This window comes from Nostoc sp., assembly GCF_036917655.1.
Lineage (GTDB): Bacteria > Cyanobacteriota > Cyanobacteriia > Cyanobacteriales > Nostocaceae > Nostoc.
In genome coordinates this window covers 173015-230685 of the sequence record NZ_JBALCY010000070.1, presented here as the reverse complement: position 1 = coordinate 230685, position 57671 = coordinate 173015, and the positions used below count along the sequence as shown (strand labels likewise).

The window sequence follows — 57671 nt, the reverse complement described above, 5'->3', positions numbered from 1 at the left end:
AGTACCGCCATGTACCATTAGTATTGCTACACGCTTCCTATCCTTATATGCAGCAGGCTGGTTATTTGGCTTCTGTATATCCCCAAGTTTATTTAGATTTCGGTTTGGCAGTACCTTTTTTAAGCGTATCCGGGATGCGGGAGGCAATCAGGCAGCTGTTAGAATTAACTCCCACTACTAAATTAATGTATTCTTCTGATGCACACTCAATTCCAGAATTGTACTACTTGGGTGCAAAGTGGGGTCGCCAGCTTTTAGGAGAAGTGCTAGAGCAAGCAATTGCAGATTCTGACATTACTGTAGCTGAAGCAGAGGCGATCGCTGTCGCAATTTTACGTGAAAATGCCTTAGTTCTCTACCAATCAGCGTCCAGCATCAGCAAGTCGTAACTATTAATAGCAATACCAATTACCTATTCCCAAAATTACCATGATATCAGCAATTATCATAATCACAGAATGCTATGCCCACATAAAAATGAGTATTAACACTCTCGAATAGTTAAAAAAAGTATTGATTTACAAGTCATTTCGAGCTTGGCAGATAAATCTTGACATTAATGGTGTGCTGAACATCAGATACACACAAATAAATGATATAGTAAAGGTAAAATCAAGCAGTTGAAGGCATAATATGTCATGCCTTAACTATCATAATGCCAATTTTTTAATAACATCTATCAGAAGAAATAAAAATTGTATTCCTTTAGTTAGAGCAAAAAATACTGAGTCATAGATACTTTAAGTAAAGTACAACATGATTTAAGTACCATCTTAAAAGTTGATACTTATAGGTACACAGATAAATCCTATTTATCTGTGTTATTTCGTGTTTGTATGTGGTCTAACAAAAGGTGGAGGCTTATTTGTCTCGCCTTGAAAGTCAACAATCCAAACATCGTCATCTAATGGAGTTGCCATGTCTGAATTGCTTCAAGCAGTCTTAGATAGTGAAGAAAGAAGTAATTTGCGTTCCTTTATTAGTGAATTACGCCAACAAGAAAAGAAGTACTTGCTGCGGAACGACATACTTAATGTATATGCTGAATATTGCTCAAAGTCCCAGAAATCTGAGGCTTTTTGCACTTCCTCTGAGTTAGGCAAACTTATTTACTATACTCAGGAAATTATTCAGGAGGACTCCAACTTCTGTTTCATCATCCGTTCTAAGATTGCCAGCCAAGAAGTTTATTGGTTGACATCAGACTTGAGCATTGAGCCGATGACGGTGCAGGATTTGCTGGATCTGCGCGATCGCTTGGTGAACAAATTTCATCCTAATGACGGCGGCCTGCTAGAATTGGACTTCGGCCCGTTTTATGACTACTCTCCAACAATCCGCGACCCCAAAAATATTGGTAAGGGCGTACAATTTCTCAACCGCTATCTATCCAGCAAAATATTTCAAGACTCAAAACAATTGCTCGATAGCTTATTGAATTTCTTGCGCCTGCACCACTACAACGGTGTTCAACTGCTGATCAACGATCGCATTCAATCACAGCAGCAACTTTCCGAGCAAGTTAAGAAAGCTATCGGTTTTGTTAATAATCGCCCCGATGATGAACCCTATGAACAATTGCGGTTCCAATTGCAGACAATGGGTTTTGAGCCGGGTTGGGGTAACACCGCAGGGCGCGTGCGGGAAAGCTTAAATATTCTCGATGAATTGATTGATTCTGCTGACCCTCAAACCCTAGAAGCCTTGATTTCTCGTGTTCCGATGATTTTTAAAATCGTCTTGGTGTCAGCTCACGGTTGGTTTGGGCAAGAGGGAGTGTTGGGGCGTCCCGATACCGGCGGTCAGGTAGTTTACGTCCTTGATCAGGCAAAAAGCCTAGAGAAGCAGCTACAAGAAGATGTCCTGCTTGCGGGTTTAGAGGGATTGAATGTCCAGCCAAAGGTGATTATTCTCACCCGCTTGATTCCCAACAGTGATGGCACCCTTTGTAATCAACGGCTAGAAAAAGTCCTTGGTACTGAAAATGCTTGGATTTTGCGAGTCCCTTTACGGGAATTTAATTCTAACATGACTCAAAACTGGATTTCCCGGTTTGAGTTTTGGCCTTATTTAGAAACTTTCGCCATTGATTCAGAAAGAGAACTACGGGCAGAATTTCATGGCACACCTGACTTAATAGTTGGTAACTATTCGGATGGGAACTTAGTGGCATTTTTACTGGCGCGACGGTTGAAAGTTACTCAATGCAATGTTGCCCATGCTTTGGAAAAATCTAAATACTTGTTCAGTAACCTCTACTGGCAAGATTTGGAAGATAAATATCATTTTTCTTTGCAATTCACAGCTGATTTAATTGCAATGAATGCTGCCAATTTTATTATCAGCAGCACCTACCAAGAAATTGTCGGCACACCGGATAGTGTGGGACAGTATGAGTCTTATAAGTGCTTCACCATGCCGGAGTTGTACCATGTAACGAATGGGATTGAATTATTTAGTCCCAAATTTAATGTCGTACCGCCGGGAGTAAACGAGAATTACTATTTCCCCTACTCCCAGACTCAAGATCGAGTGGAGAGCGATCGCCAACGCCTTGCAGAAACACTTTTTACTCTGGAAGACCCAGCGCAAATCTTTGGCAAACTCGACGAGCCTAACAAGCGTCCTCTCTTCTCAATGGCGCGTCTCGACCACATTAAAAACCTCACAGGTTTAGCTGAATGCTTTGGTAAAAGTAAAGAATTGCAGGAGCATTGCAACCTAATTTTGGTGGCGGGTAAGTTACGTGTAGAAGAATCAGGCGACAACGAAGAACGTGACGAAATTATCAAACTCTACCAAATAATTGACCAGTACAATCTCCACGGAAAGATTCGTTGGCTAGGTGTGCGCCTGTCTAAAACTGATTCTGGTGAAATTTACCGAGTAATTGCCGATCATCGGGGAATTTTTGTGCAACCAGCTTTATTTGAAGCTTTTGGTTTGACAATTTTAGAGGCGATGGTTTCAGGATTACCGACTTTTGCCACACAGTTTGGTGGCCCACTGGAGATTATTCAAGATAAGGTTAATGGCTTTTACATTAACCCAACGAATTTAGACGAGACAGCCGCAAAAATTGTGGACTTTATCACTAAATGCGAACAGAATCCTAACTCTTGGAATGAAATTTCGCAGCGAGGAATTGAGCGAGTTTTCAGCACTTATACTTGGAAAATTCACACTACCAAGCTGTTATCATTAGCACGGATTTATGGCTTCTGGAACTTTACCTCGAAGGAAAATCGGGAAGATTTATTGCGCTATATTGAAGCTTTGTTCTATTTAATTTACAAGCCAAGAGCGCAACAGCTATTAGAGCAGCACAAGTATCGATAATTAAGTTAGGAGTCAAATTAAGTTAGGAATGAGGAGTGAGGAGTTAGGAATTATAAAAATAACAAATTTTCCCAACTCCTAATACCAATTCTTTGTGAAACTGGACAAACAAAATCAAGCTTGGTGAGACTTGGGATTTTCCCCCTTTTTCGGGAGCAACCTTACAGGTAATCGGTATAACTCTTAACTCCTAACTCCTAACTAAATTGTCAACGCCTGCCAGGTTCGTTGACCAACTACTCCATCCACACCTAAATTCCGCTGATTTTGAAAGGCTTTGACAGCAGTCTCTGTCAGTGCCCCAAAAATCCCATCCACTCTAACGGCATAACCGTTAGCCACTAACAGCCGTTGTAAGACTCTGACAGCAACACCAGAGCTACCGAAATAAAGAGTCGGCAGAGGTTGGCTACTAAACTTCTGGAACCGTCCTGTAGCCTTTGCACGGACTTTACCCCCAGACTGAGAATACTTCTTAGACTCACCTAAGTTAGATGAAGCTAGGAACTGATTCTTTTTGCTGATTTTCTTAAGTATGTGTTCTTTATCTACTGCGATCGCTGAGGGAGAAGCCTGGGAAACCTCATCTGTCTGCATGAATTCAGGTGGTGTGACTTGAGCAGTTATTTCTAACTGACTCTGTTTTGACTGGTTTACGTCATTTTCCATCTGAACTAATTGCTGCTGTGGCAAATTGGCCCCAAATGCTTGTCTTATTGTTAACACGCCCGTCATCATCAGGCCAATTTCAGTCATTGTAGTTCATTTTACTTCAACCAATATTTCTTTTAACCAACAACATTGCTGCTGTCCGCGATAGTGCATACTGACCAAATAAAAAAGTCATGTACTAGTTTTTTAAGATAATATTGTCATGCTCATATTTGCTCACCTCCTATTCCATCTAATTAGACTAATATTATTAGCTTTGTGCTTTTTTTATCTTTAATCAAGCCATAAAGTTGCCAGATATGGTATTTAAATCAACGGTTTAGAGAATAACATACTATATGATCATCTGGGAATGCCATCAAACAAATTTGCCTAGTTATCTTTGGATCGCGCTTGGTATGCTGATGCTACTTTTATCATGTTTATACTGCCAGCAAAAATACTACTGGATTCATATAGCCACTTTTTTAAGTATTGATTAATGCAACATTTGGCAATAATGATAAAATCTTAATTCCAAACAATCTGTCCTCCCTCAGAAGGGATTATAAAATTTTGAGCAATCACTGTGATCTTGGAGGATACATACTCGTCGTCGCAGCATTATCTGGTTTTAGCAACTTCACTCTAGAAGGATTCAGCCATAATTCCTAAATATCTGCTTTGTGATTGAATCAGTATGGCTACTTCGCCGTATTCTTGGAAAGCGCATACTTCGACCTCAATAAAATGAAACCGCACAACGTTGTTGCACGGTCTGGAATTTGAACTAGAGTTTAGACTACTACATGACAAAATTACACAAGGGCACTGAACATCATGTCTGTGCAATTCTCTTGCCTAACCTGTGTTAATTTTTATATCATTTTTAAATGTTGAGAAACGAAGCACCTTAATAAAAAGCGCGTAGGCGTAGCCCGCCCTTAGACATTGCTTAGTACGCAAAGTTGTGAATACTGAAAAACTTTTTACTTTTTCTCATCTCGCCACAAAGCAATACCGCCTAATAAACCAGTGATATTAGGGATGAGTTTTACATTTAACGGTAGCTGGAAATTCACTCTCACAGCTTCACCACCGCCAATGTAAAGGTAATCATAATTGAATAGATGTTCCAAGGATGCGATCGCTTTTTCTAAACGCCTATTCCATCTTTTCTCACCAATTTTTTCTAACTCTGCACGCCCCAACTGCTGCTCAAAAGTCTCGCCTTTGCGAAATGGATGATGCCCCATTTCCATATTCGGTACCAGCTTACCATCCACAAATAAAGCCGAACCAAACCCCGTACCCAGAGTAATCACCAATTCTACACCTTTAAGAGCGATCGCTCCAAACCCCTGCATATCTGCATCATTAATCACCCGCACAGGCTTGTTTAAGTGTTTTAATAATGCTGTTTCCAAATCAAATCCGATCCAATCTGGATGTAAGTTTACCGCTGTTTCCGTGATTCCAGACCGCACCACACCGGGAAAACCCACCGAAACACGATGAAATTCACCTTGAGCCGCTGCCAACACAACAATTGCATTAATTACAACCTCCGGTGTAGCAGGTTGGGGTGTATCTAAACGCGCCCTTTGCGTTACAGGATTCCCCGTAATATCCAAAACCATAGCCTTAACGCCACTACCGCCAATATCAACCGATAGGGTACGAATCGATCCATTTTCTTCAACCATTGAGTTACATCCTTGTTAATGCTTGTTATTTCGATATTATGCTCTGCTGCATCTGATAATATTCGGATGTTTGGAGAGTCTTTATATTGAGGGGGCAGAGCAGAATAATTAATAACCAATCCCCAGTCCCCAGTTCTCAATACCGGTAAGATACGAATGGCACAATTTAAGTATATATGCACAGCTTCACTCCACCAGAACGCTTTTTTCCCTACCTGACCTGGACTGACATCCAGGCAATGCCAGATAAGGAAAATGTGGTAATCATTCAGCCAGTGGAGGCAATTGAACAACATGGCCCGCATTTGCCGTTGATTGTAGATGCTGCGATCGGTGTGGGGTGCTAGGAAAAGCAATGGAAAAGCTAGATGCCAGTTTTACTCAAAGTTAAAAATCCAATACATTTAGATGCGGGAGAGCATTTAGATTTGCTAATGTAGGAATAATGGAAATAGTACTGGCGTAGCTGCTTAAAATCTATCGGGTAGCAAATTTCTATTAAAAGTAATATAAGAGAAAGAATTATGACGGCATTTGAACCCAAGAGCCTCCGCTCTTATAGCCAAGAAGATGTCCAACAAATTCTGCACTTAGCGATCGCTCGTCAAGCTGACGACAAAGACAGAGAATTTTCTTATGAGCAGATATTAGAAATTGCTGCTGAGTTAGAAATCTCACCTGATTCTTTAAAATTAGCAGAACGCGATTGGGTAGTAGAACAGGGTCAAGTCCAACAGCGAAAAGCTTTTGACACCTACCGCATCAGAAGATTTCAGAAGCGTCTAGGCAATTATGTAATTTTCAATGGCTTTTTGATACTGGTCGATTTAATCACTGGTGGCGGAATTTCTTGGTCGCTATACATTTTACTATTCTGCGGATTGCCAGTAGGGCTTGATATTTGGAATACCTTTCAAATCAAAGGTGAAGAATATGAAATGGCATTCCAGAAGTGGAGCCGTAAGCATCAGATTAAGAAAACCATCAGTACAGTTTTGAATAAGTGGTTTAAGGCATTACAGGCTTAGTATATTTGCTTGTTTGCGTAAGCGTACCCCTACTCTTAAAGCTTGCTACGCCTTTGTCTCGTAGACATCGCTAATTCAAAGAAAAACCCCGCGGGAGATCGAGGTAATATTTACCGCAACATTTGTTGTGTAACACCACTGAAAGAAAATCTGAATAAACACAGCAATTATTAGGATTAAGATTGATGTTACCTGATTTGGTGAAGTATTCTTTCTATCTTTCTACGGATATGAAGGTCTATCAATAGTCTGAAAGATGATTTTATCTACAGTGGTTTTCAGATCCACTAGCTGAACCACTAAATGATGTCTTCCATTTGTAAAAGATTTAGATAAGCCAGTTTATACCTAACAGAAAATAGGTGCGTTACGCTGTCGCTTTAACACACCCTACACCATTAGTTGGATATTTTTTTGGAAGTCCCTAACTCGAACTGATTGGTGTTTATTTAAGTTTTTCGTGAGCAGCCAAAATAATTTTTTCGGTTTCTTCCCAATTAATACATTTATCAGTTACAGAAATACCATATTTTAATTCTTCTTTCCCAGTAATTGGTTGACTACCTTCATACAAATGCGATTCCAGCATCATGCCAACTATTGATGTATTACCATCCACTATTTGCTGAACAATATTTTCTAAGACAGCACCTTGTAATTTGTAATCTTTATTGGTATTTCCGTGACTACAGTCGATAACAATTCTCGGTGGTAAATTTGCCTGTTTTAATTTCCCTTCTACCAGTTTGACATTTGCGGCATCAAAGTTTGGCTGAGTACCACCCCTTAAAATTACGTGACCGTAGCTATTCCCTTTAGTTTTAAATACGCTAACCTGCCCGTTTTGATTAATTCCGAGAAAATTATGCGGGTTTCTAGCTGATTGTAGGGCATTCAAAGCTACTTGAATATTGCCATCAGTACCGTTTTTAAAACCCACAGGCATCGAAAGTCCACTTGCCATTTCGCGGTGAGTTTGTGATTCGGTCGTGCGTGCCCCAATGGCAGACCATGTAATCAGTTCACTAATGTATTGAGGGATGATTGGATCTAGTGCTTCTGTACCAGCAGGTAATCCCAACTCTGTAATTTTTAATAATAGATCCCGTGCAATTAATAACCCATTCTCTACATGGAAAGAATCATCCATATCTGGATCGTTAATTAACCCTTTCCAGCCTACAGTTGTTCTTGGTTTTTCAAAGTAGACTCGCATAATTAGTAGTAGGTTATCCTGGACTCGCTCGGCCAATATTTTCAACCTCTCAGAATATTCGAGCGCTGCTTTTGGATCGTGGATTGAGCATGGGCCAACTACTATAAATTTTCGGCGATCCTGAAAATCCAGGATATGTCCTATTTCCTGCCTATATGCTAAAACTCTTTGTTCGGCTAATTGTGTTAAAGGTAATTTTGATTTGACTTCATTGGGAGTTAATAAAATGCGATCGTTCTCAATGTTAGCGTTGTCGATATTACTATTAAATAATTTGTTGTGCATGGGGATGCTCTGGCAATTTTATATCCGCACTTCAACTCAAGAGTGTAACACAAACACATGAGATTTTAAAATAGCTTCTTTTTTACTTGACAAATTTCTAATTAGACTGTAAATAAGTTAATAACTGAAAAAGGGGAAATATTTTTCCCCTTTTCTTTGCTATTGCACTACCGACTCAGTGGTAGTGTATATCTTTACTGCCATACAAACACTTTGGCTTCGTATGGCCCCAAGTCAGTTATCATGCCATCGTCACCAGTTTCGACATCATAATTGCCTGTCCACTCGTGCCATGTACCAGCGCTAGGAAAGTTAGGAACATGATAGTCAGCTAGGAAGTTTTCTGAGAAATTTGCTATTACGACTACACGAGAACCTTCATCATTCCAACGAGTATAAGCGAATACTTTTGTCTCTGCATTTTCGTGGATAAAATCAATATTTTCGGTGTAGAGAGCATGATTATTCTTACGCAGGTTGCTTAAGCCTTTGTATGATTCAAATAAACTACGATTTAGATCATTACCTAACAGCGTCCAATCGATTTTCGATGATTCGGGTTGTTTAGGTTTATACTCGCCAAATTCCTCTCCCATCCAAATCAAAGGTACGCCAACAGCGGTCATTAAGATGGCTACTCCTAATTTAGCTCGTCTAAAGGCTTCTTCGTCAAATATCTCACGATTCCCCAATTCAACCATGACATGGTTATGGTCGTGGTTGGTGAGGTAATTTACTACATTGGTGGCACCCAAGAAGCCTTGGCGCTTGCAGTCAATAACATCTTTGAGACGCTCTAAATCAAATGTATCACCGCAGATATGTTCTAGAATGCAGTGATAGAAACTATCATGCCAGCAACCATCCATTGGGCCATCTACATTGGTAATACTGGTAGTTTCAGGAATGTGTTCGGCAACGTTGTAAAAAGGCTTCATGCTAGCAGTTTTTTTGGCTTCCTGAACAATCCAGTGCATGAAATCGTAGTTAGCAATTTGCCGCGCCGCATCATAGCGAATACCATCAAGATGATATTCCTCAATCCAAAAACGGATTGTCTCACCAATAAATTTCCACGCTGGATGAATATCTAATTTTTCGTCATAATGTTCGTAATTAAACTCAGGCCCCCAACTATTATCAGGGTCACGAGGTTCATGATGATACCAATAATCGTGGTCAATTTGTGTTAGGGGAGCAGATGCTTCTGAGTGGTTATAAATACCGTCAAGAATTACCCGAATGCCTCTGGCGTGACACTCATCAATCAAATTTTTTAACTCAGCAGTCGAACCATAACTTGATTCTGTTGCAAAAAAGTGGCGAGGATTATAACCCCAACTATAATCACCAGGATATTCTTTAAGTGGCATCAACTCAATAGCGTTGATTCCTAGTTCACATAGATAATCTAACTTTTCAACAACGTGTTTGTACTTGCCTCGTGCATAAGGATCATCCTCGCCACCAGAAAAGTCACCAACGTGCAATTCATAAATTACCAATTCGTGGTCAGCAGGTAAAGGTTTGTCATCATGTTGCCAAACATAAGTATCGGTAATTCTTTGCCCATTTTTGATCCGGATAACACCATCATCTTTTCCACTTTGTTCATCTATATCAGTTGCATAGGGGTCTGTAACATCAACCCATTGTTCTGGTTCCAAAAACCATGAATTTGACTGGACGCGAAATTTATATTTATAAACGCCGTCTTCTAGTTCAACACTTGTGCGGAAATAACCATCATCACCTCTTTCCATTGGAATTTCTTGCCAATCAGAAAAAGAACCAATTAATGTGGCTCCTTTGTTGTAAGGTGCAAATAAATTAAATTCAATTGGCTTTGCCATAGAAGTGTTTGTAATATCAAGGGTTGATAGAAATATTCTCTGATGCTCAATTGAATTTGCAAATCGCTCCAGAGAAATAATTAGATAAGGTGTGCTTCTATCTTCAGGAATAATTTATGATTTGTTTATAAAAATTAACTGTGATTTTTTGATTTTTGGCTGTTTATAGCATTTATTCATTGACTAAGATACAGATTTATTGTAATGCAAATTTTACCTCTAAAATTAATACTTTTAAAATCCTATTGCATCCGAATACAAAAATTCATTAAATAAATCAATAGTTTTTTATTAAATTATCAGCAGATATTCGATAAGAATAGGATATTTTTTACCAAATATCTGCTGATAATATTACTCAATTTTGTCGTTAATTCGGTAGGCAATAATCAATCCACCTATGCTACGCGATTTAATTATTCGCGCCCACCTAGTTAGTTTGTTGCAGATAACTTAACAACCAATTTGCCGCCGTTGCCCTGCGAGTTTGCCGTGGCCCAAATTCACCTATTTTGTAACCTTTGAAGCCCAACTTTTCTTTTAGCATTTGTTTATTTTCAGCAGGAATGGAACGAGTCAACTTGACTGTTGCAGGGCGAGATTCAAGAAAATCTGGTGGTTGTGGGTATTCATCCTGCCATCCTGGTGCAACTTGGCTACTGTCCCATTGTGCAGTTGAGGAATTATAGCGATAGCCTAAATAATACCATAGCAACTGGTTAACTGTGGTATCATCAAGTTTATCGTCAAGAATTTCCCAAATTGTTTCTGTATTGAGTGGTGGCAGGTTAGACATAAACAATTCAAAATTCCAAGTTCAAAAACTGATTGCTGATTAATTAAATTCACAACAATTAGTAGGTAGTAAAAAATACTTTATCACTATCCTGGTCTACTCCCAAAGATGGGATGATTTTATTTTTATCTACACTTGCTGGAAGATTTATCTGCCATAAGCATTAGACAAACTGCTAAAGTGACCCTCAATAAGGAGATTCGCCAACTCAGGAGGAAAATTATAGGAATAGGGGTCTGTTCAGAAATATAGTCCATCGCAAGCACAAACGACGTGATTAAGAGTGGGATAATCGCGATCGCCAGTACAGACATGACGATGACGATGACCGGGATTAATTTCGCAAGTTGGAGTTAAAAACAGATTGTGTATACACAAACTAGGTAGACTGGAATCCCCGGAAACTTACTCACCGCGAACAGTGCCTTGATTTTGAATTAAATACGCCTTCATTTCAATTAATTGTTCACGAATGTGGTCTAACCTGCGTTCGATCTGATCAAATCCCATTGCAATACCCTGTGAAATTTGCACTTGATTGGTGCGGAGGTGATTGAAATCGCGCTCCTCATTCACCTTTTTTTCAGGGGTAGACTCTGCTTCATGAATAGCCAGGGTTAGCGCGTCTCAAACCCTTCTGATGTTACCTAGATTAGCCCGCAATCATCGTTGCTCGACTGCTTAATATTTATTTTATAAACACCCTCTTAGAGCAATATTCCACAAGGATGGATAAAAAAATACATATTTTAAAGATAGCGATCGCTATCTTTAAAATAAAACCAGTAATTACTGAGGTATTGTATCCAAACAAGAATCCCTAGAAATTAAAAAATTACAAACGCAGACATGATCAGACTTAGCCAAGAACACTTGCAAACCATCCGCACCCATGCCGAAAGCACTTACCCAGACGAGTGCTGCGGTATAATTTTAGGCTATCTGGCTAGTGAGGGCAAAATTGTGGTAGAAGTCATGCCAACAGAAAATGCCTGGAATACTGAAGCGGCTGCTGAGTTTCCAGGGGAACACACAGCAGAAAGTAAAAGACGGCAATATGCGATCGCACCCGAAGTTATGCTAAAAACACAAAGGGAAGCACGCGTTAGCGAGGCTCGCTCACTGAACATTATCGGCATTTTTCACTCTCACCCAGATCATCCTGCTATCCCTTCAGAATGCGATCGCCTATACGCTTGGCAGGGATACTCGTATATAATAGTATGCGTCCAAAACGGCAAAGCTGGAGAACTCCAAAGTTGGAGCCTTGATGATACTCATCAGTTTCAAGCAGAGGCAATTGAAAATATAATTTAACGGCTTAGTTTAAAGACAGTCACTCATAGCGGTTTTCGCCGCCACTACGAATGAAAATTCGTCTTCCCTACTCTCTATCTCCATAGGAGATACAGTTTTTCGATAGGATTAATATTCCGCTCTCCCAGATCATAACTGCTATGCTAAATCCCAATCTGGACGAAATCCAGTTGACTAAAGACGATTACGAACGCTACTCCCGACACCTGATTTTGCCGGAAGTAGGGCTAGAAGGACAGAAGCGCCTGAAAGCCGCCAGTGTACTGTGTATCGGTACAGGTGGACTAGGTTCACCACTACTTTTATATCTGGCGGCGGCGGGTATTGGACGCATCGGGATTCTCGATTTCGATGTTGTCGATACTTCCAATCTGCAACGCCAAGTAATTCACGGTACATCCTGGGTGGGTAAACCCAAGATTGAATCGGCAAAAAATCGCATTCACGAGATTAACCCCTATTGTCAGGTTGATTTATACGAAACTCGCCTGAGTTCTGAAAACGCCCTGGAAATCCTTCAACCTTACGATATCGTGGTAGATGGTACTGATAACTTCCCCACTAGATATCTAGTTAACGACGCCTGCGTATTGCTGAATAAGCCCAACGTCTACGGTTCAATTTTACGCTTTGAAGGTCAAGCTAGTGTATTTAACTACGAAGGTGGCCCCAATTATCGTGACCTTTTCCCAGAACCACCACCACCAGGAATGGTTCCCTCTTGTGCAGAAGGTGGCGTATTGGGAATTTTACCAGGAATTATTGGTTTAATCCAAGCAACCGAAACTGTCAAAATCATTCTGGGACAAGGTAACACCTTGAGTGGACGATTGCTGCTATACAACGCCTTAGATATGAAATTCCGAGAGTTGAAGCTGCGTCCTAACCCGATTCGCCCAGTCATTGAAAATCTGATAGACTACGAACAATTCTGCGGAATTCCACAAGCTAAGGCAGAGGAGGCAAAACAGCAGATGGAAAGTCAAGAAATGACCGTCAAGGATTTGAAGGAATTGCTGGATAGCGGTGCAAAAGATTTTGTACTGCTAGATGTCCGCAACCCCAATGAGTACGACATTGCCAAGATTCCTGGTTCAGTGTTGGTGCCCTTACCAGATATTGAAAATGGGAATGGCGTTGCTAAGGTGAAGGAAATATTAAACGGTCACCGTTTAATTGCTCATTGTAAGATGGGCGGGCGATCGGCAAAAGCCCTCGCCATCCTCAAGGAAGCTGGGATTGTCGGGACGAATGTTAAAGGCGGAATTACCGCTTGGAGTCGAGAAATCGATCCTTCAGTTCCAGAGTATTAAAAACACATCGCTTTTCTGAAAGAGGGGATAAGGGGCATGATGGGCAGAGGGACAGAGGAGAAAATAACCAATGCCCAATGCCCTATTTCCCATCTTCTTATGACTACCTCAAAATCTCATCTCAATATTTTATGGGTGCAAGTTTGGCTGTGAGCAATCACCCTCGCTGTAAGTATTCTTAGATAAGTGGGATCATCTCTGCGTTTATAACTTTAGTAATTTATAACAATTCTCGCTGAGATACAATAGACATCTCCGAAAATAACGTAGGCACAATTCATGAATTGATTGTGCCTACCAAGGATTTTGGGTAACGCATAATTAATTTCTGGAGATGTCTAATACATCGGGATGCGATTAGGTGTAGCTTACCCCAGGCGTAGGCGTAGCCTTCAAAAAGGAAAATATGTATTTTTTGGCGTTGCTGATTGAAAATATGAATCAGTGCGTAGGCGTAGCCCGTCGTAGACATCGCTACAACCTGATGACATTTGTAAACATTCACGTTTTATTTCATCTGAGTAACCTTTCGGTTCATAAGAATCAATAAACTGATGACCACATTTTACACATATGTAATGCAAGTTTACGTCTCTGTTTACCATTCTTGCGAATATGAGTTGATGCACATCTTGGACATTGCATAGCGATGTCTACTACGGGCTACGCCTACGCACTAATTCATATTTATATTCTGCAACGCCTGTTTTTTTACTGCTTGAAACACTTGCCTACTACTTTATTATTGCCTGTAAACTAGAAGAATATGAAGAATAGACAAAGTTTAGTATTTGTATATATATAAATCGGTCAATGATGTGAAGAATACGCAAAGATAGCGATTTAAGTATAAATATGTAAGTAATATATTGATTATGTAGTTATTGTGAGGCTAGTGAGATGTTCTCTATTTTCAAGCTAGATACTCGTGGGGAATAGCCCACAAGGAGGGCATCAAAATCTCTTTACCGCTCAAGAATCCATTTCAAACTAGTATGCTAAAAAACATCTAATTTGCATAATCGAATTAAACATAACTATTGTGGGGTGGGCAACATGAGCGCCCTAGTTGTGCAAATTAAATGCTCCACATCTGAGGATTTAGGCACTGGCAAAAAACCAAATATGAAGGCGAGATTTTTTGATGCTTGTTCACTGATTTCTAGTGAACAAAGATGATTAATTTAGCTTGAAATGAGCAATTATCCTGAAGGCATAAGCTGATTAATTTGTACAGTGCTTAAAACTTAGATAGTTTGAGATATCAAAATCATTGCTACATACAAACCATTTTATAGATGAATCTTCGAGAAATATTACTTTTTCTCAAGAATGAAGGGTAAAGTATGCCGAAAACATCAAATTTCGGCAAGTTGTTTGCGCCCTAAAACAGCACAAACAGTAGGTTGAGAACTGAGAGTTAGAGAAAACAATCGATTTAGGTAGGTAAAAGTTATGGCAACCATCATTGGAACCAACGGTAACGATAGTCTAATGGGCAGTGGCAGCTTAGACCTGTTGAGGTTCGGTCAGGTCAGTGATACCCTCACAGGTGGCGGTGGCAACGATACATTTTACGACTTGAGCCTTTTTACTAGTACCATCACTGATTTTGGTGGCGTAGGTAAAGGAACAAACCCCACAGCAGCAGTCATTGCCGAAGTGGACACTCTAAAATTCGATAAAGATGATGCTTACACTCCCGAAAATCTGCTGCTTACCCAGAATGGCAGCAATCTGGAAATCACCTTTGCAGTGGAGTTTAAGTTTAGTGCCAAAGTCATCCTGCAAAACTTTGCCTTGGAAAACCTGGATAACCTCAGCAAATCTACAGGGGCTACTGTAGACTTGGGCAATATCCTGTTTTATGGGCAAACTACCATTACTGACAGCTTTGATGTCTTCAATGCCAACTCCACCCAAAGGACTATTTTCAATAAGAATACAGTCACCTTCCTGAACGATCTCTCCAACAATGTCAAGGGCTTTGACAACTCAGATGATGCGATCAACGGTGAGGGGGGGGATGATATCATTGACGGCTTAAGTGGCAACGACCTTTTGCGGGGAGGTGCGGGTAATAATACCCTCAATGGTGGTACTGGTGACGACACTTTGCAGGTTGACTCCCCCTCAGGCAATAATCTGCTTAATGGTGGCGATGGCAATGATTTTCTGACAGCCTCTGGCTCCAAGTACTACGACTACTACCACGGAGAAGGAGATGATCGCTCTTTAGGCAATAATACCCTCAACGGTGGTGCTGGTAACGATACCTTGAGTGCTAGCGGTTCATTAGGCGATAACCTCTTAGATGGGGGCGATGGCAATGATTCTCTCTCCATCACTGGGAGTGCAAGTAGTTACGATTACGGATCGTCTGACTCTCGCTCTTTAGGCAATAACACCCTCAACGGTGGTGCTGGTAACGATACCTTGAGTGCTAAGTATTCAACAGGCGATAACCTGCTCAATGGGGGTGATGGCAATGATTCTCTTGACATCTCTGGCTCGTTTGAATTTAGTGTTGACTCCGGCTCAGACTCTCGCTCATCTGGCAATAACACTCTTAACGGTGGCGCTGGTGACGATAAATTGAGTGCTAGCGGTTCAAAAGGTAATAACCTGCTCAATGGGGGCGATGGCAATGATTTTCTTGATGTCTCTGGTTCTGACGAATTTGCTCCCGGCTTCATCTCCGACTCTAGCTCGTCTGGTAATAACACCCTTAACGGTGGCGCTGGTGACGATACCTTGAGTGCTACCGGTTCAACAGGCGATAACCTGCTCGATGGGGGTGATGGCAATGATTCTATCTATGTAGGCAGCCAATCATTCGTATTAGATCCTCCTGCGCCCTTTTCTTTAGTGACTCAAGTAGATGGTGGTAAAGGTGACGATTTGTTGTCCGTCAATTACAGTGCTGCTACAGCGGGGATAACTTCAACTTTCAATGCCACCACTAACATTGGTTCAATTACGGGGGGCAAGAATCGGGTTAACTACAAAAATATCGAACGATTGAATATTTTAGGTACAGCCTACAATGACAATATTGTGGGGAACAGTGAAAACGATACGCTCTCCACGGGATCTGCTGGCAAAGATACCATAGATGGGGGTCAGGGTGACGATGTTTTATCCGTCGATTACAGTGGTGCTACAGGGGGGGTCACTTCAACTTTCAATGCCACTAGTAACATTGGCTCAATTACGGCGGGTACAAGTAGCGTTAGCTACAAAAATATCGAGCGATTCAATATCTCAGGTACAGCCTATAATGACAATATTGTGGGTCAGGATGGCAACGATACACTCTCCACGGGATCTGCTGGCAAAGATACCATAGATGGGGGTAAGGGTGACGATTTGTTGTCTGTTGGTTACAGTGGTGCTACAGGGGGAATCACTTCAACTTTCAATGCCACTACTAACATTGGCTCAATTACAGCCGGTACGAATCGGGTTAACTACAAAAATATCGAACGATTAAATATCTCAGGTACAGGCTACAATGACCAAATTGTGGGGAACAGTGGCAATGATACGCTCTCCGGGCGCGGTGGCAATGATACCCTAACTGGTGGCGCAGGCAATGATACATTTGTTTACATCAGTTATTACTACAATGACAACTTCTACTCCGGCGGCACTGATACCATCACCGATTTCGGTGGCGTAGGTAAAGGCTCAAATCCCTCAGCAACCGTGATTGACTCCTTAGACACCTTGCAATTTACAGGTAAATTTACAGATAGTCTCTTTACTGCTCAAAATCTGCAACTAACTCAAAACGGTAACAACTTAGAAATCACCTTTGGAGATGTTGCTAATGGCAAAGTCATTCTGCAAGACTTCAAATTAGAAAATCTGGATAATCTGCCAGCAACTTCTTCACGACCTGCTATTGGCAACATCCTGTTTTATGGACAAACCAGCATCACTGACAGTTTTGATGTGTTTGATGCTAATTCCACTCAAACTAGCCTGTTCAACAGGAACACTGTTACCTTCCTCAATGACCTATCCAACAATATTACAGGTTTTGACAACTCCAATGATGTTATCAATGGTCAAGGGGGTGACGACATCATCGATGGCTTGAGTGGTAACGACATTTTGAGGGGTGATGCGGGAAATGATACTCTTATTGGCGGTGCGGGAAATGATACTCTCGAAAGTAGTGCAGGTAATGATAGCCTTGACGGTGGTACTGGTGACGATAACTTGAGTGCTACAGGTTCAAGAGGTGATAACACCTTTAACGGAGGTGCAGGTAACGATAGCTTGAGTGCTAGCAATTCAACAGGTAATAACACCCTCAACGGAGGTGAAGGTAACGATAGCTTGAATGTTAGCGGTTTCAGAGGTGATAACCTGCTGTCTGGGGGTGATGGCAATGATTTTCTTTATTGGAACGGCTTTTCCAATTTCGGCAATAACACCCTTAATGGAGGCGCTGGTGACGATACGTTGAATGGTGAAACTTCAACAGGTGATAACCTTCTCTCTGGGGGCGAGGGCAATGATTATATTGACATCTCTGCCGACTACAACTCAACAGGCAATAACACCCTCAATGGAGGCGCTGGTGATGATACCTTGAATGCTCGGAGTTCAACAGGCAATAACCTCCTCTCTGGGGGTGATGGCAACGATATCCTCAGAGGTGGCAACGGTAATGACAGCCTCTATGGCGGGAATGGTACTGATACCTTTGCTTTCTATAATTACAATCAAGGTGTTGATACTGCTGTTGATACTATTTATGATTTCAATGCAACTAATGAACTCATTCAAGTATCGTCTTATCCTTTTGGTGGCGGGTTATCAGTAGGTTCACTTCAGAAAAGTCAGTTTACCCTGGGAACATCTGCAACGACAAGCAATCAACGATTCATCTATGACTTTATTACAGGTGGACTGTACTTTGACCAAGATGGCAATGGGGCTGGGTTTACTCAGGTAAAATTGGCCCAACTATCTGCTGGATTATCACTAACCAACAACAATTTTGTGGTGTTTAATCGGGGTTAGCGTTGCTAATTGCGGTATGAAAATGAGTGGCTTTTTTGAAACGCAAAGGGACGCAAAGTTATGCTCTGCGTCCCTCTGCTAGGAATTACGAATTACGAATTAGCTACAGGTTTAACTTGACTCAACAAATTGTGCAGTTTTTCGCCTTCAATGACTTCTGTTTCTAAGAGTTGAGTAGCGATCGCTTCTAGCAAGTCTCGATTCAGTCTGAGAATCTCTAGGGCTTGTTCGTGGGCTGTTTCCACGATTTCCTTGACTTCGCTATCAATGGCTTTGGATGTGTCTTCACTCACCGCCCGCCGGGGATTAGTCGCACCATTACCCAAGAACATTGCTTGTTGTCCTTGTTGGTAAGCCAGTGGCCCTAAGACTTTGCTCATACCATAGGCTGTTACCATCCGTTCTGCCAAGTCAGTTGCTCGTTGCAAATCGTTGGAAGCACCTGTTGTAATACTGTTAAACACAATCTCTTCGGCGGAACGTCCACCTAACAGAGTCGCAATCTGACCCCGCAATTCTGTTTCATTCATCAAAAAGCGGTCTTCAGTTGGTAATTGCAGAGTGTAGCCCAAAGCTGCCATCCCACGGGGAATAATCGAAATCTTTTCTACACGTCCGTTTCCGGTTGTGAGCGCCCCTACCATTGCGTGACCGACTTCATGGTATGCAACAATCTTTTTCTCAGTCTCGTTCATCACCCGACTCTTCTTCTCTAAACCGGCGACTACCCGCTCAATTGCTTCGGCAAAGTCTTCTTGAGCAACACTTTGACGGAGATTGCGAGCTGCCAATAATGCCGCTTCATTCACCAAGTTTGCCAAATCTGCGCCAGCAAAACCAGGGGTACGAGTAGCGATCGCTTTTAGATTGACATCATCTCCTAATTTTACCTTTTGAGCGTGAATCTTGAGAATTGCTTCACGATCAGATAAATCGGGACGGTCTACCAACACTTGGCGGTCAAAGCGGCCTGGACGCAGCAATGCCGGGTCTAGTATTTCGGGGCGGTTGGTAGCAGCTAGTACAATCACTGTTGCATCCCCAGCCGCAAACCCGTCCATCTCTGTTAGTAACTGGTTGAGGGTCTGTTCTCGCTCATCATTACCACCGTAGAAGCCGTTACTGCTACGAGACTTACCGATCGCATCCAATTCATCAATGAATACAATACAGGGAGCTTGTTTTTTGGCCTGTTCAAACAAATCCCGCACTCTGGAAGAACCCACACCAACAAACAGTTCCACAAATTCCGAACCAGAGATGCTGAAAAATGGAACTCCTGCTTCTCCTGCTACGGCTTTCGCTAAAAGTGTCTTACCAGTACCTGGAGGGCCAACTAACAACACACCTTTGGGAATCCTAGCGCCAATTTGCGTAAAGCGTCCTGGAGTCTTGAGGAAATCCACAATTTCCACCAACTCAGTTTTCGCTTCTTCTACCCCAGCCACATCTGCAAAGGTGATTTTAGCTGATTCGCCTTCAACGTAAACCTTAGCTTTGCTCTTACCAATCGAGAGAACACCTTGGGGGCCACCACCACCGCTACCACGGGCGAGAAAGAACTGCCAAATGCCAATGAAAATCAGCGGTGGAATCACCCAACTCAAGAGGGTTGTAATCCAAGTATTCTTGGGTGGAGGTGTAGCAGCGAACTCAACTCCTTTTTGTTCTAGCAGTTTGGGTAACTCTAAATCAAAGATTGGTGTAGTTGTAAACACCTGACCCGGCTCGGCATTTTCTGCTTTTAGTTGGTAGAGGATCTGGTTTTGACCAACGGAAACGCGACTGACTTCCCCTTCTTGTACTTGATGAATAAATAGGCTATAGGGAACACCAGCAGGGCCAGAAGCAAATAAACCAGGTAAAAATAAATTTAAGAGCAGGAATAGCCCTGATACTGCCAGCAATATATTAGCAATGATCCGAAACCGAGGTGACTTAGGCTGTTCTTTAATTGCCATAGATGTTACCAATCCTTAGAATGAAAACTGTTGAGAATGTGACTTTCTGGGAAAGTCGGCTATTTACTATCCGAATAGTTGAGGCAGCAGCTTATACTGTTTCCAACCAATCAAAAATTTGAGCTAACTGATCTAGTGTCACCAGCCCATACTGCCAGAGGGTCATGGCTAGAAAGTTGGGGGTCTGCTCACAATGTCGCAAGGCAAGGGAAATTGCTCCATCAGGAATACCCAATTCCTCTAAAAAATGCACCAATTGATCTATCGCTTTCATAGTAATGTTAAACAATGTTAATTAAGTCTTATTTTTGAGAAAGCTTGACTTGTGCGATGTAATGTCCTGGCGGCATCGCAAAGTTGTTCAGTTTGTCTTGATCGTCAAGGATACTAATATGTCTCATAAATTCTCCTATTTAGCAATGTTTGCAGCCTTTTTTTATTTATGTAACTAAACTTAACAATTAAATTAATCTTTGGGAACTAACAAGCAAATACGGTTTACCGTACTCAAAGAGTTAATACCACTGGAAATAAGAAAACTTTAATGAACAGAACGCTGTTAAAGAAGACGCAGAGATTGTGAAACGCAAAGAGAAATCACTGTGTTATCTTCTATACTTCCGTGTAATGTTCATTTTTCACCAATGATTTATATCTTTAGATAGATACATACACGCTCTGAAGAATACGATGTCTATAACGCTCTCTACGAGACACTGCGCGTAGCTTGCTTCTTTGCAGGAGTACGAATACTAGCTAACGCAACTCTTGGAGACGCTTCGTGTAGCTTGCTTCCCCGTTCGCGGAGCGTCCCGTAGAGAAGGGGTACGCTATCGGCGTTGCAAAAACTTTACCAGAATTACACTTAGCCTATTGACACCGCTTAGATATTTATAAGAATATCTAAGCAGTGCGGCTGGTTTTGGCAGCGGCGGTCTATTTGCAACTCTGACTGGTGCGCCAACTCTGAGTGCATCAGATTTTTTTGTGCAAGCATAGATGCACGCAGCAAGCAAAACAAAAATTATACCAGCTTAATCCCGAAGCAATTTTTATTGCTAGTAGGGCGCAAGTCCTTGCGCCCTACTCCCTTTGGATCTGCGACGCCAAATAGCCCGTCGTAGACATCGCATCAACTATAAATACTCAATTTATCTTGCAGTTCTCCAAAACGAAAAATGTTAGTAATGATAATTCATCCTCTTAATATCCTACGCCTAAAATCAAGTATTTCTATTCTCTTGCAATGACAATATCGTTAGACTTAATGACTGCATAAGCTTCTTTTCCCTTAGATAGCTCCAACTCTTCTGCGGAAGCTCTGGTGATAATCGAGGTTAATTCTACTTTATGAATAATCTCCAGAGTCACCTCACTATTAACTGCTCCATAAACAACTCGTTTAACGATACCTTTAAGAATATTGCGAGAGCTAACTTTTAGTGATTTCTTTTGAATACTACTTTCTATATCAGGTTTTTGAGTATAGTAGATATCTTCCTGTTTTTCCTGCTGAGTTGGTGGTGATATTGATGCCCATGTGTGCTGATTGAGACTACGCACGAGTTCTCGCAAAATCTCAGTCTTGGTGCGTTGAGACTGTTCGCAGAACTCCTCTAGAATCTTCCGCTCATCCTCTGAGGTTTGAAATGTAACCCATCCTTGTTCTTTTCTTGGCATAATAATATTATCAATTTTGGTTATCTTGGTAAAATTCTAGCAACTATCAATTCGATATGTCGTTTTAGTAATAACATTTTTTTTGTCAGGATTTTTGGCATTTTTAGCGAAAATTAATCAATTAATCTGATCCAGATAAATACATAAATATTTATTTTTTGTAGGTGTAAAATATTTTGTTACTTGAAAATGTCTAACCATCACACATTTAATACCAACAAGGATGGTATAACATTGGGCTATGGTATTTGTTGGAATAGGCGGGCTACGCTTATACAAGGTCATCTGGCAGAAAAAACCGAAAGCGGCGATCGCGTGAGTGCCGTAGGATTATTTAACGTGAGTTCACAACAGGGGGATGAAACACCTAAAATCGCGTTCTCAAGACCTGCGGAGTTTATTTGAGAACAATATCACCATTGAATACGTGGCAGAACCCCTCAAAGCTATGCCAGCTGATGCGGAGGTGACAGAAGTGCTGCATTGGATGCAGGCACAAAATTTTGATGTTATCGGCGTTGAAACGGGAGATATTATTAGCGGTTATGTAGAACGCTCTAGTTTGATTCAAAGCAAAGAAGGCAAGTGTGGCGAGTATCAACGGGTGTTTCATCCAAAAGAACTAATAGCCATTTCCACCCCACTTATAAAGTTGCTACCCATTTTGCAACAAACTCCGCGATTGTTTGTCTTGGACTGCAATCAAGTGAGTGGGATTGTTACCTGTGGAGATTTGCAGAAAGCACCCGCGCGAATGCTATTGTTTGGCTTGGTGACGCTGCTAGAAATGAATTTGCTGCGGCTGGTGCGGATTTACTATCCCCAAGATTCTTGGCAAAAAGTCCTCAAACCTGAACGCTTAGAAGTTGCTCAACGGCTATGGCGAGAGAGCCAGGAAAGAAACGAAGCTACCGATTTGTTAGATTACTTGCAATTTTGTGATAAGCGAGAATTGATTTTAAATCAACCAGAACTTCTCCAGCAACTGGGACTAAAGTCCAAGCGGTTTGGCGAACGTTTTCTCAAGTCTGCGGAACAGTTGCGAAACCGATTAGCTCACGCCCAAAATTTAGTTAGTGGTTCCTCTTGGACAGAGTTGATTTCTCTAGCAGAGGCGATGGAAACGCTATTAATTCGCTGTGAAGAAGTTGAGTGAAGTGGTCAGTTTTCTTTAACACTATTGAACCAGCTTGTTAAATCCGCTGCTGTCGAGAAATCTAATAGCGCCTCGCTTAAATCTTCTAATTGAGTAAGAGACAATCCTTCAATCTGCGATGTCTACGACGGGCTTTGCCTACGCAATTCTGGAGCAACTATACCAATTCGCCGAGGAAGTTGGCGCATGATTACTGATAACGCCTCTTCTCGTCTCCCCTGCTCAATTCCTTGTCTAATAATTCTTTGATAGACCACAGATTCCTGCATAAGCTCCTCTCGCAATAAGCTACTGATTAGATTGTTATTATATTTTAAGCCTGCAAGCAACTGAGTACAGGCTGAGATATTTCGCTGCTGGCTGGGTTCTTCAATCATATCTACCTGAGCAGCAACTTGAGAGAGCAAGAATTCAGGGGAATCTGTTCGCGCCAGAACTGCCAAGGGTAGAAGACCAACAGATGCTAACAAAGGAGCGGGGTCTTGCTCCCAAATCCGAATTGCTCGGAAGCGATGAACTGTATTAGTGTCGGTAAATTGTTCGATAAAAACTGCGTTTGAAGTAGTTTCTTTAAGGTAGATGACAACCTGTTCAATGGGATAAAAACTGTATTGCCGACGCAGCCTCGCGTAGTAGTCTAGCATCCGAATCGGCATTGCTGGGGCTGAGACGGGTGCAACTTGGAATTCTAGGTGTAAGATTTCCTCTTGGGGATTTAGCAGAATAATGCAGTCTGCTCTAACTGGCTCAACGCTCAACTCGGTTTTGAGGTTTTTAACGTCTGCTGGGGTTCTGCCTAATAACCAGGTGGCAAAGCTTTCGGGATACTGTTCTGAAAGATAGCGGCAAACGTTATCGATGGACATGCGCAGCCTAAGAAGAGAAGCGGTAGCGAGTACTCGAACGTCTTACAGAATTCAGTGGGGGACTTACGGCGTAATAGTTAAATTTAAAGCACTAAGTAATAAATATCACAGTTTGCAATCCTAAAACTGAGCTTTAACGCGGCTTGTGGAGCGAATCACTCACTTGAGTTCCTGTATAATTTGGAACCCAACCTTCGACGATTGCAAAATAGCGTACTGCTTTGAAATTCAACGATGCAGTTGGGCTGCACCAATGCTCAACGCCGGCGGGGATATAGAGATAGTCTTGTGCTTGAACTAAAAGCTGTACCTGGCTGCCATCAGGTCGCACGAAGCCATAGATCATCTCTCCTGCCAACACATAGAGGGGTTCAGCCGCAGGATGAGTATGGTAACGGCCGTAGGTTGCTATCAGTTGGTGAAGATTGAAGGAACCTGGATGCACATTTAGCAAGTCACACCAGAGAGCGCCATTTTCTTGCTGAATAAATTCAAAAACGCTGTTATGGAGTTCTACACAATAACGTTTCTCAGACTCAGTTAAAACGTCTTGGTCTAGCAGATTGGGGAAGAGAAGCGATGTTCCTGGGTCGTAGTGTCTGAGTTGAATGCCAAGAGGCTCAAGTTCACGAGCTATTTCGCCTAAATCACTCTCAATTGTGCCGTCGTCAAGTAGTAGGTTAGCCATGACAAAAAGACTAATTAACTGTTAAGAAGAGTATACTCAATTTTGAGCTAAAAAGCCACTATTCCCGATTGACAAACCGGGGAATAGGGCATGGAGCATGGGGCATGGGGCATGGGGCATGGGGCAATAAGGGATAGGTAATGAGGTAATGGGGAAGAAACTTAATTACCAATGCCCAATACAACTCTTGGAGAGGCTGCGCCAACGGCAACGCTCAGTACATGTGCCCAATGCCCAATTACAGAATAAATTTATCGCCAGAATGATGTTTATTGGTACCACTAGCATCTAAGCTAGTACGGGTGAACTATATCCAGCATAGAATGTCTGACTTAATTCTGTTTTGGCATCGGCGCGATTTACGCATTTCTGACAATACGGGACTGGCTGCGGCAAAACAGCAGAGTCCGAAGGTGGTGGGCGTGTTTTGCCTTGATCCGTATATTCTAGAACGCGATGATGTTGCTCCTGCCAGAGTAACTTATATGATTGGCTGTTTGCAGAAACTCCAAGAGCGATATGCTCAAATTGGTAGCCAGTTATTAATACTCCACGCTGATCCTGTACAAGCGATACCAGCTTTAGCAGAGGCAATAAATGCCAAAGCTGTTTTTTGGAATTGGGATGTAGAACCTTATTCGCAAGAACGCGATCGCACCATTATAAATGCCCTCAAAGAAAAAGGTATTCAGTTTCTTAACCAAAACTGGGATCAAATCCTCAACTCCCCAGATGAGTTACGCACGGGTGGTAATAGTCCTTACACGGTTTACACTCCCTTCTGGAAAAATTGGATTACCAAACCGAAAGCGAACCCAGTAGAAACACTGCAAAATGTTGAGGGGTTAACAGAAGCTGAACAGGAAATTGCAAAACTTGCAGGAGCGTTAAAACTACCTTCAGCGAAAGATTTAGGGTTTATTTGGGACGAAGAATTAATTATTTCACCAGGAGAGGCGGCGGCGCAAGAACGATTAGAGGAATTTACTAATAAAGCCATTACTGAATACCAAGAACAGCGAAATTTCCCCGCAGTTGATGGAACATCACAACTGAGTGCAGCTTTGAAATTTGGGGTAATTGGCATTCGTACCGTTTGGCAAGCCACCATAGAAGCACTAGAGAACAGCCGCAGTGAGGAAACAGCAGTTAATATTCGCACATGGCAACAGGAATTAGCTTGGCGGGAATTTTATCAACACGCAATGTATAACTTCCCCGAATTAGCTGATGGTGCTTTCCGCGACACCTTCAAAAAATTTCCTTGGGAAACAAATGAAGAACATTTCCAAGCTTGGTGTGAAGGAAGAACTGGCTACCCCATTGTAGATGCAGCAATGCGCCAGTTAAACGAAAGCGGCTGGATGCACAACCGCTGTCGGATGATTGTCGCCAGTTTCCTTACCAAAGACTTGCTAATTAATCCCCAATTGGGAGAAAAATACTTTATGCAAAAGTTGATTGACGGTGATTTATCTGCTAACAATGGCGGTTGGCAATGGAGTGCTTCTAGTGGGATGGACCCCAAACCTGTGCGGATTTTCAATCCAGCCAGTCAAACACAAAAATTTGATCCAGAGGGGGAATATATTCGGCAATGGGTATCAGAATTGCGGTCTGTAGATCCAGAATATTTAGTCACTGGTAAAATTCCACCTTTAGAACGTCATGCTGTTGGCTATCCCGATCCAATTGTGGATCATAAAATACAACAACAGCAGTTTAAACAACGTTATCAACAGCAAAAAACCGTTAGTAGAGGTGATTGAGATAACTTTTGACAGATGGTTGAAAGGTGATGTCACTTGCCCGCCGTTAGCTCAGGGGTCAAAAATATTCGTCGAACGAACGTTTTTTTAGTCTGAGTGGCGATTTTCTCCAAAGTAGGGAGTACCTAAAGCTTTAGGGGGTGTAGATTTTCCCAACTTACCCACTAATGCCAATAAAGCGATCGCATAAGGTAGCATTACTAAAAATTGGTAAGGTATATTTGCCCCTAATGCCTGAATTCGCAGTTGTAAAGCTTCTGTAGCCCCAAACAGCAAACAAGCTAAAGCACTACCAAAAGGATGCCATCTGCCAAAAATTAATGCGGCGATCGCAATAAATCCCTTACCAGCACTCATCCCCTCGGCAAAAAATCTTACCTGTACCAGAGTTAAATAAGCACCTCCTAAACTCGCAAGAGTGCCACTAATCACCACAGCGATATAACGGACAGTTTGTACCGAAATTCCAGCTGTGTCAGCAGCTTGAGGAGATTCTCCCACTGCCCGTAATGTCAGTCCAAAGCTAGTTTTAAATAAAATGTATGTAGTTAAAATAACTAATATAAATAATAAATATACTAAAATATCTGACTGAAATAGTAGCGGCCCAATCAGGGGAATATTGGCTAAACCAGGAATAATAATTGCCCCGATTCCAGGTAACTGCTGTGTACTACTGCCATTAAACACTAACCGGGCCAAGAACGATGTTAACCCAGATGCGAGAAGATTAATTGCTAGTCCAGACACCAATTGGTCAACACGCAAAGTCACACATAAAACAGCATGGAGTAGTCCGACTAATCCCCCAGCAATTAAGGAAGCGAGGATACCAAGCCAGGGATTACCAGTGGAGAAAGTGGCAGCAGCACTAGTAAAAGCACCAGTAAGCAACATCCCTTCCAAGGCGATATTTAACACCCCTGACCGTTCCGAGTACAATCCTCCAAGGGCAGCAAATCCCAAGGGGACAGCTAGACGCAAAGTAGCTACCAAGTAATCAGAGAAGAAGTTGAGATTATTCATAGAGCTTTTTTTAAACGCAGAGGTTCGCAGAGGAAAGTGCAAAGTTTCGCAGAGTTTTGTTTGTGTTATTCTGCGTTAAACCTTTGCGCTTGTCTGGGTTTTTACTCTTATCTCTCTTTCCACCGCGAAACTGATAGCAATAAACAACACCATAAAACCCTGAATCGCATAAACCACAGTTACCGGCACACCTGCACTACGCTGCATCACATTCGCACCACTGCGAAGCGCTGCAAAAAACAAAGAAGTCAATACTACACCGACAACACTACCACGACTTAAAAAAGCGATCGCAATGGCATCAAACCCATAACCGGGTGAAACTTGTTCAAATAGCCGATATTTCAACCCCATCACCTCACAACTTCCAGCCAACCCAGCTAAACCACCCGCAGCCGCCATCACCAGCATAATGGTACGTTCAACAGATATGTGGGCATAACGGGCGGCAATCGGGTTAAATCCCACTGCCGTAATTTGATAACCTAGAGGCGATCGCACTAACAATACCCATAAAATACCTGCGGCAATTAAAGCTAATAAAATACCTGCATGGGCAAGGCTTTGTGGTAATATAATCGGCAAGCGGGATGTTTTGGCAATTAATGGCGAATAAGGACTAGGCGCACCTGTTGCCATTAATGGATTTTGTACGAGGTAGCTAACTAAATTCACTGCGATATAGTTGAGCAACAACGTCGTAATTACCTCATTCACTCCGCGCATTGCTTTGAGATAACCAGGAATCCAACCCCAAACTGCACCAAAGAAAAATCCTGCCAAAAGTGCTAAGGGAATATGAATCACCGCAGGTAATCCTTGCACATATAACCCAATTAAAGTACTTCCCAACGCACCCAGATAAATTTGTCCTTCCCCACCGATATTAAATTGCCCAGCCCGCAACGCCACTAACACGCCTAAACTGGTGAATAATAGCGGTGTCATTTTGGTGAGGGTGTTACCAAATCCAAAGTAGGTAGAGAGAGATTCTTTAAATAGGATGCTGTATGCCGTGATGGGATTTGCCCCAGCAATTAGCATCAGGATAGCACCGACGATCAGGGCGGAGGCGATGCCTACGGCGGGCTGCGCCAACGCAATTAGTGGTGATAGTATGGGCAGCAATCTAGGATGAATCCGATTAATTAGTGTCATTTATATCTGATTTCTTTAATTCCTATGAATACCAGCACACCTATATACTGGGGCATAATTGGGAACATAGAAAATCGCATTTTGAAACTTTCCTAAAGCGATCGCCTTCTCTGTATTTCTCAATAAACCTCATCATGAGTACCAATATCAATTAGCACGATCATATCCCAGCCATCAACAAACCAATTTCTTCCACTGTCGCCGTAGCTGCATCCAAAATAGCCACAAACTCACCTCTGTAGATTACGGCAATGCGATCGCTGATTGTCATCACTTCTTCTAACTCAGTAGAAATATACAAAATTGCGGCACCGCGATCGCGTTCTGTTAATATTCGAGAATGGACGGCTGCTGTCGCCCCTACATCTAACCCTCTTGTGGGTTGCATGGCGATAATTAAAGCTGGTGTCCCCGCCAGTTCTCGCGCTAACACCACTTTTTGTTGATTTCCTCCCGAAAGCTGACTAAGCTTAATATCAATCCCATTCGCCCGAATGTCAAACTCTTGCATTGCAGCTTGGGCATGATCTGCGATCGCTTCTTGTTGTAACAAAAAACGGCGACAAAATGGCAGATATTTAAAAGCTTTTAAAATCAAGTTTTGGGCGATGTTAAATTGCAACACCAATCCCATTGTCTGTCTATCTTCTGGGATATAGCCCACTAAGGAATGCTTGTGCGTAAACTCAATTTTACCCTGCTTAATAGTCCGCAAAAGAGCGATTGCATCAGCTAATTCTCGCTGTCCATTCCCATCGACACCAGCAATTCCTAAAATTTCCCCCGCCCGCAGTTCAAAAGATACATTATTTACAGCAGGAATATTTCTTTCATCAGCAACTTGTAAATTTTGCACAGACAGGATAATTTCTCCTGGTAATCTATGACTTTTATTTAACTGTAAAGCTACTTCCTGTCCTACCATTAATGTTGCTAACTGCTGAGGTGTCGCTGCTGAAGTTGATGTTGTTGCTACTACCTTTCCCTGGCGCAAAACTGTTACTGAATCACAGAGATTCATTACCTCTTCTAATTTATGACTGATAAAAATAATTGTGTTGCCTGCGGCTGCCAATTGGCGCAAGATAGCAATTAATGATTCTACTTCTGGCGGTGTCAAAACGGCTGTAGGTTCATCAAGAATCAACAATTTTGCTCGACGGTAGAGAACTTTGAGAATTTCTACCCGTTGCTGTGCCCCAACAGATAAATTTTCAACTTTGGCAGTGGGGTCAGTTTCTAATCCATAAGCTTGGGATAATGCGGCGATTTCTTGCTGTTTATATTGTAGATTCAGCCGCCAAGTTTTCTCCGTTCCTAAGATAATATTTTCTGTGACAGTCAATTGGGGTATAAGCATGAAGTGTTGGTGAATCATACCAATACCTAATTTAATTGCCTCATTTGGCGAGGTAATTTTTATTGGTTCTTCTTGAAGGTAAATTTGACCAGCATCAGGTTGATAGAGTCCACTAATAATATTCATTAAAGTACTCTTGCCTGCACCATTTTCGCCTAGTATTGCATGAATGGTTCCAGATGCAACAGAGAGATTGATATTGTCGTTAGCGATAAAAGAACCAAAGCGTTTGGTGATATTTTTTAAGCGTAAATAGTTCATGTTCACAAAACTGATAGCTCGTAGTCAGTGCTTCAGCCCAGATTTTAGGACTATAGTCCTGACTACGAAAGTTTTTTAAGATATCTGTATGCTAAACCTATGTTGTTTTCTTCACGCAGCGTGTATCTTTACCAGTCTCTTTGCAGTCTTCAAAAACGATTTTTTTATTAACAATCTCTTGCTTTGCATTCAATACCTTTTGCTTAACTGCCTCCGGGATGATTGCCCCGAATTTTCCTAAAAATAATATATCTGGTCTTTCTAGTCCAATTGTATATATTTGTCCTTTGATTTGTTTTTGTTTAGCTAATTCTGCTATATAAGCTATGGCTAAATCTAAGCGTTTGACAGCACTGGTTAAGACAGCTTTTGGTGCAACATCTAATTGATCATTTGTGTTACCAAAAGCATATACCCCTTTTTCACCTGCTGTTTGTAAGACTGCGGCTGAGGCATTATCTAACCATTGATAGATGACATCAGTACCGGAAGAAATTAATGCGATAGTCGCTTCCTTGGCTTTGGCAACATCATTCCAATCACCCGTAAAAGTAGAAATAATTTGAATATTTGGTTTAACAGACTTTGCCCCTAATTCAAATCCCCGCAGTTCTCCTTCGGTAGCGGGAAATTTCTCTCCAGCAATATAAGCTAATTTATTAGATTTAGTGACAGAAGCACCGATAATCCCACACAAATAACTAGCTTGTAGGTGATCTATTCGTAAAGAAGCAATATTCTCACCTTTGAGATTACCATTTACTCCAACAAAAAATGTGTTGGGGAACTGTGAGGCGACTTGTTCAATTGCGGCATCAAATTGTCCGCCATGCGCGAAGATGAGATTGTAGTCTTTACGAGCAAAATCTGTTAAAATTTCTGTTTGATCTGCTTGTGCTACTTTTTCTACATAGGCGGTTTCTGCACCTAGCTTTTGTTTTGCTAGATTAATACCTTCATAACCAGATTGATTCCAGGCTTTGTCGGTAATCATTCCAGGGAGAGCGATCGCTATTTTAAACCCTTCAGCACCACCCGTTGTTGTCGCTGTTGGTGTCGTCGGCTTACTACTGCAAGCTTGCACCAGTAAGCTGGTACCAAACGCCGCTGAACCAAACAAGATAAATTCACGCCGACTAAAGTTTGTTGTCATACCTCGCCTTCAGATAGCTATTTTAGTTATTTCAACACTCTAAAGTCGTAGGTGGTATTTTGGAAACAATTTTTCCCGGATTTCGCAATCAAGGCACAAAAACGTCTCTTCAAGACGTTGTTTTTTGTTCCAAAATTATATTTTGGACAGGTCTATTGAGAAGTTATATCATGTCCGTTTGATTACTTATTAAACCCCAAGAACCCCAAAGAGCCAGCGCTCAGAGCGGTCTCCTCGGAGCATCTGGCGTTTGGGGTGCAATGACTGTGGGAACCATAACTAATTAGCCGGACATGATGTTACGTCTTGACAGGTAAACGGGAAATTGTCCATAAGATGAGCAGGAAGATTAAGTAAATTGTGCCAACCAGCCCAAACTCAATCAGAGGGATATAGGTTATTTCGTAAATTCTGCCTAAGCCGCGTTCAGTCAGTCGATAAACGGCCAGTACACTCACTAAAAAGGCTCCGTAGATAGTACGTTTAGTCAAGATACCAACAGGTAAACCGTGAAGTTGGGTAAGTATTAAAATGCCAAGAAAACCAAAGAGAAATGTTGGCCACTTGCTTTGTCCTAGTATCAAAGATACAACTACACTATGTAAAACTACTGTAATTTCCAAAGTGAATGTCCACCAACGGTTTACATGGGTGCGGTTAAAGATCAATGATGATTGGAGCAGAAGCAAGAACATATAGAGGAAACCAATTAAGTGCCCCAAAGTCGCTTCCATTGGATGGTACCAAAAGGTGTAGATAGCGGCGAAGGAGAAAAAGTAGCCGTGGTACAGCTTGATAATTTGCAAAAACTGTTGATGGAATGGAACAGAATTGCCAAAAAACAAACCGCGTCGAGGCGTTTCTAAAATCAGTACGAACACCAGTAGGAGTACAACCGCACCTTGGGAAGCCCAAATTGAAGTATCTTGAGCTAGAGCATCATACCAAATATAGGTCTGGAGAAAGTGTAAAGCGATGAATGCACCATTAATGGCAAGCATGAGATAATTAATCGGGTGCAACGCTGTTTTGTATTTCAGTTGCGATCGCTGCGCCCACAAGATACACGCCCAGATGCTAAACTGATGCCCAAGGTACATACCCCAAGCCGTCGCTCGACTCCAAAAAGTTGGTTGGGGAAGCTTCCAGTAATACCAGTTTAATCCTTGGTCAGGAAGTTTGATGATGCTTGCAGGAATGCTCCCACCGATCCAAATTGCGTAGGTGAGAAGGATGCTTACAAAGATGCCTAAAAACAATACTCGGCGACCTGTCATATTAATTTTAGATTTTAGATTTTAGATTTTAGATTTTAGATTAAAAGTCTTTAGTACAAGGCTGTTCAAAAAATTATTAAGCTTGGTTATCAAAGCCTTCTGAATTCTCAATCCTGAATCCTTACCTTTTTACTTTGAAACCAGGATTTTCAGGCGACACGTTCTGTCTTTGGTTCAGATGCGCTTTTAGTCACTCGCAAACTAAGAGTCAAAGCTACCAGCATTACTAAAGATCCACTCAAAAAAGGAGCAGAACTCCCAAATTTCATAAAACTAGCTCCTGCCCATGTTGGCCCCCCGATGCGTGCCAATGCAGAGCAAGAACTGGCAATTCCTAATATTTGCCCTTGTTCTTCTGGGGGTGTCATCTGGGAAATCAGGCTGTTCAATATTGGTTGACTGACACTAATTCCCCATGCCACAAGTGTGGTGGCGACCAACAATAAAGTTAAGCTTTGTGAGAATCCAATTAGCAGTAATCCTGAACCTAACCCTAATATCCCCAAGGTAAGTAACTTTATTTCACCCAAGTGTTTCTTAAGGAATCCAATGAGTCCTCCTTGAATGATTGTGCTGACAATCCCCATGAATGCAAAAAGATAACTAGTTTGTTGAGGACCCCAATTTAATTGCTGCTTAGACCATAAAGCCAATGTAGAGTCCATAGCTGCAACAGCAAAGGTTACTAAAAAGTAGATGCCAACAAGCACACAAAACTGTGGGCGCTGTGACAGATGTAGCAAGTTCAGCCGTTGCTGACGGTAGCGATGAACTTGGATTTTAGCTTTAGTCTCAGAATTTAGAGATTCTGGAAGTAACATCAAAGCACAAAGCAATGCCAATAAAGATAATCCGGCTGCGAACAACGACGGTAAATGAAAGTTAGCGTTGTTCGGATCAGACCCGATCAGAAGACCTCCAATGGCTGGGCCGAGAATGAAGCCAAGACCAAAAGCTGCCCCGATTATCCCCATACCACGAGATCGATTAGCTGGCGTGGTAATATCTGCTATGTACGCCTGAGCAGTGGCAATATTCCCTGACATAATCCCGGCAAGACTACGAGCAATAAACAAAATCCATAATGAGTTAGCAAAGCCTAACCCTGCGTATGCAATTACAGAACCGAATAAAGTTAGTAATAAAATCGGACGGCGACCGTAGCGATCGCTAAAGCTGCCCCATAATGGTGCAAATAAGAACTGCATTAAAGAATAAATAGCTACAAGCAGAGTCGCTTCATTTGGTTTTGCGCCGAATTGTTCAGCATACAAAGGCAGTATCGGCAAGATAATTCCGAAGCCGAGCAAGTCTATAAATACTGTCAAAAATAAAACGAATATAGCCCTGCCATTATTTTTACTCTCCATAGGTGCAATTCTCTTTTCTAAAAAATATGTGTAACTTGGATTAGCTTTATGAACATTAGGGAATACTTAATAATAAAGATCCATTGAATGCAACCAGTAATCAGTTCAAGCAAAGTGCGTTAATTTGAGTGTGGTTGAGCAAAATAGCGTGGAACAAACCCACTATAAAAATCAAGCCAATAATACTACTAATGAAAGCAACTATGATCTCGTGCTTCCGTATAGCTTTTTGTATCTTAGTGTCTATGATGTTTTCTAATTCTTTGTATGACATTGAGTTTAATTTGGCAAAAAACAAGAATTATGTGGAACTTACCTACTTAAGTAAGTGGGCGTGAATAATTAAAGGTTTGTAGTGAGTTAGCGCGGTCTTCTCGCGGGCATCCTACGGCAGGCGCTAGCCTCTCCCAATGTGAGAAGGGGAGACGCTTTATGGTAAATTTGCACATTGCGTAACTCCTATTTACATTGGGTAACATAGTTTAATTTATTCTTGACCACTTACTTACATAAGTTTGAGTATGTCCCAAACCTCTAACTTATTAAATGAAAACTATTTCGACGCTGTGGGAGTGTTAAGTGCGTTGGCGTAGTTTCAAAACAGCACCTGAAACACCAAAAGCTAATATCGCCAAGCTATAAGTTGGTTCGGGAACTGCAATAATGCTTACCTGATTAATGGCCAAGCCGTATTGTGGATAAGAACTGCTAAAAACGAGTCGTGAGATGTTTGGAGTGTCACTACGAACCCCCAAGAACACTGCCGAATTATCTAATGCTAGCGACGAAGTACTTAAAACTGAGAAACTACCTAACAGATTATTGGCATTATCAAAAGCGGTGATAAAAGTTTGAACTTCTAAATTACTAATGTCTACAGCTATCTGAGTACCAGCGCCGAAAACAGGCTGGGCAAAACTAATGCTCAAAGGTCCTCCGTTCCCCTGAGTCCGAGGAGCAGGAGCACCAGGAGGAAGAGGTTGAAAACCTGTTGGGTCTATACCTCCAAAGAGAACAAAATCTCCTTGGGCGAAGTTTGTCCGAATGCCAGGTGGAGGTAAAGTTTGAAATACAAAGGGTGGAGTAATCTGAGGATTATTACTTGGAGCTATATTTATATCCAACCCTAAACCACCTTGCGATGTTGCTAAAAAAGAGTTAGGTAAAAAGGCAGAAAAGTCAGGAGCAGAGGGATTGAATACTTTACCTAAACTAACCCAATCAACTTCATCATTACCTCCGAAAACAGCGCGTTCAGTTACTAAAAATGTAGCTGCTTTAGCTGGTAATGGGAGAACCGTTATTATAGCTGTAATTGCTGCTAAATATTTGACATATAACTTAAATAATTGATTTTTCGTAAATGCCACAAGGCTTGCTCCTTAATTTAATTTTTTAGAATAATATCATCAAAATGCAATAATTCAACAACCAGAATGAGGCAATGCGTTGCTTTAGTCGAGAGATTTGTTCGCGTAGTGTCTTCGACAGGAGAAGCAACTACGGTGTTCAATGCTTATGTCTGCAAAAAAAAACTTTTTGAGGGCTAGAGCATCGATTCAGTAATCAAAAACCTAACCCCCCAGCCCCCTACCAGGGAAGGGGGAGCCAAACTCCCCTCTCCGAAACGGAGAGGGGTTGGGGGAGAGGTTCTTCCAGGATTACTGAATTGGTGTTCTAGCTGGTGAGGTGAGTTGGCGCAATTCATACTTTTACCAGCCCGACCTCATTTTTTTGCAGCGCAGCTTTTACCCTGAGGTACAAAGAAAATTACTCGTGTCTGTACCACTCTCAATTTGTTATTGCCGCCATTGCCAGCCAACTTGTCATTGCCCTTTCCAGCATCGATTACGTCACTTCCAAAACCACCGGAGATATTGTCATTGCCTCCACGACCAGAAATCTGATCGTCACTATTAGTGCCCAACAAAAAATTATTGTTAGGAGTACCAACAATTATGGACATAATATATACCTTTATAGTTTCATAGATCAATGTATTTGATTGTTGTAATACTCGCATATTACAATGAGCCAAATTATAAATTTCTGATGAAATATGCATAAAGATAGTTAATGCTTTGATATGACACCTAACTTAACAATTCACGCATTCAAGCATTTAGGACTTACGCATTGACAGAAAAGACCAAGTATGGGTTATTTGAAAAACCACATTCATCGTCGGGGCAATTCATGAATTGCCCCGACGACGCTGGTCTACTTACCATCCATGAATTGATTAATAAAAACCTGAAACGGCGTATTTACGTTCATCGTTCATACACAACATGATTATTTTGTACAGTGCGTAAGTCCTAGCATTAAAGACATTTTGCCTACGGCACGCTCAACGCGAAGAGACGGGGATTTAAATCCCCAACTGAAATCGAGCGGAGTCGGAGTGGCTCCGTCTCCGAGCTACGTTTAGACGTAGAGGGGTCTTAAACCCTTTAATTTACGATAAACAAGCAAGTTGTGAGGGGATAAAATAGGGAATGCATTGACAATAATATTGTATTATTTATCACTGAATAGAAATGTTTATACGTATTAAGGCGATCGCTCGCACCTAGATCGAAATTGTCTAGCTCTCAGACTTGTTTGCATAATTTTGGATACATTACCGCAAATGCGCTGATACTTTATTTTTCCCTCTTCATAAATTCCGCAAAAACACCGTTACGCTATTTGTGCTTGTGATCAAAACTTAGAGCATCCAGTTTATTAGGGCGTGTTTATGACCAACCCTGTAAAGACGGTTATCCAAGTCAATCTGGAGATGGCTCTAGAAGTAGCTCAAGAATTGGAGCAAGCTCCATACACTCAACTCAGTACTTATTGTTTGGAGATTTTACGGGAGATCGGATGTTCTGGTACTGAACTCCCAGTTAACTTACAAACTCGTGATCAGCAGCTAAACTTTATCACAGGCTTTGCATCTTATGCATTTGGAGAGGTACAAAGTGTACAAAACATTAATTGAAGATATCTTTTCTGATCCAGAAGAGGCAGAAGAAACTACTTTTCCCGCCACAGATAAAGATTTGTTAATACTAACAGAAAAATTTTTAGGGTTTGAAATTCCTTCAAAGGTTTTCTTACAAGCTATAGCCATTGCTGATTACGATGGTGCAGCAGCTTTCCGCTACGTTGATAATTATTTGATTACCCTCAAAAATAAGAATAAACGTAAGCATAAGAAATTACTTGTGTTAGGTGCTTCGACTAGGTTTGACAATAATTAATGTGTTTCTTTGCAAGCTAACTAACAACCAATACGATTTAGATAAGATAATTTGTCAGACCGATGTAGAGACGTTGCAATGCAACGTCCCTACACATATTTTTCCCACACCGAGAATAAAGAACAATTAGAATTTATTTAGGAGCTAGTGGTGGGATCTTTATTAGACCAAGCATTTTTATGTGTGTGCTAATTACGAATTAGTATTACTCCTCGCAAGACAAACTTGCTCATAGCTTTTACCAGCAATATCCCAAGTGAATTCTGTTTCTACCAGTTGTCTGCCGTTGTGAGACAATTCTGAACGCAGATGTGGATGATCAAATAGTTGACTAATAGCGGTGACGGACTCTGCTGGTTTATTCGCTCGTAATGCCCGTAATGAATGACTAGCACCATCGACAGCTAATCCTTCTAAGCCGCGATCGCTAGCTACTACAGGTACACCAGCTGCCATTGCCTCTAAAGTTTTATTTTTAATGCCAAACCCAGTCCGCATGGGTACAACGCAGATGGTGGCTTGATGTAAATATTCTACCATCGAAGGCACACGCCCAATCACATTAATTCCTGGTTTTTTATCAAGTGCTAAAACTTCTGGCACTGGATGAGAACCGACAATATCGAAAGTTGTATCGGGATAAAATTTTTGGATTTCTGGCAAAACTTCGTTGCTGAAAAAGCAGACAGCATCAATGTTTGCTAAATTATCCATTGCACCGATAAAAATTAAGCGGTGTCCTCCTGGATCGGTGGTACGGTTGGGGAAAGATACTAAATCTACACCATTGGGAATAACTGTAATTTCACTATTTGGGTTAAATTTTTGTAGTTGAATTTTATCTTCTTCTGTTGTGGCGACAATTGCCGAAAATTTAGCACAGTAGTTTTGTTCATAACGACGCAAAAGTGGCAGATTAATTTTGTCTCGGAGGGAATTTTCTGAAATGCCGGTTGCTAGTTGATTACGACAAGTAGCGTAAACAGAACTATGAACATTAACTATAGTTTTTAGCTGTTTCTGAAAATGCGATCGCACATAAATTTCATTGACACTATGTTCACAGGTAATTACATCACATTTTCCCGCTTCCACCCAGTTATCAATCCATGTTTGCATCTCAACTGAGTAGCGGTTAAGTACGCTTGGCGGTGTTCCCTGTTGCAAAAATCTACCAAATCGCTGTATTTTCTTCAGTATTCCGGTGGTTCCAGAATCTGGCGGGCGTTCAAAAATGGCTAGATGATCCACACAATCGCGTAATCCTGCTATTTCTGCGTCTGTAACATCGCCCTCGCGTTGAGTCGCGAGGGTAACACTATGGCGTTGACTCAGGTATTTAAGTAAATTAAATGTCCTGACTTGGGTTCCTCCGCGTGTTGGTGGGTAGGGAAAGGTGGAAGATAGCATTAAAATGTTCATACAAGTGATGAATCAAATGTGATACATATACCATGACCTCATTAGAGGCTGTATGTCATCATTTGATTTACAGCATGATCAAACCTAGTCGCACACCCACAGCAACAGCCTCGGTGCGGCTGGAGACACTGAGCTTTTGGAAAATCGATGAGAGATGAAATTTGACGGTATGCTCAGAAATATGCAGGCGTTTAGCGATCGCTTTATTTCCCAACCCTGATCCAAGCATTCCTAAAACCTCTATCTCCCGTGGTGTCAAGGTTTGTACAGGATTCGTTACCACTTTTTCTCGGATAGACAGTAATTCTACAGCATCCGGGTGCAGCACCACCAAACCAAAAGCGATCGCCTCCACAGCAGCGACAATTTCTGACTCTGTGCTACTACTGGGCAATATCCCCCGGATACCAGAACGTAACGCCGTCTCTAAATCAATGCTGTCAAGTTCCTCAACAATGACGATCATTCCTAATGGGTATTGTTCCTCTTGAATGAGCAGCAATTTTTCCCACACCGATTGTTGAAGATTGCTGCTCAAATCTACCAGCACCACATCTGGTTCTAATTGCCCAACTTCCCTCGCCAATACATCCAAATCGGATGCACTCCCCACAACCGTCAGCCGAGGATTGGTAGTTACCACAGCTGATAACCCTGCCCGCACTACAGGGGAAGTCGCAACTACCATCACCCGGATCATGTCACCTCCACAGCAGTTTTCCCAGACTGCACGGCAACATAAATCACGAATTGCTGCCCACCGCGTAGGAGTTGTATCGGCACAGTTCCTTTACTGTCACGGAGATATTTGGTTAAGTCATTCATGCTAGTGAATAATCGCCCCGAAACTCCAATTAAAACATCGCCAATTTGCACACCAGCAGTTTCCGCCGCACTGTCAGGTAAAATTGACAACACCAATAAACCTAAGCTACGCCTACCTAACAGCACAGGTTGCAGTGTGACTCCCAGTTGCGGACGACTATTTATTTGTAAAAAACGCTCAACGGTGCTGCTGGGAACTGCCACAGCTAAACCATTAACAATCATGGTGTTAATTCCCACGACTCGGCCGAGACAGTCGGCAAGTGGCCCCCCAGAATTTCCAGGATACAGCTGCAAATCGGCCATAACTGCACGCGGATTATTTGCATAGATAATTCCGGTTGTCACAGCACCACTCTCAGCAAAGGGATTACCCACCGCTAAGACTAATTCACCAACTCGTAGCGCCTCAGAATTGCCAATGGTTGCAGCAGTTAAATCAGTGGCGACAATTTTCAGGGCTGCTAAATCCTGCTGTGGGTCAAATTGTGTACGCACCGCATCAAATACCCTTCCGTCTGCCAATTCCACAGTTGCGCGGTTGCTGGTTGCCACATGAGCATTAGTGATAATTAGTCCGTCAGGTTGCCAAATTACACCAGAACCGACTCCCAGAGAGCCGCTTTTTACTTTGACAGTGCGATCGCGTAGTTTAGCAGCCACCTCTGTCAATTCAGCAGCGATGTTAGGTAATGTTGTGTTTGCCATAATCTCAAAGTTCTAAATTACGAATTACGTTAGCGTAGCGGTAGCGAGTCATTGAGCGTCATTACAAAGGTCTTTCGCCAAGTGCGATCGCTAACTCAACTAACACCCCACCCCGCACAACTTGCACGTTGACAGCTTTACCAATGCGATCGCTACTATTGAGTAGCGCCAGCACATCACCTGTATCGCCCACAGTTACCCCATCGAAAGTTACCAAAACATCGCCCAGCAGCACACCTGCATTGTCAGCTGGCCCCGAAGCCTCAACATTAACGACAATTACCCCAGTTGCAGAAGTTAAATTCAGAGCAGTTTTCAGGTTATTTGGTAAGCGTACAGGTTGCATTCCCACACCCAAGTAGCCTTTTGAAATGCGTCCTTTTGCTACTAATTGGTCAACCACGCGATCAACTGTAGCAGTAGGAATAGTCAGAGCAGTACCACGCCGCCCCGATGTATTCATACCTACTACAAAACCAGCAGCATCTACGAGCGACCCACCTGCAAAGCCAGAGTAAAGGGTGATGTCTGGGCGGATGAATTGGTCAATATTTCCGCCATTCATACTCCGCCAAGCACCGCTAACCACACTCACCGCACCCATCGCCGCCCTTAAGTCACCTTCGCTACCTCTTGCCAGTCCTAACACCAGATGACCAACTTTGAGCGTTTTGGCATCACCAACTTTTGCTACAGGTATTTCTAGATTTTCTAGTTTAAAAACAGCGATATCGGTGCTAGGGTCATGACCTACGAGTGTTACTGGTGCAGTGCTACCATTTGATAGAGTGATGGTGATATCGTCATAGCGCTGGAGGGACTCATCAGAGGTAACAATGATCCCATTACGCCAGTGAATGCCACTTGGGGAAACACGAGTACCTGCATTAACTGCAACTACAGCACTTCCAGCTTGTTCTACGGTGTCAGCTAAACTGTTGGACAAAGCCAGTAATGAAGACATAAGATTTTTGTGCAAACGTTCTTAGATGTTCATATCGTGCCGTTTGATCAACACAGATGGCATCGGAAAAATGGGGAGAATTCATCCTAGAAAAATGGCTAGGATTTAGATAATTTTGTGCAATAAAAATGGTAAGGGCACGCTGAGAGGCTTCCGGCAGTCCGCTCCAACCGAATTGTTAGACAGTCAGGACTTACGCAAAAAGGCAGTGAAAGCCCTGATTTCCCGTAGGGGCAATTCATAAATTGCCCCTACAGCGTGTAGTTTTGCGTAAGTCCTAACAGTATTTATTTTACTCATCCAAAAACTCTTGAGAGGATGTTTGAAAAGTATTTGGCTGTGATTTTAGGCATTTTGATCCCCCCTAACCCCCCTTTTTAAGGGGGGAACCGGAGTCAAAGTCCCCCAATTTATCGGGGGATTTAGGGGGATCTAAAATATTTTGATACCGACAAGAGGACTTTTCAAACAACCTCTGAGCAATCATCTCAGAAAATACTGTAGTTAACTGCCCAATAGTAAAGACGATCGCATCGCTTTCACTAACACGACTTATGCACAGGTAACGGAAAATCGAACCATAGAGGACGCAGAGGACACGGAGAAATAAGAGTTTGAGAGGTTTTTTGCGTAAGCCCTAACTAAAACACAACTAAAACGCGATCGCTCCCTCACCTTCTGGGGCAGTATTATCTCTAATAAAACTATATTGAGCAACTACATTAACAACAACCATGCACCCCATATTAAAAATCGATATTTCCGAACTAAGTGTATCTGAACGTATACAGCTTGCCGAGGACTTATGGGACAGCATTCTTACCACACCCGATGAAGTTCCTCCAACGATGAGCAAAAACAAGAATTAGATAGACGCTTGGAGATGCATCGCCAAAACCCAAACCAAGGTTCAACCTGGCAATCTGTCAAGCAAAGACTAGGTTTATCTGAATAAACTATCAGTTAATAAAGCGATTGCTCACTCACAAAATCAACTCAAAGAATCTGGATCTATCCCCAACCTTCGCAATTCTTGTGCCAACCTGTCGGCGCGTTGTTCGGCAGCGATCGCCCGTTCTTCTGGTGTTAAATATCTGACTCCTTGTTTGTCATACCAATACAACCAATCCCGCGTAATTCCCTGATAGGTTCCCCGTTCAAAACCAATTGCTAAACCTATCTCTGATAACCAAACTAGATTTCCTGGCTGCAATACATATTCACCATTGATAAAGCGATAAACTTCTAAAGGTGGTTTTCTCCGGCGTTGGGGATTGTAGACAACATAATATAAAATCTCCATCTCAGCATAAAGTTTCTTTTTGCTGGTGTATTCCCCACGTCGTCTGTGAGAAACAACTTCTAGTGCCATAATTGGCATCACCTTTTCTTCCCACAACACATAACTTAAACGCAAGTTCTCATCAAAAACTCGCTCGACTCCTAAACTTAAAAACCCATCGGGCACAATCGGGGGTAGTTCTGGATCGTAATAAATACCCATATCAACGCCAAAAAACCAATCCATCCGGCTGGCCCACAGCCAAGCTAAGATGGCTTCTAGCAAGCCAGGAATCAAATGTTGTAGTTGATTATCCACAGGTTCATCGTCCGAATCGGGTAGATCCTCGGCGGAGGGTAAGCAGTGCAATGGGTTGTAATTTAACATGGTGGGTGCGATGTCTATGACGAGCTACGCCTACGCAAACTTATAATATTGATGATATCTATCCACCTCTGACTTTTTCTTGCGATAATTCCCAATGGGGACGCGCTCCCCACAGGTTAGTCAAAGGGGGATAGATGACAATCAAGCGTTTGGTTTTAATTTTTGTACTGACGCCGATAGCAGTTCTGTTGGCAGTTTCGTCTTTATTTGGTAGTTGGCAAGAACCTCAGTTCCAAAGTCGCCTGGAACTATACCAAACCAATATTGCTTTACAAGCCCAAGCTTGGCAATCAGAAGATAGCGGTGATGACAATCTCCAGGCGATTCGGGAAGCAATACTTGGTGAGCAACCCCTAGAAAGCGCCACAAAGCAGTATCAGGAGGCGTGTCAATCAGTTCAAGCTAATTTAGACACAGTTAACAACAAACTTGCACAATTACGCTCTCAATCTGAAATAACTCCCACACCTCCCAAACCTCTACCTGACGTTCCTCCCACTCCTAAAACCTCTAAACAGGGAAAGCAACAGTTACATCAGTCTTTCAAGCAATTACAAAAATTACTGGCTGAATTAGACTTACGCCTGGGAATTTTACAAGCACAGCAAGGACAGACGGATACAGCCCTCAAAACTTGGAGCGAATTACAACAACGCTCAGACATTAATCCAGAATTTGGGCAAACTGCTGTTGTATTGAGTGGACTGTGGAGCAATCCTCCCCGTCTGCTTCCAAATGCTCAACAACCGATTCAAAAGAATTTAGAAGGTTGGTTTCGCTCTACTGCTTTGGTTAAGCTATACCAACTCCAGCAACGACAAGACGCTTTATCAGCAGTTAAAGCTGCACAACAAGAAACTGCTGCTCAAGCGGTGATCAAATTAGCGGTTATTGGCACTATTCCCACCTTGGCAGCTTTAATTGGTCTAATACTGCTGATTTTATTATTTGCTCAACGCTTGTTGAAAGGAAAAGCCTCGTTATTAGCTCAAAATGCTGATGTCCCTTGGTCAACGCCTTGGGATGGTGAAATGGTTTTGCAGGTTTTTGTCGTCGGCTTTTTCTTCATGGGGCAAATTTTTGTACCCTTGGTGATATCGCTGCTACCCATCCCGCGTCCCATTGTTGATGTGCGACTTCAGGCGTTTTCTGTTTTGGTTAGTTACCTATTGGTAGCATTAGGTGCGCTGTTAGTGCTGTATTTCTCTCTCAAGCGCTTTTTTCCACTACCAGAATTTTGGTTTCGCTTCCGTTTTCAAGATAACTGGTTTTGGTGGGGACTGGGAGGCTATTGTACGGCTTTACCTATAGTTGTGGTGGTATCTTTGATTAATCAACAGCTATGGCAAGGACAGGGTGGTAGTAACCCCCTGTTGCAACTAGCGCTAGAAAGCCAAGATGGTGTAGCACTTGGTATATTTTTCTCTACAGCGGCGATCGCAGCTCCATTTTTTGAAGAAATTCTGTTTCGCGGTTTTTTGCTACCCTCTCTAACTCGTTACTTACCCGTGTGGGGAGCAATTCTTGTCAGCAGTTTGTTGTTTGCGATCGCTCACCTCAGCTTGTCGGAAATTCTCCCACTGACCGCATTGGGGATTGTGTTGGGGGTAGTTTACACGCGATCGCGCAACCTCCTCGCTCCTATGCTCCTCCACAGCCTCTGGAATAGTGGTACATTATTAAGTTTGTTCGTCTTAGGCAGCAATTAATACTTAAATGCTACTGTTGCTAAAAACTAAAATATCTGCTTTTATCTCCATAAGTAGGACAATTTACTAGTTATAATTGGTTATAAGCATAAATACTAGCTGAAAACCCAATTAAGATAATGGCAAAAGCAAATCAAAGAATGCTGTTAACATAGACAACAAAATATCTAGTTAAGCATTTATTCTCATCGGGGTGATTTTAGCCAACAATTGGTTTCGTCATTGGTGCGACGGCGTTTCACGCCCGCTGGAAGCGATGTCTACGACGGGCTACGCTTACGGAAAATAATCCGGAAATAATACTGATGGACTTGTAAAAAGTGGTGTAGCAGTTTTTGCTGATTCTTGAGGTTCATTCTTCTCAAGATCAATGTCTTACCTAAAAATCTTCAAAACTGCCGCACCAGGGTTTGCGATCATCAAATCCACAAAAATTCATTAAGGAGCGCCAGATTTTCAAGCTATGCCGCAAGACATCTTAGCGTTCCCTGTGGAATATAAGCACACTGATTTTGGTTATTCGTCTTGGGGCTTAACTTGTAGTGAAAAAATTAAAAATCTATTTATTAAGTAAATAAATTTACTTACTTTCATTCCAATAAAGACTTTATTTTTATACCTCACTTATCAAGGAGCAGCACTCATATGGCAAATCTCAACCCCAGTCACCCTACCAAACAACTTCTAGCTGGTTACTGTGGCATTATCCTTGGAGGATTTGGGGTTCATAAGTTTATTCTAGGATACGCTCCAGAAGGCTTTATCATGTTGGTGATTTCTCTCGTCGGGGGTTCTTTCACCTACGGTATTGCCTTGTTAATTATGCAACTTGTAGGTTTAATTGAAGGTATGATCTACTTGAATCAGTCTCCTGAAGGATTCGTAAATACCTACTTTGTGAATAAGCAGGGCTGGTTCTAGTGTAAGAAGGTAGTTCATGCTGAAGGCAGAAGGTAATACACGCTTAAAAGGTGGGATTGTAGCAAAGACGATCTCTTAGAGTACACCGTAGCTGCGGATAAGCGGCAGTGACTGAAAATACATCCTTTCCCCCTTAACCCAAACGTATTGCCATTAGTACTCTGTCTATTGGTAGTTAACTCACTTCTCTATCTAACTTTCTTAATTCTACAAAATCCTTGCAATAGGGGCATGTTGCTAGGCTGATTTGTGTTTAGCAGCAGTTATACAACACTTCTACCTCTTATATTTATTTCTATTGATATGCTCATTCTCAAACCTAAACAGCTTAACTGGGCAATGTTCTTCTTGTTGGGCATAGGGTATTTAAGTTTTATGTCTCATTTGGAAATCAACTATTTCTTAAAAAGCCTGATTGTGATTATGCCAATGCAGGTGGTAGCTATAATCTATGTGACTTATTTACGCTGGAGCCGTCATTGATCCTCAGCGAAGTCCGATAATTTAAGAAATTTAATATAGTTGACATACAGTCGTAGTTCCATATTTAGCCTACGCTCAAATTAGAGACGCTTTTAGTCAGGCGTTGAATTTCTGTAGCGAATCTAAACATTTGCCATGCAACTTGTCCCAAAAACTAAGCTAGCCCCAGAATTTGACCCAATCCTAGAGAAAATTATTCTCGATGTTGGGGGCATGAAGTGTGCTGGGTGTGTGAACGCAGTAGAGCGACAGCTAACCCAACATCCAGGAGTCAAGAGTGCCTGTGTGAACCTGGCCACAGAGGTAGCAGTTGTAGAGTCAGAAACTGGTGCGGTAGATGCAGATGCACTGGCGCAGCGATTAACAGCCGTTGGATTCCCGACTCAACCCCGAAAAGCTAGTGGCACAGTAGCAGGCGAGATATCTACCTTACCAGACCCAGCAGAACGACAACGCCGAGAAATGCGGTCTTCTGTTAGGCAGTTGGCGATCGCTGCGATGTTGCTGTTATTGTCGGGAAGTGGACATTTTGGTAATCTTGGTAGCTCAGTGCTGCCACTGCTAAATAACATCTGGTTTCACTGTGGATTGGCGACAGTGGCACTATTAATTCCTGGTCGCCCGATTTTAGTAGATGGCTGGCTGGGCTGGCGGCGAAATGCGCCTAACATGAACACCTTGGTGGGATTGGGAACGCTGACAGCCTACATTGCTAGTTTAGTAGCGCTGCTCTTTCCCCAATTGGGTTGGGAGTGCTTCTTTGACGAACCAGTAATGATGCTGGGCTTTATTCTTTTAGGAAGGACATTAGAGCAACAAGCTAGAGGTCGCGCTGCTGCCGCATTTAGGAAATTGCTAGCACTCCAGCCACTCTTAGCGCGATTGATTGCCAACCCAGAGAAAGGAGGAGTGGGGTCTTCTAGTGTAGAGATTCCTGCTGAACAGGTGCGGGTTGGTGAATGGTTACAAGTGCTGCCAGGTGATAAAATCCCTGTCGATGGTGAAGTGGTGGTTGGTCAAACAACGGTCGATGAATCCATGCTGACTGGGGAAGCAGTACCAATAATCAAGCAACCGGGAGATATGGTGACAGGGGGGACGCTAAATCAGTCAGGAGCGATCGCTATTCAGGCAACCCGGACTGGAAGTGATACAACTTTAGCTCAAATTGTCGCTTTAGTAGAAGCCGCCCAAACTCGGAAAGCCCCAGTACAGAAATTAGCCGATACAGTAGCTGGTTACTTCACCTACGGTGTGCTGACAGCATCTATATTGACATTTGTCTTTTGGTACTTTTTCGGCACTCACATCTGGACTGATGTCAGCATGTCTGGTGGCATGGAAATGATCAGCCACGCTACACATGAAGCTCCCCACTCCCCCCTATTAATCAGTTTAAAACTAGCGATCGCAGTTATGGTAGTCGCCTGTCCCTGTGCTTTAGGACTCGCCACACCAACAGCCATTCTTGTCGGGACTGCTATGGGCGCAGAACGGGGTCTGTTAATTAAAGGCGGCGACGTTTTAGAAAAAGTACACCAGTTAGACACCGTAGTATTTGATAAAACTGGCACTCTGACCACGGGTAATCCCATCGTCACAGATTGTCTGTTAATTTCGGAAATGGGGAATAGGGAATGGGGAGTAGGGAGTGGGGTTCCGTACTCCCTACTCCCTACTCCCTACTCCCTAATACAACTAGCAGCAGCCGTAGAAAGCGGTACTCACCACCCCCTAGCAAAAGCGATTCAGCAAGAAGCACAGCGGCAACAGTTATCTATTCCAGAGGCTGTGGACTTTCACACGGAACCAGGATTAGGGGTGTCTGCTGTGGTCGAGGGCAGAGTTGTGCTGTTGGGTAACTGGGACTGGTTGAGTTGGCACGGCATTGCCATTAACGAAACTGCACAACAAGTAGCACAGGATTTGGCAACAGATGGTAAAACAGTCGTTTGCGTAGCAGTTGCGGGAACTTTAGCTGGGCTAATTGCTGTTTCTGATACCTTAAGACCAGATGCCCGATCCACCGTAGACAAATTGCGTCAGATGGGCTTACGGGTAATGTTGCTGAGTGGCGATCGCCCAGAAGCAGCTAGCGCCATAGCCAAACAACTAGGATTAGATAGTGCTGATGTAATCGCAGGTGTTCCTCCAGCTAAAAAAGCGGCTGCAATCCAGTCTCTCCAGAAAGAGGGACTGGGGACTAGGGACTGGGGACTAGGAAAAATTCTTCCTAATACCCAATCCCCAATACCCAATCCTCACTCAGTTGTCGCAATGGTAGGAGATGGAATCAACGATGCTCCAGCTTTATCCCAAGCAGATGTCGGAATTGCTTTACACTCTGGGACAGATGTGGCGATGGAAACTGCTGAAATTGTCCTAATGCGCGATCGCTTAAACGATGTCGTTGAATCTATTCAGCTTAGTCGCGCCACTTTCAACAAAATCCGCCAAAATTTATTCTGGGCTTTTGCATATAATACAGTTGGCATTCCTTTAGCAGCTGGTGTTTTATTCCCTAGCATGGGTTTTGTCCTTAACCCATCTGGTGCTGCTGCATTAATGGCTTTTAGCTCTGTTAGCGTCGTCACAAACTCAATATTATTACGGCGATTAGCTCATCACCCGTAGAATACTCTTTTGCAGGTAAAATTTCCCAGCCCAAATCTTGGTTATTCCCATATAAAGTTAAACTGAGCCGGTATTCAAGTTTTACCAGTTCACAAAGCTTCTTGAGACACTTACCAAAGCTATCATAGCTACTGGAGTAGAACGGCCATGTTCTACTCTTTCAAGGTATTATGCAATTTTAAAGCTTATTTAGATCAGCACCACAGAATTATGGTGCGCGAAAATGGCAAGATACGATACTAAACAAATCTTGATTAATCATAGTTCCACCGATTTATCAATGGCAGCAGAAACCAATGAAAACCATCTACTGATTATTGAAGACGATCAAGGTCGTAAAGAATTTTCTCTAGAGTACCCCGTCTACTCTATCGGTAGAGATCGCGAATGTAATATCCGTTTGATGTCGCAGTTTGTCTCCCGCCGCCATGCCACATTAGTCAGATTGCCACGAGAGCATAATAGTCATAGCTACTATTACCGGATTGTAGATGGCGATGCTAAAGGAAAGCCTAGTTCCAACGGTTTGATGATTAATGGACGTAAAATACCAGCCCACGATCTCAGAAATGAAGACGAAATCGTTTTTGGCCCTCAAGTCCGTGCCATTTATTACCTTTTAAAAAACACTCAGCGTTTGGGACAGACGGATTCTAGCGAGTATGACATTACACTAATAAACCCCGGTATGGCCGAGGATTTAGAGGATATAGGAGACTGAATTATAGCTACCAATCACAGTCTGACACTCTCACAGCTTGAAGCCGTGAGAGTGTCAATTCAATCACCTAAGCTATCCTGCAAGACTTTCAATCAAATGCCAATGGCGGCTACTTTCAATAGCCTGCTTGATGAATTCAAACATTTGTCGGCAGTAATTATCTAGTTGGAGTGGTAGTTCTTCATTTTTAATCACAATACTCATCCGAGTTTCTGTTTCCGTAGATTTTGATTTATCAATCAGTACTTCTACTGTGATCAATTTAGGAAAAGGAACATTGCCAGGAACCTGACGAGCGATAATGTAATCGCCCGTGTGGTATTGAATATCCAACTGAGAGTCCTGTAGAAGTTCTACAAGTAACGGCAACAGATGGTCACTAGGAACAGAAACAATAAATGAACAGGTATAGCGAGCCATAATAGCCCCACGCCTTGCAACACTCTGTCCATCCTATAATACCGAAGCATCTAAACGAAAAGTCATTAAAAAAGCAAAGTTTTTGAGTTTTTAGATCAGGCATTACAGCATTGAGAGCAGAAAGCCTATCGGCTTCTAGCCGTGGGGACGCCAGTCACCTACCACGAGAAACCCTTCTACAGCGCACCGCGAGTGAATGCGTAGCACCTTTGGGAGAGGGTAAATTCATTGGAATCCCTATGAAGCACGAATCACACAGCTTTTTGTAAAACTGAGCGTAGCGATAGTTTTACAGCCGTGGGAGTGTCAAAATAAAGGTTTGGCTGAGATAGAAAATGAAAGTCGCAATTACTGGAGCTACAGGATTTGTCGGTAGTCGTTTGATACAACGACTCCACGGGGAAGGTCATAAAATAGTAGTATTAACTCGAAACGCTACCTTTGCTAAAAAGGTTTTTCCATCTGAGGCTTACGCCAATCTAGAAATTGTTGCTTATACACCAAATGCATCTGGTTCTTGGCAAAATGTCATCGCTAGTTCTGATGGCGTAGTTAATTTGGCAGGAGAACCCATTGGTGAAGGACGCTGGACACCAGAACGCAAACAAGAAATCCTCAATAGCCGGAAGCTAGGTACACAAAAAATAGTTGAGGCAATAGTCAACGCTAATCCCAAGCCCAGCGTGTTAATTAACGCTTCGGCTATTGGCTACTACGGCACCAGTGAGACGGCAACCTTTGATGAAACAAGTCTATCTGGTAAAGATTTTCTCGCCCAAGTCTCCCAAGCCTGGGAAGCAGAAGCGAGAAAGGTAAAAGATGCTGGTGTCCGGTTGGTAATTCTGCGTTTTGGGATTGTTCTGGGTAATGGTGGTGCTTTAGGTAAAATGATTTCGCCTTTCAAACTCTTCGCTGGTGGCCCCATTGGCAGTGGCCGCCAGTGGTTCTCTTGGATTCATGTAGACGATTTAGTTAACCTGATTGTGCAAGCTTTAACTAAACCAGAAACAGAAGGCGTATATAATGCTACTGCCCCTAACCCAGTCCGCATGGCTGATTTAAGCCAAACTTTGGGACGAGTCATGAATCGCCCTTCTTGGTTGCCTGTTCCTGCTTTTGCGATCGAAGCCCTTTTAGGAGACGGGGCTATAGTCGTTTTAGAAGGTCAGCAAGTCATCCCAAAACGCACCGTGGAAACAGGCTTTGAGTACAAATATCCTAATTTGCAATCAGCACTAACACAAATCCTTAGTTAAAAGGGAGTGGGGAGTGGGGAGTGGGGAGTGGGGAGTGGGGGGAGCAAGAATTTTAGATTTTAGATTTTGGATTTTAGATTGAAATTTAATCCAAAATTTAAAATCCAAAATCCAAAATTGAATTGCCCTGTTTGGCCAATCCCTTAACTATTGACTAGATAGAAATTTTCTGGAAACCCAACTGATAATACCGCTGAGAATGGCACCGCCCATGAGGATGCCAATTGCTGGGTTAAATACGGGTTGCCACAGTTTATGCCACAAATCCAAACCCAGGTTTACTCCTACAGAATCACCGATCGCGGCGATCGCTAACCAGACAAAGCCAAACAAAACCAAAAAAACATCTGCGACTAAAATCGTATTTAGCCAATTTAACAATTTATCTTTCATGATTGGAATGGGGAATGGGGAGTGGGGAGTGGGGAGTGGGGAGTGGGGAATGGGGAATGGGGAGTTGGTATTAGCAAGAGACAAGAAAGAAGACTTATTCAATAATTTATCGTTGTCCTCCCCCACTCCCTACTCCCTAACTCCCTACTCCCCATCCTCATTCTTCAAACAGCCAATTTTTGACTTTTGTCAAACTCTGCCAATCTGGTTTTCTAGTTAAACCGTCTTCAATACTATTTTTTATTTCATCACTCCATTCTTCATTGACAAACATTAACTGCTGTGCTATATCAATGTGTTCCCGCAAACCTTTTTGACCTGTTTCCAGCATTGCTAAGGCGAGATTTACTCTAGCTTGGGGGTCTTGTGGGTTTAACTTGACTGCCTTCTGTGCAGCTTTGTAAGCTAAGTTGGGTTTGTTATCGAGTAGATACAACCACGCTAAACAAATCCAAGCAGCACTAGTTTTTGGAGCGCGATCGCACACTTCTTTAAACACAGGGATTAAAGAATCTACTGCCTCTCCTGCTTTATAGCGTTCTAAACCTGTATCAAACAGGGATTCAACTGTATTAGTCATTGGTCATTAGTCATTAGTCATTGGTCATTAGTCATTTGCAAAGGACAAATGACAAATGACAATATTACACCCCAAATGACTTGCCACAACCACAAGTTTGGTTGGCATTGGGATTAGTGAATTGGAAGCCACCGCCAATCATGGCATCGCTGTAATCGAGCATTAAACCGTAGAGATATAATAGACTCTTGCGATCGCTGACAATTTTGAAGCCATCATAGTCAAAAACTTCATCCTGAGGGGTGATCTTGCTAGTGTCTTCAAAGTCCATCATGTAAGACATGCCAGAACAGCCACCCTGACGAACTCCTACCCGTAAGCAGAAGTCTGTGCCTTGCCTGTCCCGGAGGGATTTTACCTGGTGCAATGCGGCTTCGCTCAACAGAATTCCGCGTTGTTGAGACTGAATTGCTTGTGTCATCTGCTTTTTTAACTCCTTAATTAGTCTAAGTTTTACCCTGCATCGGCTTGTTAATGCCTCTGGGTTGCCCTTGGTGTTTTTGTTTTCATTCTAGCGGCTTACATGTCGCTAGATGCCAAATTGTAAACACTCCGTTAAAAGCAGCCAAAGATTTTTATTCTAGAATTGAGAGATTCAGTGTGTTTATAGATTCGGTATTTTTGGAGTTCAAGCGTGGCGGCAGCCTGAGAAGCAACCACTCTTCAGGTGCAGCCATAAAAATTTAATCCGAGGCTAGCTATTCCCCAAAGTTTACTTCCAAATTGCTTCTTTTGATCTCTATGACAAGTTTTAATCGCTCTACCAGTCGTCGGTTGAAGAAATTAACTCAAATTCCTTCTGTATGGGAGGGCGATCGCCGTCCGTTGTCATCACCAAACCAGCCCTCAGACTCCGAGGAAAAGGGAGAATGCATTCTTTGGGTAGATTACTCCCAAGGTATGGTTCGAGGCATGGACGTGGTAGCTTCAGATATCGGCCCAGAAGCAATAGTTCGCACCTTAATGCAAGCAATGGAGCATCCCCAGAGTCCGGCAAGACCTGCCAGACCCCAAAGAATTGTAGTCAAAGACCGCGAGATCCAATTTTACCTGCGGGGGGTGCTGCAAGATTTGGATATCGCTATTGACTACGCACCAGAACTGCCTTTAATTGACGAACTGTTTCGCGGGTTTGCGGACATTCTCGATAGTCAAACCCCCGACTTACCCCCACAATATGCACAAATCTTGCGGGAGAAAGCATTTGCAATTTGGCAAGCAGCACCTTGGGAATTTTTGGAAGAACAACAAATTTTGTCAATCGAGATTAATAAGTGGGATGTTGGCACACTCTACGCCTCAGTCATGGGAATGTTGGGAATGGAGTATGGGATTTTGTTTTATCGCTCAGAAGAGTCTTTAAAACAGTTTCGCGCCGCCGTTTTAAAAGATGATGAATCAACGGAGCATCTAGAAGAAGCGTTCCTCAAGCAAGATTGCCTGTTTCTCACCTTTGAGAGTGCTGATGAAACCGATGAAGATGAAGACGAAGACGAAGAAAGTGATTTGGCGGATATGCCCTTATCAGAAATTGACCCAACTTTCGGTAATATCCACCCCTTAGAAGGACTACGGTCTGTTTTGTATGAGGAAGAAGCACTGGTAATCTTCGTGGCGATCGAAAGCCTGAGCCGCTTTATTCGAGATCACCGTCGCCAGTTCCATGAGGACATCTTCCCTACCCTCAGCCGTCGCTATCGCATTTCTCTGCCGCAGTCGGAAGAATCAACTAAATCTGTGGCTGTGACAGTCTCTACCATGCCGCAGTTAGCAACAGAATTAGAGGAAATGGCAGGCTTTGGTGTCGATGACGAGGAAATTGACAACCTTGACTCCGCGAATTTCCAATCATTGCAAGATGACTTGATACCGGAAGACTCTTTCCTCAGCTTAGGTGTAGTGTCGTGGGAAATGTTGGAGGGACTCCGTAAGGGGGTAACTTACCATCAGGCTGGTGAAATCAAACAAGTGGGTGACGGTTTGCCAGTGATTTTAATTCAAACTTCCCGGCCCAAGGCTAAGATTGTAATTGAAAGAATTGAAGCAGCAGACGGACTGAGAGCAATTTGCTTTAATCCAGGTGCCGATCCTTTGGATGGCGATCGCTACGACCTGGGTTTATTGCAAAGTCAAAATGGCGAATTGTTCCTATTTGGTGAATTCTTAGATGAAGATCCCATTCATGTAGAAGCCCGAAAAAAATGGAATCAGCGGTGTAAAAATACTAAGGGCTACTGTGGCTTAATCATTGCCAAAGGACTAACGGGAGCCTCCCGTGGCAATCCTCAATTACGAGATATGATGGCTTTGTTTGAAGCGCGATCGCTTTCACCTAAAGATTTAGGTCTTGGCACTCTTCAACTCATGCCCCAACTTAAAATTGAATAGTTGCGCGAATTCCCGCAATCCTCAATCTCAAATTGTGGCTATGAGAAATTAAGTTGATGTGTATTTGATTCACATATTGACCAAAACTGTATTTGGCAGGGGAAAAGGAAAGCTTTACCTTTTAACGTTTACCCTTTTTCTGTTTACCAACTGAGTGCTGAGTAAAGTAAAAAGTACTCAGGATTTTCGCATTTATATATGCCCCACCCTTTCTAGGCGGTCTTTTATATAACTCAGCACTCTTCATCTGCGTACCTCTCAGGGTGCAGCACTTTGCAATCCACATTTACAGCAGATTTTAATTTGGTGAATTACATCAACTAAGTATCAAAGTCAGGCATAAAGCCTGTTTTACTTCTGAATTCTGACTTTTAACTCTCCGAACTTCTGATTTAAGGAAGCCAAAGATTGAAAAATCCAGATGCCTGCGGCAATCCCTGACGCTTGAACGCGAACAGCGTGTCGCAGACAAGACTCGCTAACGACAGGAACCGCCAGACGCTTTGGTGCGGACGCGCAAGGGACGCGGACTCTCCAAGAGTTGAGGCCGCGCATGGGAGAAGACTACGACCCCCTCACCGCAAAGCGGCTACGGAGAAAACCTCCGCTCCAGTTTTTAGTTTAGCTCAGAGAGAACTCTGAATTCTGCTGTATGTATATGTCAACACCAAGAGGCGACTATAGGACTCCGATTTGATTTTTGAAAATATACTGAGACTGAAAAGCCCGTTTTATCAGGGTTTTATCTGAAATATTGTTCAGAAATCAGACAGGAGTCCTATAGATGATTAGAAGTTAACTTTATCTCAATTTCATGAAGTACCTGTATTATCATATTTTTCCAGTCATTTCATTTGGATATTTGTCAGTATAAATCGGTACAATTTGCTAAAAATTTATCTGCAAAGTTCGGTTTAATCAAACTTAGCTGGCCTACTTGGATATCGGAATGCTTTTTTAACAAGTTTTTGAGTTTAGCATCTTGTTATGTATCAATATCATTAAGCAAAAGCTCAGATGATATCTTTTTCTTTATATTTTTTTTATAAAGGATAGAAATGAGCTTACTTGGTCTTTAAATGAAGATTATTTAAAGTCCATAAATAATGGCTATAATGAACACATCACCGAAAAATATTGAAATATTTAATTATTTTTATGGGTATAATTAGCAAATAATAAATGGTTGTAATTCTAAAGTTTCTTGGCAGGAGTTTATATCTTGCTTTGAATATAAAAAATATTTACTGTCTAACTTTTAGGACGGTAGTTGGCGAAAAAGGATTTCTCTAACCTCCCAATAGATGAATACTATGAATGCGACAAACATCGCTGAGTTTAAGATAAAGTATATCGCTAGAGTGGGGAGAAAACACATCTAAAATTTCATCGTATCTTTACAGGGAGTTAATGTAAAAGCATGAAACAAAACTAAAATACTGTTATCGTCAACAGTCAACTAACATCATATCTGTTCTCGGCTCATTCATCTGTGTGAAATTACAGATAATACTGTTAAAAATTACCAGAAAACTTGGATATGTATACCCAGGAAACTGAGTCTTGTCCCCTTTTTTGTAGCTACTATATTGGCACAGAAAAGCAATCAGCTTGATCGAGGGAAGCCAAAATTCATAACGGTTCAAGTAGCTTTTAACTTCTTGGTGACAGTCATGGGTGCAGATGGGTGTTTCTTCTAGAGCGATCGCTTATTTGCCTACTAACAAGAGTGATTATTCACGATCTATACATACCACCCTAACCCGCCTGAAAGCCAGTATTTCAGCATGATAATGATTCTGAAACTTTATTTGATGATGTTGTCCCAGATGTTCTCTCCAAGCAGGTTTGGCGGGCTTGGTTAAGAGAGAAGGTCAAATGCTTTCAATGGAGAATAACTTTAAAAATCTTCATTGAGTCAACAATAGGTGTCTCAAATTCATTTATCAAATTTCATTGTCAGGCTTTACTCATGCTGTTAGTAGGGTTATTATCTTCAAAAGCAACTATGTGCTTTTTATCCTGTCACAGGAGTAACAAATAAAGTGTAGTTTTTTGATTTCTTTAGAAAATGATGAATCCTTTGACAAAACGAAAGTTTTTAATATTAATGATATTACTTGTTTCCTGAGACAAACTCTGATAATGTTATCGGTTCCCTCTTTAATTAGACTCTTTCGACAATCTGAATATACAGCAAATAGCATGATAATGACAAATAAAAAATGGGCCGTTAAACGTATAACAGTCAATCTCGCAACACAGGAAGCGGAAAAACTAGAAAAATATTGTCAACAAACAGGTAGACCCGCAACCGATGTGATTCGTGAACTGATTAGAAGTTTACCTGTCTCCGACGACAGCAATGATGTAAATAGGTAAGAAGTTACTTTCACGACTTACCAGATAACTGCTTTTGGCACCAAAAAAAAGATATGATACTTTTTTGAGTCCGCCGCAATGGACAAGAGTTTGTCTAGCTGATACAGACGCGTTTTTCTCGCGTCTGGTCATTTGCCGGGACTAAAAGAAGTGATCAAAGAGGTTTTAGTATCGACATTGCTATACCTTAATATGCTAGTGGAGTTGATATTAAGTCGCAAATTCCGACACCAACCCAGTTACAATCTGTAAAGAAACTGAAAAGGAACGACGGAATGCGCGTTGCAATCGTAGGTGCGGGACTGGCTGGACTAGCAACCGCTGTAGATCTAGCTGATGCTGGTTGTGAAATAGAGATTTTTGAGTCTCGTCCGTTTGTGGGTGGTAAAGTTGGCAGTTGGGTTGATGGAGATGGCAACCATCTAGAGATGGGGTTGCATGTATTTTTCGGGTGCTACTACGAACTATTTGACTTGATGAAGAAAGTGGGGGTATTAGAAAACTTACGCCTCAAGGAACATACCCACACTTTCATTAACAAAGGGGGCCGGACTGGTGCTTTAGATTTTCGCTTTATTACAGGTGCGCCTTTCAATGGCTTAAAGGCATTTTTCACTACTTCTCAACTATCGTTGCAGGATAAATTGCAAAATGCGATCGCTTTGGGTACTAGTCCCATAGT

49 protein-coding genes and 3 pseudogenes (2 of these 52 running past the window's edge) are annotated in these 57671 nt (G+C 42.2%); 21 read left to right on the top strand and 31 right to left on the bottom strand.

Going from position 1 to position 57671, the window contains the following annotated elements; genetic code table 11:
- On the top strand, window positions 1-389 hold the 3' portion of the coding sequence (locus V7K30_RS25485) for an amidohydrolase family protein (RefSeq protein ID WP_335004046.1). 748 nt of this gene lie to the left of the window's left edge; only the last 389 of its 1137 coding nucleotides appear in the window; its start codon lies beyond the left edge, outside the window; it ends in the stop codon at window positions 387-389.
- Between the two features lie 529 nt (window positions 390-918).
- Window positions 919-3339: a sucrose synthase gene (locus V7K30_RS25480; protein ID WP_335004044.1), complete on the top strand. Its 2421-nt coding sequence runs from the start codon at window positions 919-921 to the stop codon at window positions 3337-3339.
- Between the two features lie 201 nt (window positions 3340-3540).
- On the opposite strand, the gene V7K30_RS25475 is transcribed toward V7K30_RS25480, so the two are convergent.
- Entirely contained in the window at window positions 3541-4095 is a 555-nt protein-coding gene (locus V7K30_RS25475) for a peptidoglycan-binding domain-containing protein (protein WP_335004043.1), read from the bottom strand.
- An 884-nt stretch (window positions 4096-4979) separates the two neighbouring features.
- Window positions 4980-5696 carry an ROK family protein gene (locus V7K30_RS25470; RefSeq protein WP_335004041.1) on the bottom strand — a complete coding sequence of 239 codons (717 nt, stop codon included), beginning with the start codon at window positions 5694-5696 and terminating at the stop codon, window positions 4980-4982.
- 176 nt (window positions 5697-5872) lie between these two features.
- Between V7K30_RS25470 and V7K30_RS25465 the strand changes: the two are divergent.
- A pseudogene (locus V7K30_RS25465) lies at window positions 5873-6072 on the top strand (creatininase family protein); the annotation flags it as partial.
- A gap of 148 nt (window positions 6073-6220) precedes the next feature.
- A complete protein-coding gene (locus V7K30_RS25460; protein ID WP_335004039.1) occupies window positions 6221-6724 on the top strand; it encodes a 2TM domain-containing protein in 504 nt (167 codons plus the stop codon).
- Between the two features lie 445 nt (window positions 6725-7169).
- On the opposite strand, the gene V7K30_RS25455 is transcribed toward V7K30_RS25460, so the two are convergent.
- The 4 genes from V7K30_RS25455 to V7K30_RS25440 all read right to left on the bottom strand — a co-directional run bounded on the left by V7K30_RS25455 (window position 7170) and on the right by V7K30_RS25440 (window position 11450).
- Window positions 7170-8225 carry a 3-deoxy-7-phosphoheptulonate synthase gene (locus V7K30_RS25455; protein ID WP_335004036.1) on the bottom strand — a complete coding sequence of 352 codons (1056 nt, stop codon included), beginning with the start codon at window positions 8223-8225 and terminating at the stop codon, window positions 7170-7172.
- 194 nt (window positions 8226-8419) lie between these two features.
- Complete coding sequence (locus tag V7K30_RS25450) at window positions 8420-10078, bottom strand: alpha-amylase family glycosyl hydrolase (RefSeq protein WP_335004034.1); 1659 nt, start codon at window positions 10076-10078, stop codon at window positions 8420-8422.
- A gap of 430 nt (window positions 10079-10508) precedes the next feature.
- Window positions 10509-10874: a DUF1823 family protein gene (locus tag V7K30_RS25445; protein ID WP_335004032.1), complete on the bottom strand. Its 366-nt coding sequence runs from the start codon at window positions 10872-10874 to the stop codon at window positions 10509-10511.
- Window positions 10875-11279: 405 nt separating this feature from the next.
- Window positions 11280-11450, bottom strand: coding sequence for a hypothetical protein (locus tag V7K30_RS25440; protein WP_335004030.1), 171 nt, complete (start codon window positions 11448-11450; stop codon window positions 11280-11282).
- Between the two features lie 273 nt (window positions 11451-11723).
- Here V7K30_RS25440 and V7K30_RS25435 point away from each other — a divergent pair, with 273 nt between their 5' ends.
- The gene (locus V7K30_RS25435) at window positions 11724-12191 is read left to right on the top strand and encodes a M67 family metallopeptidase (protein ID WP_335004028.1); all 468 of its coding nucleotides are present in this window, start codon (window positions 11724-11726) and stop codon (window positions 12189-12191) included.
- Between the two features lie 140 nt (window positions 12192-12331).
- On the top strand, window positions 12332-13504 hold the full coding sequence (gene moeB / locus V7K30_RS25430; RefSeq protein WP_335004026.1) for a molybdopterin-synthase adenylyltransferase MoeB: 1173 nt from the start codon (window positions 12332-12334) through the stop codon (window positions 13502-13504).
- A gap of 277 nt (window positions 13505-13781) precedes the next feature.
- On the opposite strand, the gene V7K30_RS25425 is transcribed toward moeB, so the two are convergent.
- On the bottom strand, window positions 13782-14009 hold the full coding sequence (locus V7K30_RS25425; protein ID WP_335004130.1) for a hypothetical protein: 228 nt from the start codon (window positions 14007-14009) through the stop codon (window positions 13782-13784).
- Window positions 13993-14149 (bottom strand): annotated as a pseudogene (locus V7K30_RS25420) (IS1/IS1595 family N-terminal zinc-binding domain-containing protein); the annotation flags it as partial. The pseudogene V7K30_RS25420 and the gene V7K30_RS25425, both read right to left, overlap by 17 nt.
- An 810-nt stretch (window positions 14150-14959) precedes the next feature.
- Between V7K30_RS25420 and V7K30_RS25415 the strand changes: the two are divergent.
- On the top strand, window positions 14960-18541 hold the full coding sequence (locus V7K30_RS25415) for a beta strand repeat-containing protein (RefSeq protein WP_335004025.1): 3582 nt from the start codon (window positions 14960-14962) through the stop codon (window positions 18539-18541).
- A 92-nt stretch (window positions 18542-18633) separates the two neighbouring features.
- On the opposite strand, the gene ftsH4 is transcribed toward V7K30_RS25415, so the two are convergent.
- The 3 genes from ftsH4 to V7K30_RS25400 all read right to left on the bottom strand — a co-directional run bounded on the left by ftsH4 (window position 18634) and on the right by V7K30_RS25400 (window position 22182).
- A complete protein-coding gene (gene ftsH4, locus V7K30_RS25410) occupies window positions 18634-20502 on the bottom strand; it encodes an ATP-dependent zinc metalloprotease FtsH4 (protein ID WP_335004023.1) in 1869 nt (622 codons plus the stop codon).
- A 91-nt stretch (window positions 20503-20593) separates the two neighbouring features.
- Window positions 20594-20776: a DUF2949 domain-containing protein gene (locus V7K30_RS25405; RefSeq protein WP_335004021.1), complete on the bottom strand. Its 183-nt coding sequence runs from the start codon at window positions 20774-20776 to the stop codon at window positions 20594-20596.
- 959 nt (window positions 20777-21735) lie between these two features.
- The gene (locus V7K30_RS25400) at window positions 21736-22182 is read right to left on the bottom strand and encodes a TOBE domain-containing protein (protein ID WP_335004019.1); all 447 of its coding nucleotides are present in this window, start codon (window positions 22180-22182) and stop codon (window positions 21736-21738) included.
- A 189-nt stretch (window positions 22183-22371) separates the two neighbouring features.
- On the opposite strand from V7K30_RS25400, the gene V7K30_RS25395 reads away from it, so the two are divergent.
- Together V7K30_RS25395 and V7K30_RS25390 are read left to right on the top strand one after the other, a co-directional pair.
- A complete protein-coding gene (locus V7K30_RS25395) occupies window positions 22372-22587 on the top strand; it encodes a hypothetical protein (protein ID WP_335004018.1) in 216 nt (71 codons plus the stop codon).
- The gene (locus V7K30_RS25390) at window positions 22541-23338 is read left to right on the top strand and encodes a hypothetical protein (protein ID WP_335004017.1); all 798 of its coding nucleotides are present in this window, start codon (window positions 22541-22543) and stop codon (window positions 23336-23338) included. Before V7K30_RS25395 ends, V7K30_RS25390 begins: the two co-directional genes overlap by 47 nt.
- 5 nt (window positions 23339-23343) lie before the next feature.
- Here the strand turns inward: V7K30_RS25390 and V7K30_RS25385 are convergent, their stop codons facing one another.
- The 3 genes from V7K30_RS25385 to V7K30_RS25375 form a co-directional block, all read right to left on the bottom strand.
- On the bottom strand, window positions 23344-23451 hold the full coding sequence (locus tag V7K30_RS25385) for a DUF4351 domain-containing protein (protein WP_334690081.1): 108 nt from the start codon (window positions 23449-23451) through the stop codon (window positions 23344-23346).
- A gap of 9 nt (window positions 23452-23460) precedes the next feature.
- Entirely contained in the window at window positions 23461-24204 is a 744-nt protein-coding gene (locus tag V7K30_RS25380) for a hypothetical protein (protein ID WP_335004016.1), read from the bottom strand.
- 133 nt (window positions 24205-24337) lie between these two features.
- Window positions 24338-24892: a 1,2-dihydroxy-3-keto-5-methylthiopentene dioxygenase gene (locus tag V7K30_RS25375; protein WP_335004015.1), complete on the bottom strand. Its 555-nt coding sequence runs from the start codon at window positions 24890-24892 to the stop codon at window positions 24338-24340.
- 323 nt (window positions 24893-25215) lie between these two features.
- On the opposite strand from V7K30_RS25375, the gene V7K30_RS25370 reads away from it, so the two are divergent.
- Window positions 25216-26661, top strand: a complete 1446-nt coding sequence (locus tag V7K30_RS25370; protein WP_335004013.1) for a deoxyribodipyrimidine photo-lyase, 8-HDF type — start codon at window positions 25216-25218, stop codon at window positions 26659-26661.
- Between the two features lie 87 nt (window positions 26662-26748).
- Here the strand turns inward: V7K30_RS25370 and V7K30_RS25365 are convergent, their stop codons facing one another.
- The 8 genes from V7K30_RS25365 to V7K30_RS25330 form a co-directional block, all read right to left on the bottom strand.
- The gene (locus V7K30_RS25365) at window positions 26749-27687 is read right to left on the bottom strand and encodes an ABC transporter permease (RefSeq protein WP_335004011.1); all 939 of its coding nucleotides are present in this window, start codon (window positions 27685-27687) and stop codon (window positions 26749-26751) included.
- A 75-nt stretch (window positions 27688-27762) separates the two neighbouring features.
- Window positions 27763-28845, bottom strand: coding sequence for an ABC transporter permease (locus tag V7K30_RS25360; RefSeq protein WP_335004009.1), 1083 nt, complete (start codon window positions 28843-28845; stop codon window positions 27763-27765).
- 160 nt (window positions 28846-29005) lie between these two features.
- Window positions 29006-30466 (bottom strand): ABC transporter ATP-binding protein, encoded by a 1461-nt coding sequence (locus V7K30_RS25355; RefSeq protein WP_335004116.1) that lies wholly within the window; start codon window positions 30464-30466, stop codon window positions 29006-29008.
- A gap of 97 nt (window positions 30467-30563) precedes the next feature.
- Window positions 30564-31619 carry a BMP family protein gene (locus tag V7K30_RS25350; protein WP_335004007.1) on the bottom strand — a complete coding sequence of 352 codons (1056 nt, stop codon included), beginning with the start codon at window positions 31617-31619 and terminating at the stop codon, window positions 30564-30566.
- A gap of 299 nt (window positions 31620-31918) precedes the next feature.
- Window positions 31919-32896 (bottom strand): hypothetical protein, encoded by a 978-nt coding sequence (locus tag V7K30_RS25345; protein WP_335004005.1) that lies wholly within the window; start codon window positions 32894-32896, stop codon window positions 31919-31921.
- A 149-nt stretch (window positions 32897-33045) separates the two neighbouring features.
- The gene (locus V7K30_RS25340) at window positions 33046-34266 is read right to left on the bottom strand and encodes an MFS transporter (protein ID WP_335004003.1); all 1221 of its coding nucleotides are present in this window, start codon (window positions 34264-34266) and stop codon (window positions 33046-33048) included.
- A gap of 575 nt (window positions 34267-34841) precedes the next feature.
- Window positions 34842-35636, bottom strand: a complete 795-nt coding sequence (locus V7K30_RS25335; RefSeq protein ID WP_335004001.1) for a hypothetical protein — start codon at window positions 35634-35636, stop codon at window positions 34842-34844.
- 356 nt (window positions 35637-35992) lie between these two features.
- The gene (locus V7K30_RS25330; protein ID WP_335003999.1) at window positions 35993-36232 is read right to left on the bottom strand and encodes a calcium-binding protein; all 240 of its coding nucleotides are present in this window, start codon (window positions 36230-36232) and stop codon (window positions 35993-35995) included.
- A gap of 774 nt (window positions 36233-37006) precedes the next feature.
- On the opposite strand from V7K30_RS25330, the gene V7K30_RS25325 reads away from it, so the two are divergent.
- On the top strand, window positions 37007-37252 hold the full coding sequence (locus tag V7K30_RS25325) for a hypothetical protein (protein ID WP_335003997.1): 246 nt from the start codon (window positions 37007-37009) through the stop codon (window positions 37250-37252).
- Window positions 37233-37514 (top strand): hypothetical protein, encoded by a 282-nt coding sequence (locus V7K30_RS25320; RefSeq protein ID WP_335003995.1) that lies wholly within the window; start codon window positions 37233-37235, stop codon window positions 37512-37514. Before V7K30_RS25325 ends, V7K30_RS25320 begins: the two co-directional genes overlap by 20 nt.
- Before the next feature lie 192 nt (window positions 37515-37706).
- On the opposite strand, the gene V7K30_RS25315 is transcribed toward V7K30_RS25320, so the two are convergent.
- From V7K30_RS25315 to V7K30_RS25300, 4 genes are all read right to left on the bottom strand, one after another.
- Window positions 37707-38936: a glycosyltransferase family 4 protein gene (locus tag V7K30_RS25315; protein WP_335003994.1), complete on the bottom strand. Its 1230-nt coding sequence runs from the start codon at window positions 38934-38936 to the stop codon at window positions 37707-37709.
- A 67-nt stretch (window positions 38937-39003) separates the two neighbouring features.
- Window positions 39004-39624, bottom strand: a complete 621-nt coding sequence (locus tag V7K30_RS25310) for a response regulator transcription factor (protein ID WP_442941104.1) — start codon at window positions 39622-39624, stop codon at window positions 39004-39006.
- 8 nt (window positions 39625-39632) lie between these two features.
- Window positions 39633-40469, bottom strand: a complete 837-nt coding sequence (locus V7K30_RS25305) for a S1C family serine protease (protein ID WP_335003990.1) — start codon at window positions 40467-40469, stop codon at window positions 39633-39635.
- A 61-nt stretch (window positions 40470-40530) separates the two neighbouring features.
- On the bottom strand, window positions 40531-41433 hold the full coding sequence (locus tag V7K30_RS25300; protein ID WP_335003988.1) for a S1C family serine protease: 903 nt from the start codon (window positions 41431-41433) through the stop codon (window positions 40531-40533).
- Between the two features lie 734 nt (window positions 41434-42167).
- Between V7K30_RS25300 and V7K30_RS25295 the strand changes: the two are divergent.
- Window positions 42168-42388: pseudogene (locus V7K30_RS25295) on the top strand (addiction module protein).
- A gap of 36 nt (window positions 42389-42424) precedes the next feature.
- Here the strand turns inward: V7K30_RS25295 and V7K30_RS25290 are convergent.
- Window positions 42425-43102: a Uma2 family endonuclease gene (locus V7K30_RS25290; RefSeq protein ID WP_335003986.1), complete on the bottom strand. Its 678-nt coding sequence runs from the start codon at window positions 43100-43102 to the stop codon at window positions 42425-42427.
- A gap of 134 nt (window positions 43103-43236) precedes the next feature.
- Here V7K30_RS25290 and V7K30_RS25285 point away from each other — a divergent pair, with 134 nt between their 5' ends.
- From V7K30_RS25285 to V7K30_RS25270, 4 genes are all read left to right on the top strand, one after another.
- Complete coding sequence (locus V7K30_RS25285) at window positions 43237-44811, top strand: CPBP family intramembrane glutamic endopeptidase (protein ID WP_335003984.1); 1575 nt, start codon at window positions 43237-43239, stop codon at window positions 44809-44811.
- A 645-nt stretch (window positions 44812-45456) separates the two neighbouring features.
- Window positions 45457-45732, top strand: coding sequence for a TM2 domain-containing protein (locus tag V7K30_RS25280; protein WP_335003982.1), 276 nt, complete (start codon window positions 45457-45459; stop codon window positions 45730-45732).
- Window positions 45733-46350: 618 nt separating this feature from the next.
- Window positions 46351-48849: a heavy metal translocating P-type ATPase gene (locus V7K30_RS25275; RefSeq protein WP_335003980.1), complete on the top strand. Its 2499-nt coding sequence runs from the start codon at window positions 46351-46353 to the stop codon at window positions 48847-48849.
- A gap of 223 nt (window positions 48850-49072) precedes the next feature.
- Window positions 49073-49570 carry an FHA domain-containing protein gene (locus V7K30_RS25270; protein WP_335003978.1) on the top strand — a complete coding sequence of 166 codons (498 nt, stop codon included), beginning with the start codon at window positions 49073-49075 and terminating at the stop codon, window positions 49568-49570.
- A gap of 72 nt (window positions 49571-49642) precedes the next feature.
- Here V7K30_RS25270 and V7K30_RS25265 read toward each other — a convergent pair whose 3' ends face one another.
- Window positions 49643-49990, bottom strand: coding sequence for a hypothetical protein (locus tag V7K30_RS25265; RefSeq protein WP_335003976.1), 348 nt, complete (start codon window positions 49988-49990; stop codon window positions 49643-49645).
- A gap of 335 nt (window positions 49991-50325) precedes the next feature.
- Between V7K30_RS25265 and thyD the strand changes: the two genes are divergently transcribed.
- Window positions 50326-51246, top strand: a complete 921-nt coding sequence (thyD, locus tag V7K30_RS25260) for a thylakoid membrane protein ThyD (RefSeq protein ID WP_335003974.1) — start codon at window positions 50326-50328, stop codon at window positions 51244-51246.
- A gap of 147 nt (window positions 51247-51393) precedes the next feature.
- On the opposite strand, the gene V7K30_RS25255 is transcribed toward thyD, so the two are convergent.
- From V7K30_RS25255 to V7K30_RS25245, 3 genes are all read right to left on the bottom strand, one after another.
- Window positions 51394-51639, bottom strand: coding sequence for a hypothetical protein (locus V7K30_RS25255; RefSeq protein ID WP_335003972.1), 246 nt, complete (start codon window positions 51637-51639; stop codon window positions 51394-51396).
- A gap of 157 nt (window positions 51640-51796) precedes the next feature.
- Window positions 51797-52219 (bottom strand): tetratricopeptide repeat protein, encoded by a 423-nt coding sequence (locus V7K30_RS25250; RefSeq protein ID WP_335003970.1) that lies wholly within the window; start codon window positions 52217-52219, stop codon window positions 51797-51799.
- A 64-nt stretch (window positions 52220-52283) separates the two neighbouring features.
- Window positions 52284-52640, bottom strand: coding sequence for an iron-sulfur cluster assembly accessory protein (locus V7K30_RS25245; RefSeq protein ID WP_118161636.1), 357 nt, complete (start codon window positions 52638-52640; stop codon window positions 52284-52286).
- A gap of 320 nt (window positions 52641-52960) precedes the next feature.
- Here V7K30_RS25245 and V7K30_RS25240 point away from each other — a divergent pair, with 320 nt between their 5' ends.
- From V7K30_RS25240 to zds, 3 genes are all read left to right on the top strand, one after another.
- Window positions 52961-54607 carry a DUF6930 domain-containing protein gene (locus V7K30_RS25240; RefSeq protein WP_335003969.1) on the top strand — a complete coding sequence of 549 codons (1647 nt, stop codon included), beginning with the start codon at window positions 52961-52963 and terminating at the stop codon, window positions 54605-54607.
- 2205 nt (window positions 54608-56812) lie between these two features.
- Complete coding sequence (locus tag V7K30_RS25235) at window positions 56813-56989, top strand: CopG family transcriptional regulator (RefSeq protein ID WP_335004114.1); 177 nt, start codon at window positions 56813-56815, stop codon at window positions 56987-56989.
- A gap of 275 nt (window positions 56990-57264) precedes the next feature.
- Window positions 57265-57671: the beginning of a 9,9'-di-cis-zeta-carotene desaturase gene (gene zds, locus V7K30_RS25230; RefSeq protein WP_335003968.1), read on the top strand. It continues 1030 nt past the right edge of the window; the window shows 407 of its 1437 coding nt (coding positions 1-407); its start codon is at window positions 57265-57267; its stop codon lies off the right edge, out of view.

Bases quoted from the DNA above. Each gene is read 5' to 3' on its own strand.
- V7K30_RS25480 (WP_335004044.1), top strand. From the start codon at position 919: ATGTCTGAATTGCTTCAAGCAGTCTTAGATAGTGAAGAAAGAAGTAAT.
- V7K30_RS25475 (WP_335004043.1), bottom strand. From the start codon at position 4,095: ATGACTGAAATTGGCCTGATGATGACGGGCGTGTTAACAATAAGACAA.
- V7K30_RS25470 (WP_335004041.1), bottom strand. From the start codon at position 5,696: ATGGTTGAAGAAAATGGATCGATTCGTACCCTATCGGTTGATATTGGC.
- V7K30_RS25460 (WP_335004039.1), top strand. From the start codon at position 6,221: ATGACGGCATTTGAACCCAAGAGCCTCCGCTCTTATAGCCAAGAAGAT.
- V7K30_RS25455 (WP_335004036.1), bottom strand. From the start codon at position 8,225: ATGCACAACAAATTATTTAATAGTAATATCGACAACGCTAACATTGAG.
- V7K30_RS25450 (WP_335004034.1), bottom strand. From the start codon at position 10,078: ATGGCAAAGCCAATTGAATTTAATTTATTTGCACCTTACAACAAAGGA.
- V7K30_RS25445 (WP_335004032.1), bottom strand. From the start codon at position 10,874: ATGTCTAACCTGCCACCACTCAATACAGAAACAATTTGGGAAATTCTT.
- V7K30_RS25435 (WP_335004028.1), top strand. From the start codon at position 11,724: ATGATCAGACTTAGCCAAGAACACTTGCAAACCATCCGCACCCATGCC.
- moeB (WP_335004026.1), top strand. From the start codon at position 12,332: ATGCTAAATCCCAATCTGGACGAAATCCAGTTGACTAAAGACGATTAC.
- V7K30_RS25415 (WP_335004025.1), top strand. From the start codon at position 14,960: ATGGCAACCATCATTGGAACCAACGGTAACGATAGTCTAATGGGCAGT.
- ftsH4 (WP_335004023.1), bottom strand. From the start codon at position 20,502: ATGGCAATTAAAGAACAGCCTAAGTCACCTCGGTTTCGGATCATTGCT.
- V7K30_RS25405 (WP_335004021.1), bottom strand. From the start codon at position 20,776: ATGAAAGCGATAGATCAATTGGTGCATTTTTTAGAGGAATTGGGTATT.
- V7K30_RS25400 (WP_335004019.1), bottom strand. From the start codon at position 22,182: ATGCCAAGAAAAGAACAAGGATGGGTTACATTTCAAACCTCAGAGGAT.
- V7K30_RS25395 (WP_335004018.1), top strand. From the start codon at position 22,372: ATGTCTAACCATCACACATTTAATACCAACAAGGATGGTATAACATTG.
- V7K30_RS25390 (WP_335004017.1), top strand. From the start codon at position 22,541: ATGAAACACCTAAAATCGCGTTCTCAAGACCTGCGGAGTTTATTTGAG.
- V7K30_RS25380 (WP_335004016.1), bottom strand. From the start codon at position 24,204: ATGTCCATCGATAACGTTTGCCGCTATCTTTCAGAACAGTATCCCGAA.
- V7K30_RS25375 (WP_335004015.1), bottom strand. From the start codon at position 24,892: ATGGCTAACCTACTACTTGACGACGGCACAATTGAGAGTGATTTAGGC.
- V7K30_RS25370 (WP_335004013.1), top strand. From the start codon at position 25,216: ATGTCTGACTTAATTCTGTTTTGGCATCGGCGCGATTTACGCATTTCT.
- V7K30_RS25365 (WP_335004011.1), bottom strand. From the start codon at position 27,687: ATGAATAATCTCAACTTCTTCTCTGATTACTTGGTAGCTACTTTGCGT.
- V7K30_RS25360 (WP_335004009.1), bottom strand. From the start codon at position 28,845: ATGACACTAATTAATCGGATTCATCCTAGATTGCTGCCCATACTATCA.
- V7K30_RS25355 (WP_335004116.1), bottom strand. From the start codon at position 30,466: ATGAACTATTTACGCTTAAAAAATATCACCAAACGCTTTGGTTCTTTT.
- V7K30_RS25350 (WP_335004007.1), bottom strand. From the start codon at position 31,619: ATGACAACAAACTTTAGTCGGCGTGAATTTATCTTGTTTGGTTCAGCG.
- V7K30_RS25345 (WP_335004005.1), bottom strand. From the start codon at position 32,896: ATGACAGGTCGCCGAGTATTGTTTTTAGGCATCTTTGTAAGCATCCTT.
- V7K30_RS25340 (WP_335004003.1), bottom strand. From the start codon at position 34,266: ATGGAGAGTAAAAATAATGGCAGGGCTATATTCGTTTTATTTTTGACA.
- V7K30_RS25330 (WP_335003999.1), bottom strand. From the start codon at position 36,232: ATGTCCATAATTGTTGGTACTCCTAACAATAATTTTTTGTTGGGCACT.
- V7K30_RS25325 (WP_335003997.1), top strand. From the start codon at position 37,007: ATGACCAACCCTGTAAAGACGGTTATCCAAGTCAATCTGGAGATGGCT.
- V7K30_RS25315 (WP_335003994.1), bottom strand. From the start codon at position 38,936: ATGAACATTTTAATGCTATCTTCCACCTTTCCCTACCCACCAACACGC.
- V7K30_RS25310 (WP_442941104.1), bottom strand. From the start codon at position 39,624: ATGGTAGTTGCGACTTCCCCTGTAGTGCGGGCAGGGTTATCAGCTGTG.
- V7K30_RS25305 (WP_335003990.1), bottom strand. From the start codon at position 40,469: ATGGCAAACACAACATTACCTAACATCGCTGCTGAATTGACAGAGGTG.
- V7K30_RS25300 (WP_335003988.1), bottom strand. From the start codon at position 41,433: ATGTCTTCATTACTGGCTTTGTCCAACAGTTTAGCTGACACCGTAGAA.
- V7K30_RS25290 (WP_335003986.1), bottom strand. From the start codon at position 43,102: ATGTTAAATTACAACCCATTGCACTGCTTACCCTCCGCCGAGGATCTA.
- V7K30_RS25285 (WP_335003984.1), top strand. From the start codon at position 43,237: ATGACAATCAAGCGTTTGGTTTTAATTTTTGTACTGACGCCGATAGCA.
- V7K30_RS25280 (WP_335003982.1), top strand. From the start codon at position 45,457: ATGGCAAATCTCAACCCCAGTCACCCTACCAAACAACTTCTAGCTGGT.
- V7K30_RS25275 (WP_335003980.1), top strand. From the start codon at position 46,351: ATGCAACTTGTCCCAAAAACTAAGCTAGCCCCAGAATTTGACCCAATC.
- V7K30_RS25270 (WP_335003978.1), top strand. From the start codon at position 49,073: ATGGCAAGATACGATACTAAACAAATCTTGATTAATCATAGTTCCACC.
- V7K30_RS25265 (WP_335003976.1), bottom strand. From the start codon at position 49,990: ATGGCTCGCTATACCTGTTCATTTATTGTTTCTGTTCCTAGTGACCAT.
- thyD (WP_335003974.1), top strand. From the start codon at position 50,326: ATGAAAGTCGCAATTACTGGAGCTACAGGATTTGTCGGTAGTCGTTTG.
- V7K30_RS25255 (WP_335003972.1), bottom strand. From the start codon at position 51,639: ATGAAAGATAAATTGTTAAATTGGCTAAATACGATTTTAGTCGCAGAT.
- V7K30_RS25250 (WP_335003970.1), bottom strand. From the start codon at position 52,219: ATGACTAATACAGTTGAATCCCTGTTTGATACAGGTTTAGAACGCTAT.
- V7K30_RS25245 (WP_118161636.1), bottom strand. From the start codon at position 52,640: ATGACACAAGCAATTCAGTCTCAACAACGCGGAATTCTGTTGAGCGAA.
- V7K30_RS25240 (WP_335003969.1), top strand. From the start codon at position 52,961: ATGACAAGTTTTAATCGCTCTACCAGTCGTCGGTTGAAGAAATTAACT.
- V7K30_RS25235 (WP_335004114.1), top strand. From the start codon at position 56,813: ATGATAATGACAAATAAAAAATGGGCCGTTAAACGTATAACAGTCAAT.